Here is a 56,476-nt window from a genome sequence, read left to right as displayed (position 1 = left end):
TCTTCAGGCTTACGGCGATGTTACCCTGCGCAGTGGCGACAACTACATCAAAGCTGATTTTGCCCGTTTTTATCAGGCCACCAAATGGATTTACCTGCGCGGTAATGTGAAAGCGCAGATCAAGGGCGACTTTTACGATGCGGCTGAAGCTGAATTCGATCTCAACAACATGGTCGGATGGCTGAAAAAGGGCCGCGTTTTTGTTGCCAAGCCCCATATATATTTTGAAAGTGAGTTCATTGAGAAGCACAACGGAGCCACCTACAGCTTTAAAGATGTAAAGGTGACTGCCTGTGAGGGGGAAAATCCCCTCTGGTCCTTTGAGTCCGGAGAGGGGGACATTACCATCAACGGTTATGCAAGGCTCTGGCACTCCAAGTTCAACGTGAAAGGCGTTCCGGTTGCATACACTCCGTACATGGAACTTCCGGTGCAGCGTGAGCGTCAGTCAGGTGTGCTCAATCCTGAGATCGGTAACTCAAATCGTCTCGGCAACAGGATTAATCTGCCGTTCTACTGGGCCATCAATGACGAGATGGACATGACTTTTTACCCGGAATACCTGAGCAAGCGCGGTTTCAGGCCCGGTGTGGAATTTCGCCATTCCGAGGATGTGAACAGTAAAGGTTCATGGCGTGCCGACTGGTTGTACGACAGTAAAAGTTACTCCGATCCTGCTGATGCCAGCTACTCCTTCAGCGACACAATGAGTCGTCCAAACCAGAACCGCTGGTGGATCAGGTCCAAGTATGACGGCTATCTCGGTAATCCCGACTGGCAGACAATCTTTGATATGGACCTTGTTTCTGACCAGGATTACCTGCGTGAATTTCGTTCCGGCTCCAACGGCTATGAGGCAACCCGCAATGATTTTCTTGAAGAGTTTGGTCGTGATATTGCCACTGCGGACTCCAATGAAAGAACCAGTACTGCGCTTTTAGCCAGAAGCTGGGATAAATATTCCGTTTCAGCCTTTGCGCAGTATACGGAAAATCTGCTTTACCGCAATGGCAACAATCCCTCCACTCAGGACCCGACTCTGCAGACAATGCCGCAGCTTTCAGCCTTCGCATTCAAGGATAATTTTTTCGGGACCCCCATTGAGTGGGAAGGTGAATTTCAGGGCAGCTACTTCTGGCGTGAATACGGCATGACCGGTGGGCGTTTTGATATTAAACCCCAGTTCAGCATGCCTGTGCGTGCAGGTGGGATCACTTTCATCCCCCGCGCCGGAATCAGGGCTACCAATTACCTTGTAAGTTCTTTTCAGAATGCAAGTGCCGAAGTCAGCCGTGATTCAAGTCAGACCCGTATCCTTGCCGATGCCGGAGTGAGCGCAGTTACTGATTTTTACCGTGTTTTTGATCTGGAATCAGCACCTGTTGTCAGTAAGGAAAATGTGGGGCAGTCCGGGTGGACCCGCATGAAACATAATGTCATCCCCCGCCTTGAATATTCATGGGTGCAGGATGATTCCGCAAGTCAGGCCAAGCTGCCTTATTTTGATTCCCGTGACCGTATTTCCGAGCAGAACGATGTTGTCTTCTCACTGACCAACGTGTTTGACCGTAACCGGGCCACCGTGGCTTTGGGTGAGGACGGCAATCCGGTGTTGGAAAATGACTACCTTGAATTTCTGCGTGTCCGACTTGAACAGGGCTACGACATTGATGAGGAAAACCGCTCCATTGAGCTTAGCGAATACGAACGCCGTCCGTTCTCGGATTTCATGGCTGAGATCATAGTCACCCCGTACAACTTTGTGAACCTGACTTCCCGTACATGGCTTTCGCCTTATATCGGAGATATCACTGAGCATGAAAATATCCTCAGGCTCTTTTATGATGAATATGCGGAATTTTCACTCGGCTATGACTACCTGCGCAAGATCGACGAGTACAAACGTCAGCAGGATAGCGACATGCAGATTGTCAGCTACGGCATGAAAGCCAAGCTGCCCTGGAACTTTCAGGTGGGCGGTAAGTTCCGGGCCGACCTCAATTCTGACCGCGACCTCGAAAAGACTGCTTCCGTGGGCTGGAACCATCAGTGTTTCTTCATGGAATTCGTTGCTTCCAAAACCACAGTCGATGAACGTTACAGCGTAAACTTCAACTTAATTGATATGAGTATGTTTTAAGTGAGCAGCACTTAAAACAATTAAAGATATTCTTTCACGGCCCCCTGTCTCGGTAGACGGGGGGCCGTGCTTATTGTAAGTTTGTAGAGCAAGTACAAAAAACGATTACATTAAATAAATACAGATTAGATATATCCATATGAGCACTCCCGAAATTCATGTTCTCCCGGCATCTTTGCGCAACCAGATTGCCGCCGGTGAGGTGGTGGAACGTCCTTCAAGCGTAGTTAAGGAACTGGTTGAAAATTCCATAGACGCAGGCAGCACACAGGTCGATGTGGCTGTGGACCGCGGCGGACAGGGGATTATTTCGGTCAAGGATAACGGGCACGGTGTTGCTGCGGATGAATTGAAACTGGCCGTAACCCGTCATGCCACCAGTAAGATTTCCAATGTGGATGACCTCTCCGCCATCACAAGTTTCGGGTTCCGGGGTGAGGCTTTGCCCAGTATCGCTTCGGTTTCCCGGTTCAAGATGAGTTCCTGCCGCAAGGATGCGGATGAGGGCTGGTTTATCCATGTGGAAGGTGGGGATGTGGTCGAGGAAGGCCCGGCGGCCATTCCCGGTGGAACTTCCGTTGAAGTGCGTGATCTTTTCTTTAATGTCCCGGCCCGGCTGAAATTTCTGAAAACCGAGTCCACCGAGGCCCGGCGTTGCAATCAGGTTATGTTCAAGATAGCCCTTGCCAATGTGGATGCCGGATTTTCTTTTACTTCCAATGGGCGCGAACAGTTTCGGCTACCTGCGGGACAGTCTTTGCCCGAACGTCTGGCTGTTTTCTGGCCGCGCAATATCTGCGAATCCCTGCTTGAATTTTCCCATGAAGCCGGGGAAATGAAGGTGCACGGCTGCGCGGGAATTCCCGGTCTGGCCCAAGGGCGCGGGGACCGCATTGTCATGTTCGTCAACGGCCGTCCGGTGCAGGATAAACTTCTGCTCAGTGCCGTTCGCGGTGCATACAAGGGCAGGCTGATTTCCCGCGAGTATCCGCAGGCGGTGCTTTTTCTGGAGTTGCCCCCGGAACTGGTGGACGTGAACGTGCACCCGGCCAAGCTGGAAGTGCGCTTTCAAGACGAAAGGGCGGTCTTCGGCATCATCCGTAACGGTATCGGGCAGGCCTTGTCCCGCTATGAGCTGGGCATTGTGGAGGGTGAGAGTTCTTTTGACGGGCAGCCTGAAATCCCGGTCCGCCCGGCTGCACAGGAAAAGAAGTTATCGGAAAGTGTCTCCCTGCCCATTGAGCCTGCTGCAAAATTTTCCAGCTGGAACGAGTTTAAGAATACGGATTTCACGGCTCTTGATGATGAGCCGGAAGTCCGCTCTACTGCCTGTGCCTCTGATTTTACGGAACCTGCCGGTTTCAGCCCGTCACCGACCGCAGAACAACGCAGTGAGTCGGACATGGTTCATGAGCGGCCCATGGATTACCGCGCGGAAGATGTGCGCATTCCTGATCCTAAGCCGCAACAGCTGCCGACTTCCGCAACCGGTCCTATTTATGTTCCCGGCTCACGCATTGAATATCTGGGTCAGGTGGCCGACACCTATCTGGTGCTCAAGTTGCCCAACGGTTCGCTCGGTCTGCTGGACCAGCATGCGGCCCATGAGCGGGTTATCTACGAGAATATGCGCAGCCTGCGCACTCGTGGCGAGTCCCGTCCGCTTGCCTTGCCCATTGATCTGGTGCTGCACCCCAGCGAGGTGCAGCGGGTGCAGGAAATGTGGGAGGATCTGCAGGCTGCCGGGTTCATGCTGGAGCTGGAATCCGGGCAGGCTCTTTCCATGCGCGGTATTCCTCCGGGCCTTGAAACCGGGGAGGCAAGGGAGTACTTAAAGGCTGCCGTGGACGGACAGGCCAAGACCCTCGAAGACCTCTGGATCATGCTTTCCTGCAAATCAGCCATTAAGGCCAATCTGGCTTTGGCGGTGGATGAGGCTCTCTCGCTGCTTGAAGCATGGGTCAAATGCCCGCAACGTGAGTATTGCCCCCACGGTCGCCCGGTGCTGGTCAGCTGGTCCGCGCTGGAAATGGAAAAACTTTTCAAACGCAAATAGCCAGTCTCAATCTCAACCGGAGTCTCCAATGACTATCGAATATAATGCACTTGAAGTTGAAGTTGATTTAAATGCCATCCGCCATAACTACCGGCTGCTCTGCGAGAAGGGCAGTAAAGTTTATGGCGTGGTCAAGGCTGATGCTTACGGACATGGTTTGGTCGAAGTTGCCCGCGCCCTTGAGGAAGAGGGAGCGGATACTTTTGCCGTGGGCACTGTGGGCGAAGGGATGCAGCTGCGCAAATCAGGCTGCAGCAAACGGATTCTTTCCCTGCTTGGTCCCCTTAACGAGGAAGATTGCTTTAATGCCGCACAGAACGGAATAATTCCTTTTATCGGCGAATTTGAACAATTGGAAATGCTGTCCGGGGTTGTTTCCGCACAGGGGCGCAAGGTCGATATCAGCCTGAAGTTTGATACCGGCATGTCCCGGCTGGGTTTCAGTGTCCGTGAGTTGGACAAGCTCATTGACTGGCTGAAGGCCAACCCGGAAGTGCGTCCGGTGCTGGCCAGTTCACACCTTGCCACTTCTGATGATCCGGCTTACGAAGGGTATATGTCCGCACAGGCGGAGACCTTCTCGAATATTCTGCAGCGTCTTGCCAATGCGGGGTATGAGCTGGAAGCTTCTCTCGCCAACTCAGCCGGAATTCTGGTTCACGATCAGGTGCATTATTCAGCCCAGCGCGGTGGAATCGCCCTTTACGGCTCCAATCCGCTGGCGGGGACCAAGTGGAGTGAGTCCGGTGCGGAACTTAAGCCCGCCATGCAGGTGCGTACAAAAGTTGCGGCTGTGCGGGAATTGAAAAAAGGACAGGCCATCAGCTATGGCTGTACCTATACAGCGGAGAGGGATATGACCGTGGCAATTGTCTGCGCCGGATATGCAGACGGCTACAGCCGCGGACTTTCCAATGCCGGGCAGGTCTGCATCCACGGGCAGCGGGCCGCGATTCTGGGCCGGGTCTGCATGCAGCTGTGTATTGTAGACGTCAGTCACATCAAGGATGTGAAATTCGGCGATGCCGCCTATCTGCTTGGCGGAGAAGGCGAAGGGCGTATCAGCGCGGAAGAGCTGGCCGGGTGGTGGCAAACCATTACGTATGAAATTTTTTGTCTTCTGGGAATGAATCCGAGGACATACAAAAAATAAAAAACGGGAGATATAACATGTCTTGGAAAGTAGCAGAAAGTCATCCGCTTAAGGATGTTGATCCGGCAGAACTCAGGAGCAAATGGGTGGACGTGGCCATGGATATGGCCCTGATTCCTGAAAACAATATCCGCGTTTACATCGAAGACGGCATCGTCCGCATCGAGGTGAGCGAAGAGCTTTACAACTGCATGGCGGGTATCTAGCTGTGGGGTAAGAGGCGGTCTGCGGGCCGCCTTTTGTTTTTGAAATTAATGATGGAGAATTCCATGAATATGTACAGGTTTGCTCTGGTTTTGCTTTTGTCAGCCTTGTTACTGAGTTTTTGCGTCGGATGCTCGGATAGGAAATCTGACGGGAAGTTCAAGGTCGGGGTGGTGGCGGTTACCAGCGGGGAACTGTTCAGAAAAGGGAATTACATCATTACCGCTGCCCGCTACGGCGCAGACAAGATTAACAAAGACGGCGGACTGGAGCTTGGCGGACAGTCCTACAAGGTTAAGCTGTTTCCTGCGGACAGTAACGGCGAACCTGAAATCGCCGCAAAAGTGACCCGGCGGCTGATTGAGAAGGAAAAGGTCTCTGCCATTGTCGGTGCTGCGTCCAGCAAGGTTGCTCTGGCAGTAGCTGAGGTGTGCGAGGAACATAAGGTTCCTTTCATCACCCCGGTGGCCGGAACCAACAAGCTTACTTCTTTTAAATATTCATTCCGTGTTTCCTACACCAACACCGTGCAGGGCGAGGCTCTGGCCCTTTTTGCAAAAAAGGATCTGGGCCAGAAAGATGTGGGAGTGTTATTTGATTCGGGCAGTCCGTACAGTTCCGAGCTGGGCCGCTTTTTCAAAGAGGACTATATTAAGGGCGGGGGCAGGGTTGTTTCATTTCAAAGCTATGCTGCCGGAGAACGTAAATTTTCCGCTCAGCTGAAGAAGATCGTTGAATCCGGTGCTCAAATCCTTTTCCTGCCCAACAACACCAAGAAGGTTCAATTGCAGGTGGCGCAGGCCCGTAAAATGGGATTTGAAGGAATTCTCATGGGCAGTGATTCATGGGATCCCATTGAATTGCAGCGTAATGAGCTTTTCAAAAACAGCTACTACACTGACCACTGGATTCCGGGACTGCCCATTAAAGGGGCAGCAGAATTTGAAAAGGATTACAAAAAGAAAAACGGGGTCGATCCCAGCGAACTCGAAGCCCTGACCTATGACGCAGTAATGAGCCTTTTCGCCGGAGCAAAAATTGCCGGGACGGATAACCCCGTATCAATTCATGATGCACTGGTGGATATGCCGCCCTTCCACGGGGTGACCGGGACTTTTGCCTACAACAACAACGGCGACCCGGACAAAGATGTGATCATCTCCACTTTTCGTGACGGACATATCGCGGTGCAGGATATTATTGACCTGAAATAGCTTTTGCCAGCTTGATTCCCGCATTGGTGGCCCGGTCGATAATTTCCTGATGCTCGACAATTATACCGCGGTCGAATAAACGCAGCACCGGAAGTTCTTCCACGATTTCATAGCCTAAAGCCTCAAGGGGCATGCGCATGGCCTCAATGGTGAAGCCCATGTTGATCTTTTCTTCCTGCTCGGCAATGGCACCGATTACCGCCTTGCGGCCCTGCCCTGACAATCTGCTGGACCATGCCCGGGGTCGGGTGTCCTCGAAATTGTAATAACAGTACATGCGGTCGATGAAAGCTTTCATCCATGAGGTTACATTATAGTTATGCACCGGGGAGATGAGCACCAGCCCTTTTGCTTCTTCGACTTGAGGATAAAGGTCGGTCATGTCGTCTTCAAACCGTTTGCAGGCTTTTTCCTTGCGACAGATTTCGCAACCCACGCAGGGGTCATATTTTAAATCCCGCAGATGGACTCCGGTCGTAGCACAGCCCTGTCCTGAAGCTCCGGCCAGAATTGTTTCCATCATCTTGTGGGAATTTCCTTTTTTACGCGGACTGCCTTCAATGCCTAAAATCATATTTTGCTCCTGCTGTACTAAGTCTGGGTGATAAGGAGTGAACTTTTACATATCAGGACCCAAAAAGCAAAACAGCCTGCAGGATATCCCGCAGGCTGTTTCGAATCGAGGCATGTACAGGTAGATGTACTTATGGCTTTTAGTCGTCCACTAAAGGACTAGTGATCGCAGGTATTCGCACCGGTCTGGAGGGTGCCTGCGAGGTAGTTGGAAACAACATTTTCAGGTGCTTCAGCAGGGGAACCGACAATGACTTTCACGCCTGCGTCGGTGAACAGGGACTGGGCGCGAGAGCCCATGCCGCCTGCCAGTACCAGCTGTACGCCCTGCTCGGCGATCCATTTGGGAAGTACGCCGGGTTCGTGGGGCGGGGGAGTTTCCATGTTGGTGGCTACGATGCCCTTGGAGGCAACGTCCACATCCACGAGAGCGAACTGTTCGCAGTGGCCGAAATGCATGCAGAGTTTGCCTGCTGCAACGGGAACTGCGATTCTGATCATGCCGTTTTTGCCCTGAAGCTCTTCAGCTTTGGGCATTTCGTTGTTTTCCTGCAGAGTTTCGGTGAGATTCAGCATGGGCTTGATGATAGTGTTCAGTGCCTTTCCGGTGGGGCTTTCATGGTCGGTGCGGATGATGGGGTAACCTTCATCGCCGGAACGGCCCACTTCGGGATCAAGGGGAACACGGCCGAGGAAGTTCACGCCGGTTTCCTTGGCAAGCTCTTCACCGCCGCCGGAATTGAAAATATCATGTACGTTGCCGCAGTCGGGGCAGACGAATCCGCTCATGTTCTCAACAATACCGAGAACCGGGTTGCCGACCTGCTTGCAGAAGTTCACGGAGCGGCGCACATCATCAACAGCCACGCCCTGCGGGGTGGTTACGATAACTGCGTGGGCATCCTGACCGAGGGTCTGCAGTGCGGAAAGGGGTTCGTCACCGGTTCCGGGGGGGCAGTCCACAACGAGGAAATCAAGGTCGTTCCAGGCAACATCCTGTACGAACTGTTTGATCAGGCCGATTTTTACCGGGCCGCGCCAGATAACCGGATCATCTTTGCTGGGCAGCATGAAGCCGAGGGACATGACCCAGAGGTTGCTGGACCAGGAGATGGGCTCGATAACTTCGTGGCCGATATGCGGCTTCTCGTCCTGCAGGCTGAGCAGACGGGGAACACTTGGACCATGCACGTCAACATCAAGCAGACCGACCTGCTTCCCGGCAAGGGAGAGGGCCACTGCGATGTTGGTTGCTACGGTACTTTTACCTACGCCGCCTTTACCGGAAATCACCACGATTTTGTGTTTGATTCTGGAAAGGGCCTTTTTCAGTTTCATATCTTCGGGGCTGCAGCCTTCAGAACAACCGGAAGAAGAACAACCGGAACCGGAGGAAGAGCAGCTTCCGCATGCGTGATCGCTCATATATCAATCTCCTGCCCCTCGTAGAAAAGAGGGGGTTGTCATTATAAAAAAACAGATCTTAGCAATCTGTTACTGTAGACATTTCATGGTAAACTAAGACGTGAACCTGACTTGTCAATGGCCGGGAATGTTCAGTCATGCCCGCAGAGCAAGGGAGAGGAGAAAAGGCATGACTGAACGGGATGTAGAAATTCCTACCAGTGGCCGGGTTTGTCCGCGTCTGCAGCAGCTTCAAGCCTGCCGCCCTTGAAGGCGTCAAGAGCTTCGGCAACAGTGCCGCCGCCGATGAGGTAAATCTTGATGGAACCTTTATCCAGCGCAGTGAAAGCCTTGGGGCCCACATGTCCGGTGATGACCGCAGTGGCACCGGTGGCAGCAACGTTCTGTGCGGACTGAATTCCGGCACCCTGTGCTGCGTTCAGGTTCTGGGTGTTGTCAATGTATTCCTGAGTGTCGGCATCGGTATCGCAGACCAGAAAGCCTTTTGCGCGGCCGAAGCGGGGGTCGATTTCACCGTTAAGGTCGTTGCCCTGACAGCTGATGGCGATTTTCATTTTATTTACTCCTGTGCACTGGGTTCAAGGACGGTTCGCCGGCATGCATAGCATTCTGGGGGGGCCGTCTGGCCCTGAAGCCCCTGTTTCCCTGTCCGCACCTGCCCCTGCCGCGGCAACCGGGCATGACATGGTTTTCCAGACAGTTCTGTTGATAGGCCGAGAGAACATCGTCAATCATTCCGCTTATCCACGGGATGACCTTGGTTCCGGCCTGTTCCAGCTCGTTCATGGTGCAACCGCAGATTGCACCGCATATTAAAAACGTTGCCCCGCAGGCTATAATGGCGGATGTCCTGTCCTTTGGGTCTTTTGAGGGAAGGGATAGGTAACCTGCGGGGCAAATTTTATGGTCTTCCACCCGGAACAATTTCAGATCCGGGGCATTGTCAAATACAGAGGCCAGCCTGTCTTCATAACAGGCCAAACAAAGCAGCTTTGAATTAGTATTGCGTCCTTCGTTTCCTCTCATGGAAAACCATAAGGCATAGTCTGTGCCATGAAAATAAAGGTCAGTTAATTCAAGGTCTTGTGCGAAATGGGGACTGAATGGGGAGCGGTGGTTCGGCTCAAATTTAGCCGAAATTTGTGAGGTTTGGGCTAATTATGCGCCCAGTTCGTCGCAACGGGCAATGGTCCGGCGCAGGGTGTCTTTGGAAATACCCAGTTCGCGGCAAGTGGCCATCTTTTTGCCGTTGTTGCGCTCAAGTGCACGGCGCACGGCCATGCACTTTACTTCCTCCATGGTCATGGGCATGTCATCATGGGGAGTAGATTCTTTGGACTTGGGCTGCAGGTATTCAGGCAGGTGTTCCACCTGAATGAACCCCGAGGGGCAGAGGATAAAAGCGAATTCAAGGATGTTTTCCAGTTCGCGTACATTTCCGGGAAAGGGGTGGCGCATGAGGATGTGCAGGGTGTCCTCAGAGATGCCGTCAATGTCTTTGCCCTGCAGGGCGTTGAGCCTGTTCACAAAGTGGTTGACCAGCAGCGGGATGTCTTCCACGCGCTCATTGAGTGCAGGCAGTTTGAGGGTGACCACATTCAGGCGATAGTAAAGGTCCTGCCTGAATTTACCTTCCTCAACCAGTTCGGCCAGGTTTTTGTTGGTGGCGGCCACAATGCGTACATTGGCCTTCACGCTTTCCACTGCGCCCAGCGGTTCAAAGGTTTTTTCCTGCAGCACGCGCAGCAGCTTGACCTGCAGTTTGGCGGGCATATCCCCGATTTCATCAAGGAAGATGGTTCCGCCCGCAGCCAGTTCAAAGCGTCCGGCTTTGTCCTTGCGGGCATCGGTGAAAGCCCCGGCTTTGTAACCGAATAATTCCGATTCAAGCAGGTTGTCCGGCAAGGCACCGCAGTTTACGGCCACAAAGGGACCGTGCTTGCGTTCGCTCAAATTGTGGATTGCCCGGGCGAAGAGTTCCTTACCTGTGCCTGATTCACCCAGCAGCAGGGCTGTGGCTTCGCTTTTGCTGACCTGCGGCAGGATGGCGAAAATTTTACCCAACTGTGCGCTTTTGCCGATAATATCTTCAAAACGGTATGATTCCTCCACCTCACGGCGGATCATCTGGATGTCGGTCAGGTCGCGGAAGCTTTCCACGCCGCCAATCAAGTGCCCGTCAGCATCAACCAGCGGTGCGGCACTGATGGAGACCGGAACTTTGCGTCCGTCAGCGTGTATGAAAAATATGGATTTGTTGGAGATGCGGCCGCAATCTTTCATGCAGGATCTGAGGGCGCAATCACCATCGCATAGGCTGGAGTGGAAAACGTCCCAGCATTTTGAACCCACGGCTTCCTCCGAAGGAATCCCGGTGATCCGGCTGGCCGCTTCGTTGAAAAAAGTTATGTTCCAGTCCCTATCAACCGTAAAGACCCCGTCTGCCAACGAGTCAAGAACTGCAGAGCAAGGCAGATTACTGGGGAATTTCATTGGAATGCCTCCGGCGGCTCTCCGAGGGTCCTGCGGAGCTGGTTTTGATGCGCTTCGCGCTTTTTATATAAAGATTTTCGCCTCTGGCGGCTTAAACCCTTTTCCAAAAGGGTTTAAGAATCCCAAAACGTTTTAGTAGGCTTTGTTGTCGTTCTCTTCGAAGACCGTTTTAATGCGCTATATGCGAAGCAACCCGAAAAGTTTTGAGGGGATGGGGTCTGGGGAAGGGGAACTTTTCCAAAAGTTCCCCTTCCCCAGCCGTCGGAGACAAAATTATTTCTTAGAATCGCGGGCTTTGCGGAGCCATTCGTACCAGTCTTCGAGTCCTTCGCGGGTGCGGCAGGACAGGGGGAAGAGGTCGATGTCTGCGTTGAGCTTGCGCGCATGCTGCTTGGCTTTTTCGAGATCGAAATCCACGTAGGGCAGCAGGTCGATTTTGTTGAGGATCATGACCGATGAAATGTGGAACATGAGGGGATATTTTTCGGGCTTGTCGTCGCCTTCGGTCACGGTCAGCAGGGTGATTTTGTGGTCTTCACCGACATTGAATTCTGCGGGACATACGAGGTTGCCCACGTTTTCAACGAACAGGATATCGAGTCCTTCGATATCGATTAGGGAAAGGGCTTCCTTTACCTGGCTGGAGTTGAGATGGCAGCCGCCTTCGGTGTTGATCTGAACGGCCTGTGCTCCGGTAGCGGCAACGCGTCGCGCGTCGTTATCGGTCTGGAGGTCGCCTTCGATTACGGCCATCTTGAATTCGCCCTTGAGATCGGCGAGGGTCTTTTCCAGCAGGCTGGTTTTACCGGACCCGGGGGAGCTCATCAGGTTGAGGCAGAGAATGTTTTTTTCTTTGAAAAACTGTTTCAGTTCATCGGCAATTCTGTCATTTGCTTCCAGAATATTGCGTACCACAGGGATTTCACCCATTTCCAACTCCTTAAGTTAATCGTCAATCTCGATGCTTTCGATCTGCAATTCCTTGCCTTGAAGAACTTCATGACCGATTTCCAGACCGCATTCCGGACAGGCCATGTAGAGTTTGTCTTCAGGGATAAATTCGTGTTTGCACCCGCCGCAGCGGACTTTGATGGGGATCTCGTTTACTTCAAGAACAGACCCTTCAAGGGGGGTTCCCATGGTAACCGCTTCCCAGCCGAAAGTGAGTGCATCGGAGACTACTCCCGCAAGCGCACCGTTACCTACCACAACTCTTTTGAGGCTGGCACCGGGTTGCTTTTCCATTTCCTCTTCAATGATTGCAAGTATACTTTGCGCTATTGACATTTCGTGCATGGATTTTGGACTAACTCAAAAAATTATCAGGGGCAAGGTGGATTAGCGCATAAATCTACAAGTTTTGTGGCATGGTTAATAATAGTGGCGCATCAGACAAATGATGGAGTGCTTTCTGTGAGCATTATGATAATGTAAAAAACACACGCTTATACAGCCATGCCTTGCAAGTGGATGAAAGCTTGGGTATGGGGTGTGGGTATTTCAATTAAACATTTTACGCACCGGACAATTTCCGGACTCTGGAGGACATGCAGATGTATGTGGGACTGAAAATGCTCAAGGACTTTGTGACCGTGACCCCTGACACCCTGATCAAGGAAGCGGACAAAATTCTGGAAGACAATCAGTTGTGGATGCTTCTAGTCAAAGAGGGCGAAGACCTCGTGGGCTATGTCACCAAAGAGGATGTCCGTGCGGCTCTGCCTTCCGTGATCAACTCGCTTGATAAGCATGAACTCAGCTATCTTCTCAGTAAACTCACCGTTCGTGAAGTGGTGCGCAAGACCATTACCACTATCCCGCCGGAAACCGAGATTGAAGCCGCAGCTGATCTCATGTTTGAAATGAACCTCTCCGGGCTGGCTGTTGTGGATGAGAATAAAAAGCTCATCGGCTACATCAACCGCAACAAGATGCTGGAACTGCTGGTGGAGGAAATGGGCCTCAAGCAGGGCGGCTCCCGTATTGTTGTGGATGTGGAGGAACGGACCGGAGTGCTCTATGAAGTGGCCGGGATCATTTCCAACATGAAGTACAACATCATCAGCACCGGTCTTTTTCACCACAACAACCGCAGGATGGTGGTTGTGCGTGTTGATACCGATGACGCTTCCCCCATCGTGGCAGCTCTTCAGGAGCGCAGCTACACGGTGGTCGGTCCTGAAGATTTCATGTCCGAGTGGGCTACGAAGTAGTTTCTTTTCAGGTTGGATTTCAAAGCCGGAAACAGGATTGACCTGTTTCCGGCTTTTTTATTTGGATTGAATCTGATTTTAAGGATGCGGTTGTTTTTAAGGCTCAAGCAGGTTATATTAATGGTCTGTATATTCAGTAAAACCAAGGGACGGAGAGCAGTGAAGCGGTTTTCAGGTATTCTTTTTATTAGCTTGTTGATGCTTTGGGGTACGGCGCAGTCCGGGCTGGCAAATGATTGCGGCTTGAGGATTCTCACCGAGATCAGCAGCCCTTCAGTTTTTGAAGATGCGGACGGCAGCCTGAAAGGGTTCGGCATTGAAATTGTTGAAGCTATGAAAAAGGAGATCGGCTGTGAAAGTCCGGTTGAAGTTATGCCTTGGGCACGCGGTTATAAATATGTAAGCAACCATCCTGATGTAATGCTTTTTTCCACCGCACGGACTGAGCAGCGCGAAGAGCTCTTTCACTGGGTCGGTCCAATTGCCTGCTATAAATGGGTTTTTTACGGCCTTAAAGGCGGGGTTAAGGTGAAGAGTCTTGAGGAAGCCAAAAAGGTTAACGGTATCGGGTGCTACCGAAAAGATGCCCGGACTCAATTTCTGCAGGGGCAGGGGTTTTCCAATCTTGAAATCACGGACAGTCAGGATATAAATTTTAAAAAGCTTTTACGTGGTAGAATTGATCTTGTAGTTACTTCAAATATCGGCATAAAATCCATTCTTGAAAAGAACGATGAGTTGCGGGAGAAAACTGTTCCGGTATTTACTTTCCGCAGTGTAAAAATGTATCTGGCTTTTTCGAAATCAACTGACTCCGCAACGATTCGCCGCTGGCAGGAGGCTTACGATGTGCTGCAGAGGCGCGGGGTGATCGGGGATATACAGGATAGATGGATTCAGAGATGCCGCGAGTAGATTGATCCGCCTGTAATTATATGAAATTCAAGTCCTCGGTAACGGATCTGCTTTTCGCTCTTTCTGTTTTTATCGTTTTTGTAGGCTCTTTCGGTACTGCCGCTTCCATCTTTGTGTTCAGGCCGTTTTTAATAAGTGATTCAAGGGTTTCTTTGTCATCGGCAGTTTTCTTTATCACCTGATCCAGCGTGCATTCTTCAATAAACCCTTTGCCTTTCAGGAAATTCAGGAAAACGCAGGCTTCTTCCAGTTTCTCATTTAAACGCAATGCCGAGCGCAGGTGTTCGAGGCAGGCTTTAATTTCGCCCAGTTCAAAATGGACCCGGGCAATATTTAAATGCAGGTTTTCGTCTTCCTGTACCAGATGTTCTGCTTTCAGGTAGTAGTCAAGGGCCTGCTGGAGCATGCCGCTTTTGCGCAGGGATATGCCGAACTCATTGAAGAGGTGTTTGTGCTGCGGTTCAAAGCTGCTGTCCAGACTGATAAGTCTTTTAAAGATATTATCCGCCCGGTCCATCTCCCCGCGGTCAAGATAGGTCAGGCCCAGCCCGAAATTCACGCGCACGTTCATTTCATCAAGACTCATGGCCTTGTTGAATTCGTACTCGGCACTGTAGGTCTCGCCGTTTTCCCGGTGGCTTTCGCCTAAGGAGATGGATTTTTCCAGCTTCTTCAGATTGGGGATGACCTTTTTCACATACAGTTCCGGTTCAGGATGATAGTCGCTCAGGAACATCTCCATCTCCACAGCCACCTGCGGTCCGGTGGGGATGTAGTTGGTATTGATGGCCTGAACTTTCAGGACTCCGTTGTCCTGCTCTTCCGCGTACCAGTATGTGGTCTGTTTAGTCTTTTTCTTGGTCGTTCCCGTTCCGATTACGCCCAGAGTCTGGGCTGAAAATATCCCCTGAATTTTTTCCCGTTTTCTCACTTAAAAACTCCACTCTGCTAGTCAAGAGGGATACAAGCTTACCTTTTGTTCCGGGTATCTGCAAAATAAATTTGTTGCGATTTGGTGACAAAAAAAGGCCGTCTCCGAAGAGACGGCCTTAAAGCCTTGAAAGGCTTGAACTGTCTGGTTAACGCTTTCGGGGTAAGGCTTATAGCCTTATCCCAAGCTGCGAATTAACCGCAGCTTCCAGAGCAGGAACCGCATTCACCGCCGCCGAGCTCAAGCTTGGAATCGATTACGAAACCGGTGTAGCTGAGGTCAACACGGAAAGGGCTGCCCTGTTCGTTAAGGTCTTTATCTAACAGGAAGGTGAAACCTTCTACTTCAAAGTTCTCATCGTTATCTTTTGACTCATCCAGAGCCAATGCCAGCCTGGGGCCAGCTCAGCCACCAGTGGCAAGGTAGATGCGGATGGGGGTCCTGTCTTTATCTGCAAAATAGTTTTCAAGCTGTTTTTGCGCAGCTTCGGTAATTTCAACCATTATTTCCTCCTCATAGGATTTGTCTATTCAAAATAAGTTTTCTATCAGTTTTTGTCAATCGAGTCTGGTTGACCTTGTCTCTTGCATGGGGTAATTAATACAGTTTAGAGAGCGTGTTAGTAATCCGACAAAAGTCTGATAAAATATTTTTTAATGATCGAACATGGGCTAATGTCCGCCCAAGGGAGACCGTAGAATGAAAACCAAGGATATCATTCTCGCAACAGCCAAGGAAATGATTTCAGAGGTGGGTTTCCACAAGGCCACAACTGCCAATCTGGCAAAAATGGCCAATATTTCTGAAGGTACCATTTATCGCCATTTTGAAAGCAAGGAAGATATCCTGCTGCACATTCTGGGTGCCCTTGAGGAACAGTTTTCATACTATATTGAGGCAGTCCGTCAGAAGCTGGATCGTGATGACTGCACTCTTGAAGAGATCATGAATGAGTATTTTACCTTTGTGGAAGCCAATGAAATCGACATGAAAATCATGCTTTCCACCTACGGGTTGCTGGATTCTTCCAAGCGGCTGATGGCTGTGTTCTTGAAGAACCTTGAGCTGATCCTTGAAGACTGCATCAGGCTCGGGATCAAGAAAGGTGTTATTAAAGACGTGGCTGTGGAAGAGAATGCCACAGTGGTTATGACCATTATCTTCGGTCTGACCAGAATGCAGCTTTACTGGCCGGAACGCAGGGATGTCCGTGCCGAGGCAGTTGAATTCTGCCGTCGCAGTATTCTCAATTAGACTGTTTGATAGATATGATTTTTAAAGGCTGCTCTTAACGGGGCAGCCTTTCTTTTTGCCTGCACTCCACCGGGCATAAGATTGTGGGCTGGAGTCATTAACATAAGAAAATCCCCCGTCCGGTATCCGGGCGGGGGATTTTTATGTGCGTGTGTCCGCAGTAGACTATTTGGATTCAGTCTGTGCGGCTGCTTTGCCTGCCTGCTTTGCGAAGTAGGCTTTGGTTTCAGCCACAACAACCGGGGTCAGCATGATCAGACCAATGAGGTTGGGGATCGCCATGAGGCCGTTGAAGGTATCGGAGAGGTTCCATACGAAGCTGAGCTTGGCAATGGCACCGACACCTACGAAGCAGATGAATACGAGACGGAAAGGCAGGATGGCCTTTACACCGAAGAGGTATTCCATGGATTTTTCACCGTAGTAGCACCAGCCGAGGATGGTGGAGTATGCGAAAAGGATCAGGCCGATGGTAACGATATGCGCGCCGCCGGTCATGCCCATGGAGAAAGCAACGGTGGTCAACTCTGCACCGGTGGTGCCGTTGGACCATGCGCCTGTGAGGATCAGAACCAGACCGGTCATGGTGCAGACTACGAGAGTATCGATGAAAGTCTGAGTCATGGAAACCAGAGCCTGGGTAACGGGCTCTTTGGTCTGCGCAGCTGCTGCTGCGATAGGAGCGGAGCCGAGACCGGATTCGTTAGAGAATACGCCGCGGGCAACACCCATGCGGATAGCGAGCATTACGGTAGCACCTGCAAAACCGCCGACTGCGGAAGTGGGGTTGAAAGCCTGCTCGAAAATGAGAGCGAAGGCTGCGGGTACGCCGGAAAGGTTGGTCAGAATGATGTAAGCTGCGCCCGCCATGTAGAAAACGATCATGATGGGAACGAGCATGCCGGTAACTTTACCGATTTTCTTAATGCCGCCGAGGATAACGGCAGCGGTCAGAACCATCAGCAGACCACCGGTGATGTAGGGGGAAACGCCGTAAGTTGCTTCTACTGCATCGGCAACGGAGTTGGACTGAACCATGTTACCGATACCGAAAGCGGCGATGGAAGCGAAGATTGCGAAGAGGGTTCCCAGCCAGGGCATATTCAGGCCCTTGGAGATGTAGTACATGGGACCACCGCTCATTTCGCCGTTCTCATCAACTTCTCTGTATTTAACAGCCAGAACCGCTTCCGCGTATTTGGTTGCCATGCCTACGAGACCGGTAATCCACATCCAGAAAAGTGCACCGGGGCCACCGACGGCAACTGCAGTAGCAACACCGGCGATGTTACCGGTGCCGACTGTTGCGGAAAGGGCGGTCATCAGAGCCTGGAAGTGAGTGATGTCGCCGGGTTCGTCGGTTTCTTCCTTGCGTTTGATGAGTGCAAGGTACAGAGCGTAAAAAAGTTTGCTGAACTGGACGCCGCGCAGCGCGAGGGTCAGCCAGAATCCTGTACCGACCAGAAGGATCAGCATGGGCGGTCCCCATGCGAATGCGCCGATTTTACCAACAATTGCGTCCAGTGAATTCATTAATTCCATAAAAATCATCCCTTGTTTTTTTTAGCACCAAAATTCTGCGAAATTATTGCACAAGTTTCGCAGGATAGCCCCTTTGCAAAATATTGTTCTGAGATACGTACATAAAGCAGAAGGAATGGGCAAGAAAATTATTGCTAAATTTTTTTTAAGGCAAAAAAGTAGCTCTTTTGCTGCGGAAAGATGAAGTAAATCAGATTTTAATCAATGTTGTTTTGTGTAAAATGCATTTAAAAACTACGTTTTTGTATGTAGGTTTTACGGATTTGTAGATGGAAGTTTTCTTCTTCAAAATACAAAATAGAGTGTCGGTGTCTGCGTTTTGGTTAAAAAAGATGGGTCTATTTTGAGATAACAGGAATTTCTCTTGAAATGGCTTTAAAGGGGAATGTCGTTTTTGTCGAAAAATAGCGGAAAATAACCGTATAATCTTCTGAGGCTGTCAGCTATTTGCAATGCATAGCATTGTATTTGGTATGTCTGTTGCTAACTTAGGATTTAATATTTGGCGTATGTCTTTGTAATTTTAACTTAATTGCTTTTCACTATGTGCAAGGTGAGCAATTATCTGCACTTGTCTTGTGCAATGTGCACAAAAAAAGCACTCCGGAGTTTGAGGCCGGAAGTGTCAGGGAGATAGGTTTGGGAAAGAAAAAAAAGGGGAGAAAACCCTCAACAAAAAAGAATGGTTCATCAGGCGGCGGTAAAAATAGCAATATGATCATCATTGTTGTTGCGGCTCTGGCTGTGGGGCTGTTTTTCGGCGGTGTTTTTATACCTGCTTTGAAGGACTCCGCAACTCCGCAGACAACAGCCGGAGGAACCGGATTTACACAGCAGATAGAGGAAACAAAAAGGCAGCTAGAGTCTCAGCCGGGGTCAGCGCAATTGTGGACCAGACTCGGAAACCTCTATTTTGATTCAGATCGGCATGACAAGGCTATTGAAGCATATCAAAAGTCTTTAGCATTAGAGCCAGATAATGCCCATGTGCTGACTGATCTGGGAGTGATGTACCGTCGTCACGGCAATCCGCAAAAAGCGGTGGAGAGTTTTGATAAAGCCATTCTGGCATCACCTAAGCATGAGACTGCCCGTTTTAATAAAGGGATTGTTCTCTACTACGACCTTAAGGATAAGGCCGGGGCTATTCAGGCATGGAAGGGTCTGATTCAGATGAACCCCGGAGCAAAGGCTCCCAATGGAAAGCCGATCAGAGATATGATCAGGGAGCTTTCGTAATATCTTCGACATCCGGTCTGTATTGACCTTCGACAATCAGGTTCTACAGACCAAATAAAATGGAGTACTGCAGTTGTTTATGCAGTACTCCATTCTTTTTTGCATTGTATCTCAGTCTGTAAGAAATCCGGGCAGTGCTTTATCTATCAGCAGAGCCGCTTTTTGCGCTCCCCGTTCATTGCCCGGATGAAACTCCGTAATACCCAGCCCGCATATATCCGCCTTCTCTCCGACTTCATCGATAACTTGCAGAATATTTCCAAAGGCAAGCCCGGCAGGCGGTGAAGGTTTTCCGTGCGGAAAGCCGATGGGGTTGACCGCGTCCACGTCAAGATGGATGTATACTTTGCTGAACCCGGCTTCTGCGATCTGTTTTGCCAGCCATGCCGGATCCCGTTCCAGTTCTCCGGGACTGAAAATTTTCATCTTGCTGCTGACGATAAAATCCAGTTCCGGCGGATCAAAGGTTCTGGTTCCTGCGCAGAAGACCTGTTGCGGATTCAGCGGGCTGAACATGGTTTCATTGATTTCCCGGTCCGCATTGCCCAGCAGGACGGAAAGGGCCATGCCTTGCAATCTCCCCGACTGCGAGGTTGCCGGGGTGTTCAGGTCCGGGTGGGCGTCAAACCAGATCAGGGCCAGCTTGCTGCCGTGCTTGCGGGACATCCATGATACCGGACCTGTTTCCGTGGAACAGTCGCCGCCCAGTAGCAGTACCCGCTGCGGATTTTCCTGCTCAAGCAGGGCGCAGCAGTTTTTTAGTTGTCTGACTATATCATCCTTGCCCGCAATGGGACCGCCGGGTTCCAGCTCCCTGAAGGGTGCTGTCTCCACTGTTTGAATGGCTGGCAGTCCGGGAATTTCTTCAGCCAGAGCATGCGTTCCGTCTGATAGTGCTTCATTGTCAATGGAACCCTGCCATTGCGGGAAAACAAGGGTGATATCTTTCAAATCTAATCTTCCGGTTTAAAGAATTTCAGTCGCAGAGCGTTGCTGACCACAGTTACCGAGCTGAGCGACATGGCTGCTGCCGCAAACATGGGCGAAAGGGTCGGCCCGCCGAAGACATGCAGCAGTCCGGCTGCGACCGGGATACCCAGTACGTTAAAGGCAAAAGCCCAGAACAGGTTCTGTTTGATATTGCGCACAGTTGCCCGGCTTAAGGAGAGTGCTGTGAGCACTCCGCCCAGATCGCCCTTCATCAGTACTACGTCTCCTGATTCAATTGCAACATCAATTCCGGTGCCCATGGCAATGCCCAGATCAGCGGATGCAAGGGCCGGAGCATCATTTATGCCGTCTCCGACCATGGCTACTCTGCGACCGGCTTCTTTTTCCTGATTGACCACTTCTGCCTTGCGGTCAGGCATGACCTGCGCAATGACTTTATCGATCCCGGCTTTATCGGCAATAGCGTGAGCTACTTTTTCATTGTCCCCGGTGAGCATGACTGTCTGTACGCCGAGTTTGTGAAGTTTGTTGATTGTCTGCGGGGTTTCGTCTTTGATGCGGTCGGCAATGGCTAAGATCCCGGCCAGCTTGCCGTCCTTGGCAATGTAAAGCGGGCTTTGTCCGGCAGCAGCAAAGCGCAGGGCTGCTTCATTGGCAGCAATATCATCCAGCCCGCCGGTAAAGCTTTGTTCGAGGAATTTGCGGTTGCCGAGCAGCATGGCGTGGCCTGCGGTTTCAGTGCTGATACCCAGTCCCGATACAGCTTGAAAAGATGTTGTCTCCGGCAGCTGTGAATCCAGTTTTTCCGCAGCCTGAACCACTGCCTTTGCCAGCGGATGTTCGGATTGCTTTTCCGCTGACCCGGCCAGTCGGAGAAGTTCTTCGGAATTTTCACCCTCTACGGTAAATGTTTCGGCGACTTCGGGGCGTCCGTAGGTCAGGGTTCCGGTCTTATCAAAGACCATGGTTTTAATTTTTCCGGCAGTCTCAAGGGCTTCACCGGACTTAACCAGCACGCCCAGCTGCGCTCCGCGTCCGGTGCCGACCATGATGGCCGTGGGGGTAGCCAGTCCCATGGCGCAGGGGCAGGCGATAACCATGACGCTGATGAAGATGCGCAATGCAAAGGTAAACGGCTCTTCGCTGAAAAAGAACCAGCCCAGCGCGGCCGCAATGCCGATGGCCATGACCGTGGGTACGAAATAAAAACTGACCGTATCCGCAAGGCTGGAAATGGGGGCCTTGGAGCCCTGCGCTTCCTGCACAAGACGGATTATGCGTGAAAGAACAGTGTTCTCGCCCACATTGGTGACCTGCACCTTGAGCGCGCCGCCTCCTACATTCACTGTGCCTCCGGCCACATCGTCGCCAGCGTTTTTGGTTACGGGCATGGATTCCCCGGTGAGCATGGATTCATCAATGTCCGAATGCCCTTCGCTGACCCTGCCGTCAGCGGCCACCCGGTCACCGGGGCGGATGAGGATGATGTCGCCGGGACCGATTTCTTCCACCGGGGTGGGGATCTGCTCCCCGTCCTGCAGCAGGATAGCCTGTGCCGGGGTCAGGTCCATGAGCTTTTCAATAGCGGCGGAAGTGCGCGAGCGGGCACGGGTTTCCTGAAATTTACCCAGCGAGATCAAGGCGATGATGGTGGCTGCTGATTCATAATAAAGATCCATGGCCCGCATCTGTGCATCAATGTCCAGCCCGATTTCAAGGGTGTTCCACAGGGAGTAGATCACCGCTGCTGAGGTTCCCACTGCAATGAGCGAGTCCATGTTCGGAGCTCCGCGCAGCAGATTGGGGAAACCCTGCTGATAGAAATTGCGTCCGAACCAGAGCACCGGAGCGGTCAGGGCCAGCTGGATCAGGGCAAAGCCCAGCGGGGAAGAGTGCGGCTCAATTGCTTCTGGCAGAGGCATGCCCGCCATGTGCCCCATGGTGATGGTCAGCAAGGGGACGGTGAAGACAAGGGCGGCAATAAGCCTGTTTTTCATCTCAGCCAGTTTGGCCGCGTTTTCCGCTTTTCTTTTTTCGAAATTTTCTTTGGCGTTGTGTGCGGATTGAATTTGCCCGGACTCAAATCCGGCATCACTGATGATCTGCCTGATTTCACGCAGGGAGATTTCAGCAGGGTTGAAATTTAAAGTGGCGGTTTCCGAAGCAAGGCTGATCTGTGCTGAAATAACGCCGTCAGTTCCGTTCAGTACCCGCTCCAGTCTTGCTGAACATGCCGAGCAGGCCATGCCGGAAACCGGAAGGGTCAGCTCTGTTCCTTCAATTTTTTCCACGGCTTCGAAGCCTGCTGTTTCTACTGAGGAAATGATGTCTGCGCTTGAGACCTGCTCCGGGTCGTAATCTGCTGCAAGGGATTCTGCTGCCAGATTGACCGTGGCCTTGCTGACGCCTTCCAGATTTCCGATAACCCGTTCCAGCCGTGCCGAGCAGGCCGAGCAGGTCATACCCTTGATTTCAAATGTGCTGTGCATATTATATCCTTGTTTGCCGGGGCCCGGTGGTAGTACAGGGGGATTGCATTGCCCGGATACATTAATTATAGCTAGTCCCGACAGGGTTAAAAAGTAATCTGAGCAAATATGAGAATAAGAATCAACTTCTATAAGGCAAGTGGGTATGACGGAACAAAAAGTAGTTCTTTCTGAAAAGGCTGTGGCCCGTACACTGGATCGTCTCGCATCAGAAGTGACCGAGCGTCGCGGGGACAATGAAAATCTTGCGATTATCGGCATTCAGCGTCGCGGTGCGGATCTCGCAGAGCGGCTCAAGAAAATTCTGGATGAGAAACTGGGGCGTAAGATACCGCTGGGCAAGCTGGATATCAATCTTTATCGTGATGACTGGACCAACTTGACCCGTCAGCCGAGCATCAACTGCACTGAGATTCCTTTTGATATTGAATCCGCGTCTGTGATTCTGGTGGATGATGTGCTTTTTTCCGGGCGTACTGTGCGTGCCGCCCTTGAAGCTGTACTTGATTTCGGCCGCCCGCAGAGAGTTGAACTGCTGGTGCTGGTTGATCGCGGACACCGTGAACTGCCTATCCGGGCTGACTATGTGGGCAAGGAAGTGGTCACCTTTGAAGACCAGCATGTAAATGTTCTGGTCAAAGAGCGCGATGACGAAGATAAGGTCGTCATCATCCGTTCCTGAGTAAAGGGTTGAAATTTTTTTATGCAAGAATGGAATAACGAATTCTCAGAGGACTGCTCCGTTATCCTGATCGGCATGGCCGGAGCCGGGAAGTCTACTCTGGCACCGCTGCTGGCTGAAAAGCTGGGCTGGGAGCACATGGATACGGATTCGGTCATCGAAGGATATTACGGCAGCCCGCTGCAAGGGATTGTCGATCATCTGGGCGTTGATGAATTCCGCAAGTCCGAGGAATACATCGTTTCCGGTATCGGGGTGCTGCGTATGGTTGTCTCCACCGGAGGCAGCGTGATTTACGGCCCCAAAGCCATGGAACGACTCAAGCTGCTCGGTCCGGTGGTTTATCTGCGCATTTCTGCTGAAACCTGCCTTCAGCGGGTGGGCAGCGGTGCCGAGCGCGGACTGGCTATCACTCCCGGCCAGTCATTGGAAGGTCTCTACAAGGAACGGATTCCCCTCTATGAGCAGTATGCTGATTTTGCCGTAGACACGGATCAGTGCTCCCCGGAAGAGTGTGCGGAGCAGATTCTCCAGTGGCTCAAGTCAAAAGAAGTAAGTAAAGTTAAGGATATATAATGAAAAAAATGACCAGACAGGCTGTGTTCCGTAAACTGGGCGCGCTGTATGAACGCATGGCCTCTGTCTATGCCGATACTTCCGCTAAAATCGGTCTTTCCTGCGAGGGCTGCGAAGAAAACTGTTGTACCAGCTATTTTCAGCACCATACCTATGTGGAATGGACCTATCTCTGGCAGGGCTTGAACAAACTGCCTGAAGCCAAGCGTAATGAATATATCGCCCGTTCCGAAGATTATGTGCGTAATGCGCAGGCCATGCTGGAAAACGGCATGCGCCCGAAGATCATGTGTCCGCTGAATGACGACGGCCTCTGCGGTGTTTACAAGCACAGGCTGATGATCTGCCGTATGCACGGGGTGGTCAATACCCTGCGCCAGCCCAATGGCCGCCAGCTTTCCTTTCCCGGATGTTTCAAGTGTCAGGACCTGACCAAGGATATGGATAATGTGCCGGTGGTGGATCGCACTCCGCTCTACAAAGAACTCGTCGGCCTTGAGATGGGGCTGCTTGGCAATAAGATCAGAACCATGCCCAAAGTGGACCTGACCCTTGCTGAAATGATCGTCATGGGGCCGCCGAACCTGAACGGATAAGACAGGATCAGGCTTTCTCCATCCGCGCAGCGGCCATAAGAAAGCCGATGAAGTCTTCAATATTGTTTCTGCGGCACTTGATGTAGCGCATGACGTATTCTTCAAAGGTGAGTTCTGCGCCGTAAACGTGGTAACGCTGCTCCGGGCCGCCGAATTCCAGACCGAGGTATTCGGCAACCTGCGGATGGATGGGTTGTTCAAATTCAGGGAACGGAGGCGGGAAATTTTCCAGCTTGTTTTCCGGCAGCCGATCCATACCCAGTTCTTCCAGCAGTGTGTTTGCGGTGATGATCAGCAGTTCTGTATTCGGATGATTGATGGTCTTGAAAACTGGTTTTTGTCTGTAGTTTTCAAGAACCCAGTCCACGTAGCGAACCGGGGTCTGTTGTTCCTTGTCCCGTTCAATTTGTTCCGAGCTGTCCATGATCTCCTTGAAATCATAGATATTGGTCAGCCTGGTGTTCATGAACAGGTGCAGCACCTGTGATTCGCTCAGGTCCCGGTCCAGCAGGGAATCAAGAAATATGTCCCGGTAATTGAAGCCGCGTACATTGGACCACAGCGGCCAGTAATGCTTGAAAAACATGCTCGGAAAAGCAATCGCGCGGGCCTTGCTCTTTAAGCGTGAAATGATTTTATCCGATGCCAGTTCTGCCCAGTTCTCAGCCGGTAGCGGCTGGTATATAAAAAGGTCGCAGGCGGCGATAAGTTCTGCCGGGATGTGATCGCGGGTGTAGTTGGTGAATTGGTGGATATCGTAGGTGGAACTGAATTCTTCACTCAGCAGAAGCAGTTCTTCAAGCGGTTCACCCTGACAATTGGCATGTAGAATACAGATTTTTTTCATTACGGAATGGACTCTAGCATACCCGTTTATGGTTTCTCAATACAGCAGGGCCGCCAAAAGAGGTTTAAATAATGAATGAATATTCCAGAGCAGGACTAGAGCATGTTGTCAGTGCTGTGCAGCCCGTGGATTCGTCCTATGAAGCACAGGCCCGTGCTCATCTGGACAACCTGACCAAACCTCTTGGAAGCCTCGGCAGGCTGGAAGATCTTGCGGTGAAGATGTTCGTTGCCTCCGGCGGCAATCCTCCCCAGTCCGATCCGGCCCGTATTTACACCATTGCCGGGGATCACGGGGTCAACGAGGAGGACGTCAGCTACTTTCCGCAGGAAGTTACCCGTCAGATGGTGGAAAACTTTCTGGCCGGTGGAGCGGGGATCAACGTACTGGCCCGTACCTCCGGGGTGGAGCTGATGGTGGTCGATGCCGGGTGCAAGGGTGGCCCTTTCCCCGAACATCCCAACCTGATTCAGCGCAGGGTGGCCTGCGGCACTGACAATATTTCTAAAGGTCCGGCCATGGACGAGGGTTGCTGCCTGCGGGCCATGGCTCTGGGCATCGACCTTGCTGACGAGGCTCACGCTCAAGGTATCAAAGTCCTTGGGACCGGAGAAATGGGAGTCTCCAACACAACGCCCTCCACAGCCCTCTATTGTGCATATTTCGATCTCGATCCCGCAGACATCACCGGGCCGGGCGGCGGAATTGATTCCGAGGGGGTGCTGCGCAAAACTGAAGTTGTGCGCCGGGCTTTAAAGGCGAATGCTGACGCCGTGCGTTCTTCAGATTCTTTTGCTATTCTGTCTGCGCTGGGCGGGTATGAAATTGCCGCTTTGGCAGGGCTGATCATAGGCGGGGCAAAGAATAAACAGATGATCTGCATCGATGGATTTATTTCCACCGCAGCCTACGCTGCCGCTGCGCAGATATGTCCGGCAGTGGGCGGGTATTGCGTACTCAGCCATGCTTCAGCCGAACCGGGTTATGCGAAAGTAATCAAGGCTCTTGGGCGCAGGCCGCTTTTGCATCTCGATATGAGGCTTGGTGAAGGCTCAGGCGCGGCACTGTCCATGTTCATGCTGCGTGCAGCCGCAAATATTTTTAATGAAATGGCAACGTACGACGCTGCCGGGGTTAACCCGGGAGGTTAAGAGTGCCTCCGGCGGCCAAAGAACCCTTTGGAAAGGGTTCTCTGGACTCTCCTAAACTTTTTATTATGCTTCGCATCTTTGTCTGGAAGATTGTCATACGTTCACAAGGTATGACTAAAACTATTAAAAGTTTTTGGGATTCTTAAACCCTTTTTTCAAAAAGGGTTTAAGGCCCCCGGCAGGGTCGCCGAAGGCAAATAGGACAATATTATGCCGAAAGAATTGGTAAAGACTGTTAAAGCAGCCGGTTGAGCAGCCAAGATCGCTCCGGGGGACCTGGAGCAGGTTTTGTGCGGTTTGGCCGTGGAGGATGCGCGCCTTCTTACCGGGCTGGGCGGAAACGAGGATTCCGCCATAGTCTCTTTTCCTGCGGGCAAAGCACTGGTCCAGACCTTGGACTTTTTTACCCCGGTGGTAAATGATCCTTACTGGTTCGGGCAGATTGCTGCGGCCAATTCCCTTTCCGATGTTTACTCCATGGGCGGCGAACCCTGGACCGCCATGAATATTGTCTGCTACCCCATGAAAGAAATGGGACCGGAAATCCTGCGCGAGATTCTCAAAGGCGGCATGGATAAAATCCTTGAATCCGGGGCCGTGCTGGCCGGCGGGCACAGCGTGGAAGACGATGAAATCAAGTACGGGCTTTCGGTAACCGGAATGGTTGAACCGGACGGTTTTGCTTCCAACAAGGGCTTGCGCGAAGGCGACCAGCTGCTGCTGACCAAGCCGCTGGGAACCGGGGTGCTGGCTACGGCTTTGAAGGCTGATTGGGAAGGTGCCAAGAAATTTGAAGAAGATGTTTATAAATGGTCCTCCAAGCTGAACAGCGCGGGCGGTAAGGTTATCCGTGAGCTGGGCCTCAAGGGTGCAACGGATGTAACCGGATTCGGCCTTGGCGGGCATGTGCTGGAAATGGCCGATGCCTCAAATGTGGCCGTGGAACTCTGGCTGGATAAGGTGCCGTTCATGGATGATGTTCTGGAACTGGCTTCCATGGGCATGATCCCGGCGGGCAGCTTTGCCAACCGCAATTATTGCAGTTCACAGGTGCAGGCCGCAGCTGATGCGGACTCCATCAAGACCGATCTTGTTTTTGATGCCCAGACATCCGGCGGACTGATTCTGGCTGTTCGTGAAGAACAGCAGCAGCAGGCCACAGACATGTTGTTGGAGGCCGGTGATCTGGCTGTTCATGTAGGCGAAGTCAAAGCTCATGAGGCAGGCGTGGCACGGCTGCGGATAGTATAGTTGCCTGATTGAAAGTAAAACAACAAAGGGCGCAGTTCTCCGGAGAACTGCGCCCTTCTTTTTTATGAGGAGGAATTGGCGATTCCTTTTATGGAAATATTTTAATGCCCGGCTTCTTATGCAGAACCCCGGCTGGATGTAACAGCCTGAATAAGTTCCGCATTGGCGTTGTACACGGGCGAGGATACAATCTTCACCAGTTCCCGGTGCATATCCGGGTCCCCATACGCCTTTCTCTCCAGTCTCTTCTTCCGCAGATCTTTCATGGAGTTAGCCAGATCTTCGTCCCTAGCGGGCGGTACCTGTGCAACCTTGTTTAATTCGGGTGCGTTTGACATCTTATACCTCCGTCCCTGGAAGTTATAAATGAAGTTTTTAAAAGAACATGATTCCTGTTTATGTTCTTATCGGCGGCTGAGGAGTTAACTTTAGGGGCTTAATTCAAAAAAAAGAAATATATTAAAAAGACCTTAATATCTCGAAAGATATTAAGGTCTTTTGGTTTTATGTAGCCTTTCCAAACTATATGCGAAGCATACTGAAAGGTTTTGGGATTCTTAAACCCTTTTTTCAAAAGGGTTTAAGGCCCCCGGCAGGGCCACCGGAGGTGTCTTGCCTAGCTAGCACTTATCATAAACGCGATCGAGAATTTCTTTTGCTCCTGCGGCCAGCACTTCTTCGGCTAGAGCCATGCCGATGTCCCATGCATCGTCAGCAGGTCCGCTCTTTTCCATGCAGATGGGGCTGGAGCCGTCAATGTCGGCAACGAATCCGGTCAGTTTAACCTGATCGCCGTCAAGCTGGGACCATGCTGCGATGGGCACCTGACAACCGCCGTCCAGTCCGGTCAGGAAACCGCGTTCGGCTTTGACCTGACGGGCGGTCATTTCATCATGCAGGAAGGCGAGGATGTCCTGAATTTCGGTGTCTTCGATGCGGTATTCGATGCCCAGCGCGCCCTGTGCCACTGCGGGCAGGAAGGTCGGGGGACCGAGGATTTCGCTTTTGGGGGCGGAAAGTTTGAGTCTGTTCAGTCCGGCGGTGGCAACCACAATGGCGTCAAATTCGCCGTTGAGCAGCTTGTTTACGCGGGTGTCGAGGTTGCCGCGCAGGGATTCGATTTTAAGATCATCGCGCAGGGACAACACCTGAGACTGGCGGCGCAGGCTGCTGGTGCCCACAACGGCACCTGCGGGCAGATCCTTAAGGGAGTTGTATTTTACGGAAAGCAGGGTGTCGGTTTCTGCCTCACGCGGAGGAATGATGCCTACTTCAAGACCTTCGGGAAGTTCTGTGGGAACGTCCTTCATGCTGTGCACAGCGAGGTCGGCGCGGCCATCAAGCAGTGCTTCTTCGATTTCCTTTACGAAAAGACCTTTGCCGCCCACTTTTGCCAGCGGAACGTCCAGAATTTTGTCGCCCTTGGTTTTAATCTTGAGCAGTTGAACTTCGATTCCGGGGTACTCTTCACGCAGAAGGTCGGAAATATGGTTGGCCTGCCAGAGGGCAAGTTTGCTGCCACGGGTTGCGATAGTGATTTTTCTCATTGTTCCGCCGTTTGTATTGAAATTTATTGTTGCTTAACTGCCACAGGAAGAACAGTCGCCGCCGGAACATCCGGCACAACCGCTGCTGCTGGAAGAAGCTGCCGGAGCGGGAGCTGCTCCGAAATCACCCATATCAGGTGCTCCGCCGCCTGTTTTGAACTTGCATGCGGACATGAGTTTTTCGGTCTGTTCGGATTTACAGGCCGGGCAGGGAGGGCATTCGTCGCGGTTGAAAACCAGCTCCTCGAACTCATTGCCGCAGTCAGCACATTTATATTCGAAAATAGGCATTTATATTTACTCCGTGCTTTGAAATATCTGTTGCGAAAAATTGCATAGCCCAAATTGTCAGGCGGGGCAATGTCTGGGCTACATATAAGTACGGATGGAGAGATGGCAAGGTTGGGGGGGGAGTTATGAAAAATATTTCTCTTGAATTTTGTCAGGATGAAAGCTGATTGATTATTCCGTGGTTGTAATATTCAGATCATCTTTGAGTAATGTTTGCATTTTATCTATGAATATAAATGTTGGTTTAAATTCAGTTGTTCAAAAGATATGATAAGTTATTTAGAATGGAGAGATAAATGGAAAGTATAATCGCAAAGCACTTAAGCCCGGAGATGCACCCGGTTGCCCTGTTGACTTCTGATGAACGCCCTGATGGTGCCATACAACCCAAGGAAGGAAAGTATGTCTGCATAATGACTATGTTCGCACAAGTGGCAGCACATGCTAAGACAGCTGTTTTTGATAGAAACACATATGGGTGCCCCGGTGCTTCAGTGGGGCTGGGTCTAGGATCTGTATATCCTTCTGTTATGGGCGGACTTGATGTTTTTGAGGCTTTTTTTTCCAAAGGGATCGATTCAGCCAAAGACCCTGATGCCTATGCTGAGGCGGTAAAGCATGCTCCCAAACATATGGTCAACAAGCTTACTGTGGGTGAGAGATTTCATGCTTCGCCGGGGAAGGCACGCCGCTGGATGACCGAAGAGCTGCCTGAATATGATTTCAAAGAAGAATTCAGAGTCTTGAAACCGCTTTCCGAAGTTACAGATGGTGAAGTTCCGGCTTCAGTTGTTTTTGTAGTAAACCCTTTGCAATTGTCAGCACTTATCACTCTGGCCGGCTCTGTCAGGGATGGTCTGCTGGATATAATGGCTCCTCAGGGAGCAGCATGCCAGATGATCGGAGCGTATGTTTTCCAGCAGGCGGCGGCTGATATTCCCCGTCCTGTTCTGGGGCTTACAGACCTTGCGGCCAGAAAGCATATCCGTAAAACAATACCTCCTGAATATCTGACCTTCGCCATGCCGTGGGAGCTTTTTCTACAATACGAAGAGGCTGCTGAAGATGGAATATTTTCATCTCCGCTCTGGGAAGACATGTTGTAATATCAGCTCTTTTTCCCCGATGCACCCAGATATATTGCTGAAAGGGTAACAAAAACACCCAGCCAATGGATATGTGTTGTGGGGCGGTAAAAAATCAGAACATCCCAGAGAAATGATAGAAACGGCTGCAGCAGAAGCACCAGCCCGGTGATGGAGGCTGGAATTCTGGGCATGGCAGTAGCTATCATTATCCAGCCTGCAGCCTGACTGAACAGGCCCAGCGTAAGCAATGAGCCAAAGGATTTCAGGTCTGGAATTACAAAAGAGGTGTCGGTTAAAAATAATACGATAGCCAGAAAAGCAGCACAGAAGGCAGACACAAAAAGCAGCGGTGAGAAAGTTAGGTCCGATGCTGAGCGGCCTTGGATTCTTCGTAATGTCAGCATAAATAAAGCATAGCAGAATGCGGTCAGTAGTCCGTAAATGATGCCTTTCATTGATGGCTCAGAAAGTTCTGACCAATTAAAGCCGATCAGGAGCAGCAGGCCGAAAATAGCCACGGGTAAAGAGAAAACAAACCTTGCGGTAAGTCTTTCTCCCAAAAATATAACTCCGCACAAAGCCATGATAAAAACCTGACAATTACCTAAAATCGTTGCCAGTCCCGGCCCGACCAAAAGGATGCTTTCATGCCAGAAGTACAAGTCCAACGCGAATAAAAAACCGCAGACACTGTACGGCACTACCTGTTTCAGGTTTATCTGTTTTAACTCTCCCGAAAAAGCAGCAGCTATAAATAAAAATAATGATCCGAAAAATACCCGGTAAAAACCGGATGTTGTTGCCGGGACATCCGCTATACCGACCCACACAGCAGAAAAACTGATAATAAAAGCCCCGCTGAGAACTTTATGCATCGGCGTTACGCCAGCCAAAGAACTTTTTATCGATTCTGTTTGTTTTCCGGTATTCATTAAAATGGTCTCATAATGGTTTGTTTTCATTTGAAACGAAAAGGCCCGCAAGTGATTTTGCTTGCGGGCCTTTATTTTTCTATTGTCCGGTCAGACTACTTGGCCTTGGCAATGGGCCAGATCTCATCAATCCGTTCGATGGGGGTGATTTCGATTTTTGCCAGCAGTTCTTCAGGGATGTCCTCAAGGTCCTTCTGGTTCTGGGAGGGAATCAGGACCCGTTTCATGCCCAGAGATACGGCGGCGAGGATTTTTTCCTTGATGCCGCCCACGGGCAGTACGCGTCCGCGCAGGGAGATTTCACCGGTCATGGCCAGTTCCGGGTTGGCCGGGACTCCGGTCAGGGCGGAAACAAGGGCGGTGACAAGGGTCACGCCTGCGGAAGGGCCGTCCTTGGGGGTTGCTCCGTCAGGCACGTGGATGTGCAGGTCCTGCTCCTCGTGGAACTTGGAGCTGATACCGTATTCATCGGCATGGCGGCGGGCAAAGGATACCGCAGCCTGTGCGGATTCCTTCATCACATCGCCGAGCTGTCCGGTGAGCAGCTGTTTGCCCTTGCCGGGCATGGCGGAGACCTCAACGTGCAGCACGGTGCCGCCTACAGGGGTCCATGCGAGGCCCAATGCTACACCCGCGGGCAGTTCGTTTTCCTTTTCATCTTCAAGATGTTTGGGAATGCCGAGATATTTGTGCAGGTTGTCAGCGGTGACTTCAAAGGGGCCTTTTTCACCTTCTGCCTTTTTACGGGCAAGCTTACGGCAAACAGAGCCAACTTCGCGTTCAAGGTTACGCAGCCCTGCTTCACGGGTGTATTCTTTAATGATCTTGGCGATGATTTCATCTTCCATGATCATTTCATCTTCTTTAAGACCGTTTTCTTTGCACTGGCGGCCGAGAATATAACGTTTGGCAATATTGACCTTGTCATATTCGGTGTAGCCGGGAATGCGGATGACTTCCATGCGGTCCAGCAGGGGGCGGGGGATGGAATCCAGCACGTTTGCGGTGCAGATGAACATAACCTTGGAAAGGTCGTAGGGCACGTTCAGGTAATGGTCGGTGAAGGAATTGTTTTGTTCCGGGTCCAGCACTTCCAGCAGGGCGGAGGAAGGATCGCCACGGAAATCGGAACCGAGCTTGTCGATTTCGTCAAGCATGATCACCGGGTTGCGGGTGCCGCACTGCTTGATGCCCTGAATGATACGTCCGGGCATGGAGCCGATGTAGGTGCGGCGGTGACCTCGGATCTCGGCTTCATCACGCATACCGCCCAGCGACATGCGGTGGAACTTACGCTTCAGGCTGCGCGCAATGGAGCGGCCCAGTGAAGTTTTACCGACACCGGGGGGGCCCACAAAGCAAAGGATGGGGCCTTTCATGGACGGATTCAGCTTGCGTACACTCAAGTATTCAAGGATGCGTTCCTTGACCTTTTCAAGATCGTAGTGGTCTTCATCGAGAATTTTTTTGGCTTCGATGATGTCGAGGCGGTCGCGGGACTGTTTGGTCCACGGGATTTCAATCATCCAGTCCAGATAGGTGCGGATGACAGTTGCCTCGGATGCTTCCGGGTGCATGGCTTCAAGGCGGCGGAGTTGCTTTTCCGCTTCCTTGCGCACTTCCTTGGGCATTTTTGCCTTGGCAATGGCTGCGCGGATTTCTTCGGCTTCCTCGGCTTCGTCAGTTGATTCACCGAGTTCTTTTTTAATGGCTTTGAGCTGTTCGCGCAGGTAGAAATCTTTCTGGGCCTTGTCCATTCCTTCCTTGGCCATGGACTGGATTTTATTCTGCATGGAGGCCACTTCCACTTCCTGCGTCAGCTGGGTGTTGACCAGCGTCAGCCGCTCAACAGGCTCACCGCATTCAAGGATGGACTGGGCCACATCGACCTTCATGCGCAGGTTGGAAGCGATCAGGTCCGCAAGACGTCCCGGTTCATCAACATTGTTGAGTACGGACATGATGTCGGCGGAAGAAATGCCGCGCAGGGTCAGGATTTTTTCGCTCTGCTCGCGGGAGGAGCGGACCAGTGCTTCCTGAGTGGCATCAAGCTCGCCTGATTCCGCTTCAGGAATGGCCTCAATCTCCGCGATATGGAAAGGCTCGGAGCCGATAAATCTTTTTACCCGTGCGCGGGAGACGCCCTGCACCAGCACTTTGAGGCGGCCGTCGGGCATCTTGAGCATGCGCATGATCATGCACACGGTCCCGGTCAGGTAGAGGTCTTCGTGTTCGGGGTTTTCAACGGCTTCGTCTTTCTGGGTCAGGACCATGACGTAGCGGTTTCCGGTCATGGCCGCTTCCACGGCATTGACGGACTTTTCCCGGCCTACGAAAAGGGGCAGGATCATGTAGTTGAAGACAACGATATCGCGCACGGCCAGTACCGGAAGGGTGGTGGGGATATCCACATAAGCATCCTCGGGGATGCTCCCTGCGTCATCGAGCAGGTCGGCGGCATCATGCAGCACATTCAGCGGAGAAACCGGGGGCTTGTTCAAACCCTGATCATTTCCGGCGTCCTGCTGTGGTTCCTGTTGCGCTTTTTTCTGAACTTCGGCCTTGTCTTTCTTGTTCAGCTTGAGCGGTTTGATAGGTGATTTTTTTTTCTTCAACGCAAAATCCTTTCGTTCAGAAGTGGTTGTTTTCTCTATTTAAAAAGCATTAAATATCCGGCTCCTTAATAGTCGGGACGGAGCCGGATAGCTTGTCAGTCAATTGATGCGCTTTATCAGCGAATTTCAAATCCCTTATGCTCGGTGTCGTAATCCATCCATTCGCATTTCACGTCTGCGACCTGCGAAAGGGGCGGACCGACCAGCAGCCGGGTTCTCATTTCAGCGACTTTTGTTTCATCGCCCTGCAGCAGTACTTCCACCCTGCCTTCATCAAGGTTACGTACCCAGCCGTAGAGGCCGAGAGCCGCAGCCTGATCATTGACCCATGCACGGAAGAATACTCCCTGCACCTTGCCGGTAACAACACAATGATAGCTTCTGATCATAGGACCCTCCTTTCAAGTTGAGGTGAACTACAAATATCCTGCTTCCTTGAAGCTGTGGAATCTGTCCGCGGTCACGATAACGTGATCGAGCAGACGGATTCCCATGTCCTGACAGAGTGCGGCTATCTCCATTGTCATCTGTTTATCTTCCGGTGACGGAGCCGGATTGCCTCCGGGATGATTATGACTCAGGATCACTCCGCTGGCATCGTGGCGCAGGGTCAGTGCCACAATTTCGCGCGGATATACTGCGGTCTTGTCCACTGTGCCTTCCGACAGCCTCTCCCAGCATATCACTTTGTTCTGGTTGTTGACCAGTGCAATCCAGAATTCCTCTTTGGACAGATTGCCTATGCGGGCCATAGCAGCCTTGCGGACGGCCTCTGCAGAAGAAAGCGTTTCCTTATTCTTCAGTGGCTCTTCGGCAATTCTGGTCCAGAATTCACGCATGAGCGTGAAAAATATTAAAACCCCCGGCCCGATGCCCTTGAACTTCTTGAGCTGCTCATCCGGTGCATGAAACACTCCGCCAAGGGTGCCGAATTCCGCCAGCAATTCCTTGGCCAGCGGTTTAGTGTCCTGCCGGGGCAGCACCTGCCCAAGCACCAGCTCCAGAATTTCATAGTCGGCCAGATTTTTTGAGTCTTTGCCGAGTTTTTCTTTCAACCGCTGGCGGTGGCCGTGGTAATGAGGTTTATCCTTCATAATAAATAGTAAGTATGTATTGGCAAGTAGTACAGCTCCGTACCTGTCCGGATTCAGATAAAAGTATGAGTCTGCGGCGGACGGATTTCCTTCTTGGAGGAATAAACCGGATGCAGGTGCAAAGCAACCTGTTTAACATGCAAAATGATGTAAAATGGGTTCAAAAACACAAAAACCGTGCAAAAATGATCTTTTTACACGGTTTTGAAATTTGTCTCTTGATTAAATCAGCGTCTGCGCTGCGGGGGAGCGAACAGCGATGTCAGGGAAGCCACCAGCAGTTCAAGGGCCTGCTCCGGCTTGCGCTGACCGGTCTTGATGCCGATTTCGGCTTCCATGACAATGTCAAAAAGCCTCGCAATGCGGGCCGGTCCCAACCGCTGGGCAAGTCCCTGTTTCTGCTTCTTCACGAAGGGAGGCAAGCGTACTTCGGAATCTTCACCATGAATCATCATCCACAAAGCGCGGGCCTCGCGGGTCAGGGATGCGGTAAGCATGAAGATCATGGAATCCTTTTCGCTGTGGTTGGTCAGTACCCGACGCCAGATTTCAACCGGGTCGCCGCCCTCGGACATGGAGCGCATGAAAGCGAAAAAGTCCATTTCCTCGGAATGGGCGATGAGTGTCACATGTTCCATGAGGATTTTGCGGTCCGGTCCGGCAGCAAGGTCCAGCTTGTCCAGCTCCAGCCGTGCGGCCCGTGCGTCCTTGGGCAGGGCCTGCGAAAGGGCGTTCAGCACGGGGCTGTCGATATGCAGGCCGTTGGCTTTGGCCCATTTACCCACAAAGCCGGAAATGGATTTCTGGTCCAGCCCTGCGGATTTCCAGAACCATTTCTGCTTTTCGGCAAATTTCCAGCATTGGCGTTTTTTCAGTACTGCCGGAACCGGGGCGGTTTTGCTTTTCCATTGCCCTTCAAGGCAGATAAAAAGAAAGGAGGAGCTTGAAAGGGAAGCTACGGCTTTATCGATATTTTTCCAGACCGCGACCTTTAGCTTGTGCGCACGGCGCAGGACAATAACTTTACTGGAGCCGAAAAGAGTCTGTAAAGTGAGGTCGTCCCAGAAAGTCTGGGGCAGGTCTTCGTCCGCCCAGTATACTTTTTTTTCGTAATCAGTAGCCCCGTGCTTTTCCTGCTGCTCCGCAATATTGGCGTGCAGCAGTTCCGCATCCGGGCAGATAAGAAACATGTATCCGGGTCTGGACATTAATTACCTTGGCTTCGAAATATGTGCTTTGTTAGCCTCCGGCGGCCCTGCCGGGGGCCTTAAACCCTTTTCCAAAAGGGTTTAAGAATCCCAAAACGTTTTAATAGTGGGGTCAAGTTTTAGTTTGGAGTTTCTTAGTAAGCCTGATTCATTCTATCCACCAAGCGACGCACCATGAGCTTGGTGACCAACTGCTGGGTCGCATCTTCTTCGCCGGTGTAATAGGACTCGGTAACTTCCAGCGGTCCGGAACTCCAGATCAGGGAACCGTCATTTGCGCTGTTGACTTTCATCTCTACTCTGAGAGTCATGTCGTATTTCAGGGTTACGTCCTGATCACCGAGAATGCGGCTGCCGTCGGAAAGTTCGATAATCCTGATATTGAAAAGTGCTTCGGCCTTGGACTTGTCTGCCCAGACAAGCTGCCCGCGGCGGGTGATCTCATCACGCATCATGGAGCGGATTTTCGGCTCCAGCCAGCGTTCGAGGGTGGGGTTTTCCACCTTGGCAATGGCCACTTCGCGGAATTGCTTACCGACCCGGTTGGGCTCGGTCTCAGAGTTATGGTAGCCGCAGGCGGAGACAGCAAAAACAACACAGAGAAGCAGAGCCAGCTTTTTCACAGATTTTACAACAACCACGGTATTAACTCCTTGTCTCAGCTTTAGAACCGAAGCGGCGAAGCCATAATAAAAAGTTTGGAAGGGAGAGTCCAGAGAGGGAAACTTTTTCCAAAAGTTTCCCTCTCTGGTCCCCGAAGGGTTAATTTGCAACAATATTAATCAACTTGCCGGGTACGACGATAACCTTGCGGACGGTCTTGCCGTCGGTATGCTTGGTCACGTTTTCGTGGGCAAGTGCTGTTTTTTCAATTTCTTCCTTGGAAGCTGCAGCAGGCACGGAGAGTTTACCGCGCATTTTACCGTTAACCTGAATGATAATCAGGATTTCGTCAGTTACCAGTGCTGCTTCATCATGCTCGGGCCATGCTGCTTCGGCAATGTAGCCTTCGTATCCCATGGCAGCCCAGAGTTCCTCGCAGATGTGCGGGGCAATGGGGGAGAGCACGGTCAGTACGGTGCTGTATGCGGAAGAGAGTGCGAAACGGCCGTCTTCGCTTTCCATGAGCTTGTCTTTGAGAGAGTAAATCTCGTTGACCAGCTCCATGGTGGCGGCAATGACGGTGTTGAACTGGAATTTGTTCTCCATGTCACGGCTGGCGCGCTTGACGGTCTCGTGTTCCTTGAGGCGCAGCTTCTTGGCATCGGAAGAAAGGTCCATGGAAGGCTTGGCGCATGCGCCGGTTGCGCTGAGTTTGCCTTCGAACTCTTCAGCCAGTCTCCAGATTCTGTTCAGGAAGCGGTGCGCTCCTTCCAGCCCCTGATCGGACCATTCGAGGTCTTTTTCAGGCGGGGAGGCAAAGAGGATGAACAGTCTGGTGGCGTCCGCACCGTATTTGTTGATCATGGCGTTGGGGTCGACCACGTTGCCCTTGGATTTGGACATCTTTGCGCCGTCCTTGAGGACCATGCCCTGAGTGAGCAGGTTCTTGAACGGTTCGCTAAGCTTGGTGTATCCCTCGTCGCGCAGGATTTTGGTGAAGAATCTTGCGTAGAGCAGGTGCAGGATGGCGTGTTCGATTCCGCCGATGTACTGGTCAACCGGGGACCAGTATTCAAGGGAGTTGCTGTCAAAAGGAGCATCCGCCTTGCGGGAATCGGTGTAGCGCATGAAGTACCAGGAGGATTCCACAAAGGTATCCATGGTATCGGTTTCACGCTGGGCCATCTTGCCGCATTTGGGGCAGGCCACCTTGTGGAAGCTTTCCATATCCGGCAGCGGGGAACGTCCGTCCTCGTTCATGACCGCATCTTCGGGTAGTACAACGGGAAGATCCTGTTCGGGAACGGGCACGATGCCGCAGTCGTCGCAGTAGATGACCGGAATGGGGGAGCCCCAGAAACGCTGGCGGGAAATATTCCAGTCACGCAGACGGTAGTTGACGGACTTTTTGCCCTTGCCGGACTTGCCGAGGAAATCGACAATTGCGCCCTTGGCATCTTCGTTCTGCATGCCGTCGAATTCACCGGAATTAACCAGTACACCGGGAGCGGTGTAGGCTTCTTCCATTTCAGCCACATTGAGGGCCTCACCTTCGGGCTGGATTACCACCTGCTTGGGCAGGTCGTATTTGCTGGCGAATTCAAAGTCGCGCTGGTCGTGGGCGGGAACAGCCATTACTGCGCCGGTACCGTAGCCCATGAGCACGAAGTTCGCCACGTAGATGGGCATCTTCTGACCGTTGAGCGGGTTGATGCAGTATGCTCCGGTGAAGACACCTTCTTTTTCAAGGTCGTCCGCGCCGCGAACAATGCGGTCCATGTTGGAGACCTTGGTCACGAATTCGCGGACCTTATCTGCTTCGCCCTTGCCTTCGATAAGCTTTTCCACCATGGGATGCTCGGCGGCAAGGGACATGAAAGTCGCACCGAAAAGGGTGTCCGGGCGGGTGGTGAAAACGCTGATGGTTTCGTCAACATCTTCAACCTGGAAATCAAGCTCAGCACCGATGGATTTACCGATCCAGTTGCGCTGCATGGTGATAACGCGCTCCGGCCAGCCGCCTTCAAGGCCGTCGAGGCTTTCGAGCAGTTCTTCAGCGTAATCGGTAATGCGCATGAACCACTGGGAAAGTTCTTTCTGGATAACTTCGGTATCACAACGCCAGCAGAGGCCCTCTTCAACCTGTTCGTTAGCCAGAACGGTATGACAGGTTTCACACCAGTTGACCGGGGAGTTTTTGCGGTAGACCAGACCCTTTTCCAGAAATTTCAGGAAAAACTGCTGCTCCCATTTGTAGTAGCCGGGGTGGCAGGTAGCCAGTTCGCGACGCCAGTCGTAGGAGTAGCCCAGACGTTTGAGCTGGGTGCGCATGTCGTCGATGTTGGCGTAGGTCCACTCCGCGGGGTGGGTGTTGTGCTTAATGGCCGCGTTTTCTGCAGGCAGGCCGAATGCGTCCCAACCCATGGGGTGGAGCACGTTGAAGCCTTTCATGCGTTTGTAGCGGGCGACAACATCACCGATGGAGTAGTTGCGCACGTGGCCCATATGGATTTTCCCGGAAGGGTAGGGAAACATTTCCAGCACATAGTACTTGGGACGGGACTCGTCGGCTTCCACATCGAAAGCACCCTTCTCGGTCCATTCCTTCTGCCACTTGTTTTCAATCAATTCCGGTTCGTATTTCCCAAAACCCATTATGAAAATCCTTTTGATATGAGATTCCCTCGCGGGGCGCCCTGCCGGGGGCCTTAAACCCTTTTCCAAAAGGGTTTAAGAATCCCAAAACGTTTTAATAGTGTCGTGGACTGAACTTTATTTCACTGCGGCGAAGCCCTACTAAAAGTTTTTGAAGAGTCCAGAGAAACTTTTTGAAAAAAGTTTCTTTGGTCCTCGGAGAGCCGCCGGAGGCATTCCTAGAAATTCTTTTCAACCTTAAACTTGCCGGTGTCGATATCACGGGCAACTGCGTCCAGAATTCCGTTGATGAAGTTGCGGGAATTGCCGTCGCCGAACTTCTTGGCCAGCTCGATGCCCTCATTGATACCCACCTTGAGCGGGATGTCGGGCTTGTGGAGCAGTTCGTATACGGCGAGTCTGAGAATCGCCAGTTCGACTTTTGCAATCCTTTCGATCTTCCAGTGTTTGGAATAGCGACCGATAACTTCGTCAAGTTCTTCCTGCGCATTCCAGATCCCGATCAGCAGTTCACGGGCGAAGAGGATCAGGTCTTCTTCGGTTTCCCTGATTACAGCGGGGCTCTGGTTGTATATACGTTCACATGTCCATCCGCCGTGGGGAGGGACAAAACTGAGACCGTAGAGCACCTGCAGGGCAAGTACGCGGCCTTTTCTTCTTAAACCTTTAGTCTGGGACATCTGCATCACTATCCTGCGGTTGCGGGTCGTAGTTGCCGTGCAACGCAAGATACATCTAAATTGTTATTTAAACAACACAACAGGCATACGGTCTCCGAACAGCGGGACGGAGACCGTATGCCTTCAAATTATGTTCAGCAATCAGGGCTGTTTCCGGGGAAGCAGTCCTTAATTTACAAGCTTCAGTTAAATCATTTCCAGAACGCGGACAGTTTCCAGCATAGCGGAAGCTGCTTCCACGCCCTTGTTGCCTGCTTTGGATCCGGCACGTTCAACTGCCTGATCAATGGTGTCGCAGGTCAGCAGACCGAAACCGATGGGCAGGTCGTTGTCCATGCTTACCTGAGCCACGCCTTTTGCGCACTCGTTGCAGACATAGTCGAAATGGGGAGTCGCGCCGCGGATAACAGCACCGAGAACCACGATGCCGTCATATTTGCCGGATTCAGCGAGCTTCTTGGTTACCACAGGAATTTCAAAAGCACCGGGTACTTTGATCAGGGTCATGTTTTCTTTGTCGCAGCCGTGGCGGTGGAGGTAATCCACTGCGCCGCCGACCAGTCTGTCAACGATGATGTCGTTGAAACGTCCGGCTACGAGTGCGATTTTCAGACCCTTGGAATCGAGCTGACCTTCAATGGTTTTGATATGAGGCATGGTGCTTCTCCCTTTTTATTTTTTATCTTCAAGGTGGTCCAGCATGTGGCCCATCTTGTCTTTTTTGGTTTTCAGGTAATCCAGATTCATTTCGCAGGCATCCATTTCAATGGCTACACGCTCGGTGACTTCCAGACCGTAACCTTCGAGACCGACAATTTTTTTGGGGTTGTTGGTCATGAGTTTCATCTTGGTGATGCCGAGCTGGACCAGAATCTGTGCTCCGGTGCCGTATTCGCGCAGGTCGGGAGCGAAGCCGAGCTTTTCGTTGGCTTCAACAGTGTCGCAGCCGAGGTCCTGCAGGTGGTAGGCCTTGATTTTGTTGCCGAGGCCGATGCCACGGCCTTCCTGACGCATGTAGAGCAGCACGCCTTTGCCTTCGTTGCGGATGGTGCACATGGCTGCTGCAAGCTGGTCGCCGCAATCGCAACGCTGGGAGCCGAAAACATCTCCGGTCAGACATTCGGAATGAACGCGGACCAGAACGGGTTCGCCGGGCTTGATATCACCCATGGTCAGGGCGATGTGGGTGCGGTTGTCTTCGCTGGAATGGAAAGCGGAAGCCTTGAAGTCACCCCAGCGGGTGGGCAGCTCTGCGTCTGCTTCGCGGGTAACAGTGTGGCTGCCGAACTTCATGCGGTATTTGATCAGGTCTTCGGTGGAGCAGATTTTGAGATCATGCTCTTTGGCGTATACCTTGAGATCGGGAAGGCGGGCCATGGTGCCGTCGTCCTTCATAATTTCGCAGATTACGCCTGCGGGTTTCATGCCTGCGAGGCGGGCGAGGTCAACGCTGCCTTCTGTCTGTCCGGCACGGACCAGAACGCCGCCGTCTTTGGCGCGCAGGGGAAAGATGTGGCCGGGGGTGACGATGTCTTCAGGCTCTACGCCGTCTTTCACCGCAGTCAGGATGGTGGTGGCGCGGTCGGCAGCGGAAATACCGGTGGTAACGCCTTCACGCGCTTCAATGGAAACAGTGAAGTTGGTGCCGAACTGGGAGCCGTTGGATTGGGCCATGAGCGGCAGCTTCAGGTGGTCGATCATTTCACCGGACATGGCGAGGCAGATAAGCCCTCTGCCGTGAGTAGCCATGAAGTTGATGATTTCAGGGGTTACTGATTCTGCGGCGCAGACCAGATCACCTTCGTTTTCACGGTCTTCATCATCAACCATGATGACCATTTTACCTTCGCGGAGGTCCTCAATTGCTTCTTCAATAGTGCAGAAAGGCATATTCGTTATCCTCATGCTCCGACATGCGGAGGGTTATTTAAAAAAAACGCTGTCTGTTTAAACAAACAGGTCTGTCTTCATACATCAAAATGCACAAAGGGTGAAATATGTTTTTAATCTGTGTTATTCCAAAGTGTTACGTTTGAAATGTTGTCAATTCAGCTAAGCGAAGCGGCGAAGCCTGCTAAAAAAGTTTGGGATTCTTAAACCCTTTTCAAAGGGTTTAAGCCGCCGGAGGCATTCTTAAAATCCATTCTCTCTCAGAAAGTCCATTGTAAGCTTGCTGGCAGGCTTGTCATCAGACTTTTGGCTGGTCCACGGCGCGACCATGCGTTCCACGTACTTGCCGATGACGTCAGTCTCGATGTTCACTGCGTATCCCGGAGTCCACTGGGAGATGGTGGTTTCTTCCTGGGTCTCGGGAATGATGTTCACCTCAAGGTAATCCGCGCCGCAATCGTTGACCGTCAGGCTGATGCCGTCCAGCGCAACAGAGCCTTTGGGAACAACGTACCTGCCGTGATCCTTTGGAAATTTGATGCGGTAGATTCTGGATTCGCCAGCGGGACGTACGGATTCCACAGAGCCGAGACAATCCACATGGCCGGAAACAATGTGCCCGCCCAGACGGTCACCCATGGCCAGCGCGCGTTCGTAGTTGATCATTGAACCGCGCTTAAGGTTGCCGAGGTTGGTCACCGACATGGATTCCTTACTGGCGTAGCAGGTGAACCAGCTGTCGCTGTAAGTCTCAACAGTGAGGCAGACCCCGTTGATGGCGATGGATTCGCCTTTCTCGTAATCCTTGATTTTCGGCGCACTGACTTTGAAGCGGGTTTCATTGCCCCGGTTCTCGGCATTTTCAATGCGTCCTTTTCCCTGAATCAGTCCGGTGAACATGCTATTGTCCTTCGGGTTTGAAAACTATTTTTAAATCGCGTCCGCTCTGTTCCACGCGGCTTACGCGTAAATCCATGGCTTCGCTGATGAGTACATTGGCGGAACCTGCGAAATTCGGCCTGCCCTGTGTATTTCCCAGAATGCGCGGGGCCTGATACATGACGAATTCATCAACCAACCCTTGCTCCGCCAAGGAGCAGGCCAGTTTGCCGCCGCCCTCGCAAAGGGTGCGCAAAATGCCGTGCTTTTCACGCAGCATTTTGAAGCCGTCTTCAAATATAAGACCTTTTTCATTACTGGGAAGGGGGTAAACCTCAATTCCCTTGTTTTTAAGTTCCGTGGCGGTTTTTGTAGCGGCCTGTTCCGCACTGGTACAGAAAATTGTTTCTTTGGCGCGCGCAGTGGTCAGGGTGTAAGCATCATGATTCTGCGGCAGGTTGTTGGTCACCACCACCGCCTTGGGCTGGCTGAATCCATCGGGCAGGGACCTGAGTCTGCAATTAAGGCTTGGGTTATCTTCGCGCAGGGTGTTGCCGCCCACGATCACCGCTCCGACCATGGAGCGCAAAAGCTGCACATCCTGAAAAGATTCCGGGCAGGAAACCGCTTCCTGCTCTCCGGTGGCCCCGGCGATTTTGCCGTCAATGGTGCAGGCCAGTTTCAGGATTGAGTAAGCCCGGTCCTTGAAAGTCCAGCACAGGAAATCGGAAATCAGGTCTTTGCATTGTTCTTCCAGCATTCCCTGATCTACCTTCACGCCCTTGGATTCGAGGTATTCGATGCCTCCGGCTGCCTTGGGATTGGGGTCGCGGGTGCCGACCACAATGTGCGGGATTCCCGCTTCAATGATCCCTTCGGTGCAGGGCGGGGTCTTGCCGTGGTGGTTGCAGGGTTCCAAAGTCACGAACATTGTGCATTTGCTCATGTCCACGCCTTTGGCTTTAGCATCGGCAATACATTCCCGTTCCGCATGCAGGCCGCCGCAGAACTTATGGTAGCCTTCAGCTACAATCTGACCGTCACGGACCATTACCGCGCCCACTGTGGGGTTCGGTGCGGTGCGGCTTCGGCCCTGCATGGCAAGTTCCACGGCGCGGGCCATGAAACCTTTTTCGGGGCTAATTGTCGAATTGAAGAAGTGCAAATTCAACTCCGGCTTCTTTGAGCATCTGTTCGGAGAGTTCGTCCGGGTAGCTGTCGGAATAGTAAATGGCACTGACACCCGCATTGATCAGCATTTTTGTGCAGATCAAACAGGGCTGGGTGGTGCAGTAGATCTGCGCGCCTTTCATGGAGACACCGTGGGTTGCGCACTGGATGATCACGTTCTGCTCGGCGTGCAGGCCGCGGCAGAGTTCGTGGCGTTCACCGGAAGGTACTCCCATTTTTTCACGGATGCAGCCCACGTCCATGCAGTGAGCGGTTCCGGAAGGCGGGCCGTTGTAACCGCTGGCGAGGATGCGTTTGTCCAGCACTGCCACAGCACCGACCTTGCGGCGGGTGCAGGTGGAACGTTCCGCAACAAGGTGTGCGATGTTCATGAAATAGTCCGGCCAAGGCATTCTGTTGTCCATGGAAATACTCCCTGCTTTGAAGCTGAGAAAACGGACCTGAATATTCAGGCCCGTTTTTATTGGTTCTGTTGCGCTTCGCGCTTTTAAGAATGAAAGAGTTGCCTCCGGCGGCTTAAACCCTTTTTGAAAAAAGGGTTTAAGAATCCCAAAAACTTTTATCGGGGCTTCGCCGTTTCGTATGGCAAATCTTGCAAACTCTAGTATGCGAAGAGCGGGTAGTCTTTTGCGAACTCGGCAACTTCCTTGCTGATTTCCTTCAGCTTGGTGTCGTTACCGATGGAGTCGATGGCGGCGTTGATCCAGCCTGCGACTTTTACCATTTCTTCTTCTTTCATTCCGCGGGTGGTCAGTGCCGGGGTACCGATACGTACGCCGGAGGTAACGAACGGGGAACGGGTTTCGAAGGGGATGGTGTTTTTGTTGACGGTGATACCTGCTTCATCAAGGGCATGTTCGGCGTCTTTACCGGTGATGTCCTTGTTGGTCAGGTCCAGCATCATCAGGTGGTTGTCAGTACCGCCGGAAACGAGGTCGAAGCCAGCGTCCATGAGGTTTTTGGCCAGAGCCTGCGCGTTGGCAACAACCTGCTTCTGGTATTCTACATAAGAGGGGGAGAGTGCTTCACCGAAAGCAACCGCTTTAGCAGCGATTACGTGCATGAGCGGGCCGCCCTGAATACCGGGGAAAATGTTGGAGTTCAATACTTTTGCGTTTTCCTCAGTAGAGAGGATCATACCGCCGCGGGGACCGCGCAGGGTCTTGTGGGTGGTGGTAGTGGTGTAATGCGCGTGCTCAATGCATGAAGGGTGTACGCCTGCTGCGATGAGACCCGCGATGTGAGCCATGTCTACCATCAGAACCGCACCAACTTCGTCAGCGATCTGGCGGAAGCGGGCGAAGTCGATTACGCGGGGGTATGCGGAAGCACCGGCAATGATCATCTTGGGTTTGCACTCTTTGGCAATCTCAAGGACATTGTCGTAGTTGATGGTCTTGGTTTCGGGATCAACACCGTAGAATTTGATGTCGAAGAGCTTACCGGAGAAGTTGACCGGGGAGCCGTGGGTCAGGTGGCCGCCGTGGGAAAGGTCCATGCCGAGCACGGTGTCGCCGGGCTTGAGAGCCGCGAAGTAGACAGCCATGTTGGCCTGTGAACCGGAGTGGGGCTGTACGTTAACGTATTCACAGCCGAAAATTTCTTTTGCACGGTCACGGGCGAGGTCTTCTGCGAGGTCAACGTATTCACAACCGCCGTAGTAACGCTTGCCGGGGTAACCTTCTGCGTACTTGTGGGTCATTACACTGCCCATGGCCTGACGGACCGCTGTGGAGGTGAAGTTCTCCGAAGCGATGAGTTCAAGCTTGGTCATCTGGCGGGTTACTTCCTGTCCAATGGCTGCCGCTACTGCCGGGTCTTTCATCATAAGTTCTTCCATGACAAGCTCCTGTTAAAATTTATTATTTGTTGCGGGGTAGCATGCTACCCCGCAACAAATATATTAATTCTTATTCTTCAAACTTCTTAAACAGCATACAGCCGTTGGTTCCGCCGAAGCCGAACGAGTTGCTCAGTGCGTAGTTGGCCTGCTGCTCGCGTTTACCGTCTTTGACGTAATCGAGATCGCATTCAGGGTCAGCTTCGATCTGGTTGGCGGTACCGGGGATGATTCCGGTTGCGAGGGTTTTAACAGCGAAAGCTGCTTCAACCCCGCCCGCACCGCCGAGAAGGTGGCCGATCTGGGACTTGTTCGCGCTGATGGCAATATTTTTTGCGTGGTCACCGAAAACCATCTTGATGGCTTTGGTTTCGCAGGAGTCGTTCAGTTTGGTGGAGGTTCCGTGGGCGTTGATGTGGTCGATCTCGGAAGGATCGATCTTTGCTTCACGGATCGCTGCTCTCATGGCCCGGGCCATGCCTGCGCCGTCTTCCGGCGGTGCGGTCATGTGATAGGCATCTGAAGAAGCACCGAAGCCCACAACTTCCGCAAGAATCTCAGCACCGCGTTTCTGGGCGTGCTCAAGGGATTCCAGCAGCAGCAGACCTGCGCCTTCGCCCATGACAAAGCCGTCACGTCCGGCATCAAAGGGACGGGAAGCGGTTGCGGGATCATCATTGCGGGTGGAGAGGGCCTTCATGGCGGTGAATCCGGCAAAACCCAGCGGGGTGATGGTGGATTCGGCACCACCGCAGATCATTACATCGGCGCGGCCAAGCATGATATCGGTGTAAGCCTGCCCAATGGCGTGGGTTCCGGATGCGCATGCAGTACACATACACAGGTTGGGACCCTGAGCTTCGGCAAAGATGGAGACCTGTCCGGCTGCCATGTTGCCGATAATGATCGGAATGAAGAAAGGTGTGATTTTTTTAGGACCGGATTTTTCCAGTTTGGCGTGCTGCTTTTCGATGGTCTCAAGACCACCGAGGCCTACACCGATAACAACTCCGGCACGTTCGCGCTCATCCCCTTCAAGCTTGAGCCCGGTAGACTCCATGAGCATCTGGTTGGCTGCCACAGCGAACTGGGTGAACCTTTCCATGCGCTTGGCCTGTTTGTGGGGGATGAATTCTTTGGCGTCAAAATCTTTGACTTCACCTGCGATGCGGGCGGTGAATTCGCTGGCATCAAAGGCGGTAACTTCAGCAATACCGGACTTGCCTGCAAGCAGGTTTTCCCAGCTGGTATCGATATCGTTACCGAGGGGGGTGATGGCGGAAACGCCTGTTACTACTACCCTGTTCATATATTTAAACCTGTAAAATATGTTGGGGTTAATTACTGGCGGATAAACAAAAGGAGCGCCTTACGCCCGAGAGGAGCAGGTAAGGCGCTCTTTTTAAAAACCCTTGTAAGCAATCAGACTACTGCTTGCTTTCTACGAATGCGACAGCATCCTTGACTTTGAGGATCTTCTGAGCTTCTTCGTCTTCGATTTCAACGTCGAACTCTTCTTCCATAGCCATGATGAGTTCGGTAAGGTCGAGAGAGTCGGCACCGAGATCTTCAACAAAGGAAGCTTCGTCTTTAATTTCGTCTTCGGATACGCCAAGCTGGTCTACGATAATTGCTTTTACTTTTTCAGCTGCGGACATAGTCCCCTCCAAATCATTATTTTAGTGTTTCTTGATTACATGTACATCCCGCCGTTCACAGCGAGAGTCTGGCCTGTGATATAACCGGATTCCTCCTTGGCAAGGAAAGAAACCGCATTTGCTATATCATCGGATGTGCCGAGTTTTTTCAGCGGTATGTTATCCATCATCTGCGCCATGACTTTTTCAGGCAGTTCTGCGGTCATGTCGGTCTGGATGAATCCCGGGGTAACGGCATTCACAGTGACACCGCGCGGAGCAAGCTCGATGGCGCTGGCCTTGGTCAGCCCGATGAGGCCGGCCTTGGCCGATACGTAGTTGGCCTGTCCGGCATTACCGGCCTGACCCACTACAGAGGAAATGTTGATGATCCGTCCGAAACGCTGCTTCATCATGATCTTGGCAGATTCACGCAGGCAGGTGAAAGCTCCGGTCAGGTTGATGTCCAGAACTTTATCCCAGTCTTCGTCTTTCATGCGCACGAGCAGGCCGTCGCGGGTGATTCCGGCGTTGTTTACCAGAACATCCAGTTTGACCTTGCCCTTGATCTCTTCCTTGAAGAAAGCACTTACAGCATCACGGTCAGATGAATCAAGTTTGAATGAGCGGGCCTTGCCGCCTGCAGCTTCAATTTCAGCGCAGACTTTGTCGGCTCCGTCGGGTCGGCTTACGTAGGTAATGATAACTTCAAAGCCGTCTTTGGCAAGCCTCTTGGCGCAGGCTTCTCCGATTCCTCTGGAACCACCCGTTACAAGGGCGGTACTTGGCAGTTCACTCATTTAGTTCCCTCTATGTTGAATTAATCCAGTCCTGCGTCTCATAGCCTAAAGCGGCTGTGACTGCAAATTTAATCTAAATTAATTTGTTTAAACATACATGTGCGTTTGCACACTGTTGTTTTTCCCTTTTATACAGCGGTGTTGTTAATATTGTGTGAAAAAAAGCAGAATATTATAAAACAGCACCTTAGAACTGGATCAGTGAAGATCCCCAGGTCAATCCGCCGCCGAAGGTGGCCAGAAGGACCAGATCGCCGTCCTTGATGAAGCCGGATTCGCGTGCGTCGGCAAGTGCAATGGGGATGGATGCGGCAGAAGTGTTGCCGTATTTATCCACATTGGCAAAAACCTTTTCACGGGGTACGCCGAGCTTCTTGCCCACAGCCTCGATGATGCGCATGTTTGCCTGATGGGGCAGCAGCACATCTATATCATCAGTAGTGAATCCCTGTTTCTCAAGGATTTCATTGGAGATGGAGGTCATGGAACGGACTGCGTGTTTGTAAATTTCACGTCCCTGCATTTCCACAAAGTTTTCAACGCCCACGGTATCACCCATCTTGTAGGGATATGCCGAGCCTGCGCCTTTGATGGTCAGGTTCATGCCCGGACCGCCGTTGGCGCGAACCAGGGTGTCGATTACTTTGCCAGGTTCGCCGTCTTTTCCGGCAGTCATAACTGCCGCTCCCGCGCCGTCTCCGAAGAGAACACAGGTGGAACGGTCTTCCCAGTTCACACGGCTGGTGACTACTTCAGCACCGCAGACCAGAATTTTAGCAGTGGGATCGAGATTGATGAGTGCCCGGGCCACCTCTACAGCGTAGACAAAACCGGAGCAGGCCGCGGAAAGGTCCATGGCTGCCCTGTCTTTAATGCCCAGCCGCTCCATGAGCAGGCAGGATGTAGTGGGTACAGGCATATCGCCGGTGAAGGTGGCGATGATTACGTGGGTGAGTTCTTCCGCTTCCATGCCTGCGGCCTTGAGGGCTTTTACGGACGCCTCATAAGCAAGGTCCAGACATGTTTCGTTTTCAACAACGTGGCGCTGTTTGATTCCGGTGCGGGTGGTTATCCACTCGTCGTTTGTGTCGACGATTTTTTCAAGATCAGTATTAGTGTATAGCCGTTCAGGGACATGGAAACCAAGGCCCCTGATGTGCGAGAAAGTACTCATTACACCATTCCTGTTTTAGGATGGAAAGAGAGCTGATAATCCGGGGATGCTTCCACTGTTCAAGATTGAACCGCAGAAAATCCGCACTGGACTAGAAGTCGCGTGCGGTGATTTCCTTGTGCGCGGCCAGTCCTTCTTTCAGGTGGGCGACAGCATCGTTTTTGACAAAAGTGGCAGCCATTTCAATGGCTTTTTCCACTGCCCGGGAATCTGCTTTACCGTGGCAGACAAGGACAATTCCTTTCAGTCCGAGAACCGGAGCTCCGCCGTACTCGGATTTATCTAACAGTCTGCGGAATCTTTTGAAAGCTTTGATTGCAAGCATGGCTCCCAGCTTGGAGACGATGTCGCGCTTAAGCTCACCTTTCAGCAGGCTGCCGAAGCTTGTTGCCAGCCCCTCGGCCAGCTTGAGTGCCACGTTGCCCACAAAACCGTCACAAACGGCAATATCAACATCCCCGGTAAAAATATCCCGTCCTTCGATGTTGCCCACGAAATTCAGGGAAGAATTTTTGAGCATGTCGTAGGTGGTTTTTACCAGTGAGTTGCCTTTGCCTTCCTCTTCACCGATGGTCAAAAGACCGATGCGCGGGGATTCATATCCCAGCACGTCACGGGCCAGCACGTCGGCCATGAGGCCGAACTGGAAGAGGTGTTCGGGCTTGGAATCCACATTGGCACCTACATCAAGCAGGACCATGGGTTTCTTTTCCGTAGGCAGAATCCCGGCCATACCCGGACGCAGGACACCCTTGATCCGGCCGATGGTGAACATGCCGCAGGCGACAGTAGCCCCTGAGTTACCGGCACTGACGACACCGTCGGCCTTACCCTCCTTGACCAGTCTGCATGCGACCTGAATTGATGAGTCCTTCTTCTTGCGCATGGCGTCGGCAGGTTTGTCTTCCATAGTGACAACCTGAGAAGCGTGGACAATATCAATAGCACATGATCCGGTATCAAGCTTTTCAAGCTCGGACCGGATCATGTGCTCATCACCTACCAGCGTAATCGGGAGTCCCGTTTTAGCGGCGTTAACCGCTGCCGGAACAACAACCGAAAGACCGTAGTCGCCGCCCATGGCGTCTACGGCAATGCGGGGTATTATGCTAGGCATCTTCGGAATTGATTACCTGACGACCTTTATAGGAACCGCAAGAAGAGCAGGCTCTGTGAGGGATGATGGGTTCACCGCACTCGCAGTATACTACGTTGGGGGTTGCTACGTGGTCGTGGGAACGACGCATGTTTCTGCGGGATTTGGAAGTTTTCTTTTTCGGCTGTGCCATGACTAAGTCTCCTAAAGAGTTTTTTTTAAACCGATCCGTACGGACCGGAATCTAGTTCTTTATCTTAAGATTGCGGAAAACCGCAAGCCTTGGATCGCCCTCATCCTGCTCGCATTCGCAGCCGCCCTTGTTCAGGTCGGCTCCGCACTTGGCGCAAAGTCCCTCGCAAGTTTCCTTGCACAGGGGCTTAATGGGCAGTGCCATTACGAAATGCTCCCAGAGGAGGGCACCGATGTCGATTTTGAGTCCTTCTTTGGTCTTTACAACGGGTGATTCTTCATCATCCCCGTCTTCTGCGACCTGTTCGTACTCTTCGAATTCGGTGGAAATATTGTGCTTGTAGTCTGCCGTGCATCTGTCGCATGCAATTGAAACGGAACCTTTGGTTCCGCCTCTGACAAGGCATCCTTTATCCTGAGGAAGGACATAGACTTCAGAGACCAGCGCATCGCCGGGTTTGACGTCAACTTTATATTGTTTACATGCTGCGGCCCAGAAATTCTGGTCCTCGAAAACAAAGTTTTGTCCCTCTTCGGGGATGTCGTTTAATGTAATCCAGAGTTCAGACATATTTTTCCTCGCGGAAGGGTTTCCTATATGAGTTTTTTTTCTTCTGTCAAGGAAAAAGAGCTTGCTTTTTCCGTAGCGAGCGTTTAAATGATACCTCTTTTGTTCGGGCAGAGCAATTTCCCTTGCGGGATTTCGCGCTTTCCGGCAATCTAAAAAAGTGACTACCATTAAGGAGGTACAATATGTCCCAGGTATGCGATATATGCGGTAAAGGTCCTCAGACTGGCAATAACGTTTCCCATGCTCACAACAAGACTAAGAGACGTTTCATGCCCAACCTGCAGAAGGTCCGCACTCAGCTTCCCAGCGGTGAAGTAAAAAGCATCAAAGCTTGTACTCGCTGCATCCGCTCCGGCGCTGTTGTTAAGCCCGTTGCAAACAAAAAAGTAAGCTAGTTCTTATTTTTATTTTTCGCACGACTTGTCGTGTAAAAAGCCCCGGTCATATTTAATATGGCTGGGGCTTTTTCCGTCTAATTTATTCAGTGACCCAGTTAAGAGCTTCAACAAGCTCTTCTGCCGGATAGGTTTTCACCTCGCCCTGCATGAACTTTCCTGCCACTTTTGTTCCCCATTCAACCCAGTCCGGACCGCCGACTACTGCCAGCTTGTCAAAGTCATTGCGGTGGGCGAATCCGAAGCTGGCATCTTCCCACATGGCTTTAAGTTCCCAGCCTTCAAAGTTTTCATCCATATAAAGCAGGCAACTGCATTTGTTGTGTTTTTCAATGGCTTCCCGCAGCGCAGGAATCCAGACTTCGGTGTAGTCGTCACCGGAGAGTTTGCCTGTTGCCTGAACTGCCAGCATGGGACCGCTGCTTTCTTTCATGATTGTGATCATTGCTGTGCTCCTTGTAAAATTGTGTGCAGAAAAGAATAAATTATATTTAACATGGCAACAGAAAAAAGGGAAAGTTTCAGAGTATGAAATTTCCCCTTGAATTTGATTTTATTATTTTGTCTGAGATCAGATTGCTTCAAAAGCCTGTTTCCTGAACACCGACCGCTCTCGCAGCATCATTACAACCAGCAGCACCGCACCTGCAGCATGGAGCCGCATATCGGGCCAGAGCAGCAGGGTGGCTGTGCCCATGTAGAGTGCGCGTTGCATGAGGTTCAGCCTGTAGGTGTTAAAGCCCTCAAAGAATACCGCGAAGCAGAACAGCCCGGCAGTGGCGGTGACCACGGTCTCGGCGACCTGCCAGAGCGGCCCTTCGAAAAGGATCGGGGTATAGCAGAAAAGCAGGGGAATGATGTACAGCCCCTTGGCGATTTTCCATGATTCAAAGCCCGTCTCCAGCGGTTTGGACCCTGATATGCCCGAAGCACTGTAGGCCGCAAGGCAGACCGGAGGGGTTACGTTGGCGTCCTGAGAGTACCAGAAAATGAGCATATGGGCTGCGATAAGGCTTGTACCGAGCATTTGCATGGCCGGGGCAGCCAGAACCGCCAGAACGATGTAGGAGGCGGTTACAGGCAGTCCCATGCCAAGTACGAGGGACGCTATGGCAACCATGACAATGGTCAGCATCAGGCTGTTGCCGGCGATCATGGTGATGAGCATGGAGAACTTGATGCCCATGCCGACCATGAGCACTACGCCGACCACAATGCCGGAACAGAGCAGGATGACCCCGGTGGTGACCATATTCTGGCCGCCGGAAGCAAGGGCATCGAGGATGTCACGTCCGGACATGCGGGTTCTGGGATTGAGCCAGCTGGAAACAACGATAGCTGCTATTCCGCCGCAGGCCGCAAAGGTCGGGGTGAATCCGTACATGAGCAGGCCCATGAGCGCGCCGATGGGTATGAAGAAGTTCCAGCCCTCTTTCATTACATCACTGATGCGCGGGATGTCTTCTTCGGGAATGGGCTTGATGCCAAGCTTTTTGGCCCGCAGATGGACGAAAAAGGCCACGCTGACAAAATACATGATCGCCGGGATGAGGGCCACGCCCACAATGGTCAGGTAGGGAATCTGGGTCCACTGGCTCATGATGAACGCACCCGCGCCCATAATGGGCGGCATGAGCTGTCCTCCGGTGGATGCCGCAGCCTCAACTCCCCCGGCAAATTTGCTGGGGAATCCGGTTTTTTTCATCATGGGGATGGTAATGGAGCCTGTTCCCACAGTGTTTGCCACCGCGCTGCCGGAAACCGATCCCATGAAACCGGAAGCAAAAACAGCCATCTTGGCCGGACCGCCGATAGTGCGTCCCATGGATGCCATGGCCAGCTTGATGATGAATTCCCCGGCTCCTGATTTGATCAGGAAAGAGGCAAAGAGTACGAACAAAAATACAAAAGTACTCGAGATCGTCGCAATGGTTCCGAAGATGCCGTCCGGGGCAAAGTACATGCGGTAAAGCATGCGCTGCACGGTCACACCCGGAAAATGCCAGAGTCCGTCCAGATATTGTCCGCCGCCCAGTCCGTAGAACAGAAAGATCGCCGCCAGACAGGGAATGAGCAGCCCGGTGGTTCGCCGGGTGATCTCCATCAAAAGTACAATGGCCAGCCCGGCGGCAATGAGGTCGGCCATGATCGGCACTTCATTGCGCATATGCAGGGCGTCTTCGAAGAAGACCAGATAAAGTCCCGTAGCAAACGATAAAATCGCAAGAAAATAGTCAACGGGCAGGGTCTCGCGGGCATGTCGTTTGAGCATCGGATATTGGATGAACCCGATAAAGAGCATGAATGAGTAATGGACAGCATTGCGCTGGATTTCCGGCATGATGCCGATGGTGTTTACCCAGAGATGGAAAAGGGAACAGATTATGCCCGTGGCATATAAAAGAGTGGCGGTTTTCCCTTCGATTACGCGTTTAATCGCAAGGGTTTCCCCGCCCGAATCTTTTTTAACTGTCGGCTTTGGGGAAGTCGTGTCAGTCATGTAAAATCCTTGAAAGAAAATTGAATAAAATACACAGCGAAGCTTATTGAAAAAGTTTGGGATCCTTAAACCCTTTTCAAAGGGTTTGAGGCCCCCGGCAGGGCCGCCGGAGGCCTTTAGAATACTTATTTTATAACACCGACTTCGCGGTAGAATTTCTCGGCACCGGGATGCAGGGGCGCGGGCAGTCCTGCGGTTGCACGCTCCAGCGACATGGCCTTGGTGGCCTTGTGGATGTTGTTCAGGAAGGGCAGGTTTTCGTAAATGGTCTTGGTGATTTTGTAGACCACCTCGTCAGGCAGATCAGCACGGCAGGCCAGAAAGTTGGGCTGCGCAATGGTGCGGATATCTTTATCCTGAGAAGGATAGGTCTTTGCAGGGATCACATAACGGCTCCAGATGGGGTAGGCTTTCTGGATTTCAGCAAGCTGCGCGTCGGTGAATTCAAGCACGGTCACATCGTCGGAACCGAGCTGGGCATAGAGCTGGGTGATAGCTGCTGCGGGAGGTCCGGCGGGAATGTTGGCCCCGGCAATGCGGCCGTCCATCATGGCCTGTGCAGAAGGGGTGTAGCCGAGGAACTCAAGCACGAGATCTTTATTTACATCCACGCCCATGATTTCCAGCAGGGTGCGTCCGGAACCTTCGGTGCCGCTGCCGCGCTTACCGATGGAAAATTTTTTGTCCAGACCTTTGAGGTCGGAGATGTCGCCTTTTTTCACGTATTTATTAAGCAGGGGGAAGTGTTCAACGTTTTCCCAGAGCATGGTTATGGAACGGAAATCTTTGAATGCTTTACCCTTGTAAGGTCCTTCACCTTTGTAAGCATTGAGGCCGAACAGGGCCTGCAGGATGGCGAGATCGGCTTCCTTGTTTTTGAGCATCTGCACGTTTTCACCGGATCCGGCGGAGTTGATGGCAGTGGCGGTGATTTTGTCGGCCTTGGCGAGCTTGATGCTGACCAGTGTCCCGATGGCAACGCCTACAGGATAGTAGGTTCCGCCGGTGGTGGCGGTGGCGATGATCAGGTTCTTGTCACTGGCCTGTGAAGGTGCGGCTGTAAAGGTAAGACAGAGCAGACAGGTAAGTACGAGGCACGAGAATTTTTTGAACATTCTTCCTCCGATTTTTGGGTGTTAATCTGACAGATTTGTAATGTGTAGATCAATGGATTGTGAAAGAGGTATAGTATAGAATGCGTAAAAAATCCAGAATGACTAATGTTTTCGTTTTACAATTGTAATCCTGATTGGTTTTAAGGAATAAAGAATATGATGCTGTGTGTGTTCTGTAATCGGTAATACATAAATGTATGCTCTGATAAAACCGTATTCTGTTTCGTAGTTTACTTAATTGTTATTAACACAGCCCGGCAGCATATCCGTCAGAGCGAGGATCGCACCCTGCGCAGAGAGTCCCTTTGTCCGGGTCGCGGACTATTATCTGTCCCCGTCCGAAAAGAGTGCGCTTGTATCCTCCGCGTATTTCCAGATCGTGCCCCATGGCGAAGAGCTTTTCCACAGTCTCGCCGGGCAATCCTTCCTCAAGACATACCTTGCCTAGTACGTCTTGATTGACGTTGTTTAACCAATTAAACAGTTGTAATTTTGCATGGCAGACCGATTTTGCCTTGGTTTTTTAAGACCGTGCCGGAGCTTGGGTCGTCATGCTTTGTTCTTCTAACCCGAACCGTTGCTTGGGAT

The 56,476-nt window shown here is 51.9% G+C and carries 57 protein-coding genes (1 of these 57 cut by a window edge); 16 read left to right on the top strand and 41 right to left on the bottom strand.

Annotation, left to right across the window (positions count from 1 at the left end; translation table 11 throughout):
• The 5 genes from FMR86_RS08250 to FMR86_RS08230 all read left to right on the top strand — a co-directional run.
• Positions 1 to 2,140, top strand: partial view of an LPS-assembly protein LptD gene (locus tag FMR86_RS08250; protein ID WP_239057180.1) — the 3' portion only. The gene continues 173 nt to the left of window position 1, outside the view; the window shows 2,140 of its 2,313 coding nt (coding positions 174–2,313); its start codon lies off the left edge, out of view; the stop codon is at positions 2,138 to 2,140.
• Between the two features lie 139 nt (positions 2,141 to 2,279).
• The gene (gene mutL / locus FMR86_RS08245) at positions 2,280 to 4,196 is read left to right on the top strand and encodes a DNA mismatch repair endonuclease MutL (RefSeq protein WP_163350620.1); all 1,917 of its coding nucleotides are present in this window, start codon (positions 2,280 to 2,282) and stop codon (positions 4,194 to 4,196) included.
• Between the two features lie 28 nt (positions 4,197 to 4,224).
• Entirely contained in the window at positions 4,225 to 5,349 is a 1,125-nt protein-coding gene (gene alr / locus FMR86_RS08240) for an alanine racemase (protein ID WP_163350619.1), read from the top strand.
• A gap of 17 nt (positions 5,350 to 5,366) precedes the next feature.
• On the top strand, positions 5,367 to 5,555 hold the full coding sequence (locus FMR86_RS08235) for a hypothetical protein (protein WP_163350618.1): 189 nt from the start codon (positions 5,367 to 5,369) through the stop codon (positions 5,553 to 5,555).
• 63 nt (positions 5,556 to 5,618) lie between these two features.
• Positions 5,619 to 6,767, top strand: coding sequence for an ABC transporter substrate-binding protein (locus tag FMR86_RS08230; RefSeq protein WP_163350617.1), 1,149 nt, complete (start codon positions 5,619 to 5,621; stop codon positions 6,765 to 6,767).
• Here the strand turns inward: FMR86_RS08230 and FMR86_RS08225 are convergent.
• From FMR86_RS08225 to FMR86_RS08195, 7 genes are all read right to left on the bottom strand, one after another.
• A complete protein-coding gene (locus FMR86_RS08225; RefSeq protein ID WP_163350616.1) occupies positions 6,751 to 7,341 on the bottom strand; it encodes a flavodoxin family protein in 591 nt (196 codons plus the stop codon). The genes FMR86_RS08230 and FMR86_RS08225 overlap by 17 nt on opposite strands.
• Before the next feature lie 158 nt (positions 7,342 to 7,499).
• Entirely contained in the window at positions 7,500 to 8,765 is a 1,266-nt protein-coding gene (locus FMR86_RS08220) for an iron-sulfur cluster carrier protein MrpORP (protein ID WP_163350615.1), read from the bottom strand.
• Positions 8,766 to 8,959: 194 nt separating this feature from the next.
• On the bottom strand, positions 8,960 to 9,319 hold the full coding sequence (locus FMR86_RS08215; RefSeq protein WP_163350614.1) for a NifB/NifX family molybdenum-iron cluster-binding protein: 360 nt from the start codon (positions 9,317 to 9,319) through the stop codon (positions 8,960 to 8,962).
• A 1-nt stretch (position 9,320) separates the two neighbouring features.
• The gene (locus FMR86_RS08210) at positions 9,321 to 9,791 is read right to left on the bottom strand and encodes a NifB/NifX family molybdenum-iron cluster-binding protein (protein ID WP_163350613.1); all 471 of its coding nucleotides are present in this window, start codon (positions 9,789 to 9,791) and stop codon (positions 9,321 to 9,323) included.
• A 132-nt stretch (positions 9,792 to 9,923) separates the two neighbouring features.
• Positions 9,924 to 11,258: a sigma-54-dependent Fis family transcriptional regulator gene (locus FMR86_RS08205; protein WP_163350612.1), complete on the bottom strand. Its 1,335-nt coding sequence runs from the start codon at positions 11,256 to 11,258 to the stop codon at positions 9,924 to 9,926.
• Between the two features lie 273 nt (positions 11,259 to 11,531).
• Positions 11,532 to 12,188: a hydrogenase nickel incorporation protein HypB gene (gene hypB, locus FMR86_RS08200; RefSeq protein WP_163350611.1), complete on the bottom strand. Its 657-nt coding sequence runs from the start codon at positions 12,186 to 12,188 to the stop codon at positions 11,532 to 11,534.
• Between the two features lie 15 nt (positions 12,189 to 12,203).
• Entirely contained in the window at positions 12,204 to 12,545 is a 342-nt protein-coding gene (locus FMR86_RS08195; protein WP_373682465.1) for a hydrogenase maturation nickel metallochaperone HypA, read from the bottom strand.
• Positions 12,546 to 12,811: 266 nt separating this feature from the next.
• Here FMR86_RS08195 and FMR86_RS08190 point away from each other — a divergent pair, with 266 nt between their 5' ends.
• Together FMR86_RS08190 and FMR86_RS08185 are read left to right on the top strand one after the other, a co-directional pair.
• Positions 12,812 to 13,471 carry a CBS domain-containing protein gene (locus FMR86_RS08190; RefSeq protein WP_163350787.1) on the top strand — a complete coding sequence of 220 codons (660 nt, stop codon included), beginning with the start codon at positions 12,812 to 12,814 and terminating at the stop codon, positions 13,469 to 13,471.
• Between the two features lie 159 nt (positions 13,472 to 13,630).
• A complete protein-coding gene (locus FMR86_RS08185; protein WP_373682464.1) occupies positions 13,631 to 14,386 on the top strand; it encodes a substrate-binding periplasmic protein in 756 nt (251 codons plus the stop codon).
• 16 nt (positions 14,387 to 14,402) lie between these two features.
• On the opposite strand, the gene FMR86_RS08180 is transcribed toward FMR86_RS08185, so the two are convergent.
• Together FMR86_RS08180 and FMR86_RS20550 are read right to left on the bottom strand one after the other, a co-directional pair.
• Positions 14,403 to 15,317, bottom strand: coding sequence for a hypothetical protein (locus FMR86_RS08180; RefSeq protein ID WP_163350609.1), 915 nt, complete (start codon positions 15,315 to 15,317; stop codon positions 14,403 to 14,405).
• A 194-nt stretch (positions 15,318 to 15,511) separates the two neighbouring features.
• A complete protein-coding gene (locus FMR86_RS20550; protein ID WP_239057179.1) occupies positions 15,512 to 15,820 on the bottom strand; it encodes an IscA/HesB family protein in 309 nt (102 codons plus the stop codon).
• A 196-nt stretch (positions 15,821 to 16,016) separates the two neighbouring features.
• Between FMR86_RS20550 and FMR86_RS08165 the strand changes: the two genes are divergently transcribed.
• Positions 16,017 to 16,571: a TetR/AcrR family transcriptional regulator gene (locus FMR86_RS08165; RefSeq protein ID WP_163350607.1), complete on the top strand. Its 555-nt coding sequence runs from the start codon at positions 16,017 to 16,019 to the stop codon at positions 16,569 to 16,571.
• A 165-nt stretch (positions 16,572 to 16,736) separates the two neighbouring features.
• Here FMR86_RS08165 and FMR86_RS08160 read toward each other — a convergent pair whose 3' ends face one another.
• The gene (locus FMR86_RS08160; protein WP_163350606.1) at positions 16,737 to 18,113 is read right to left on the bottom strand and encodes a sodium:alanine symporter family protein; all 1,377 of its coding nucleotides are present in this window, start codon (positions 18,111 to 18,113) and stop codon (positions 16,737 to 16,739) included.
• Positions 18,114 to 18,752: 639 nt separating this feature from the next.
• Here FMR86_RS08160 and FMR86_RS08155 point away from each other — a divergent pair.
• Positions 18,753 to 19,352, top strand: a complete 600-nt coding sequence (locus FMR86_RS08155; protein ID WP_239057178.1) for a tetratricopeptide repeat protein — start codon at positions 18,753 to 18,755, stop codon at positions 19,350 to 19,352.
• A gap of 111 nt (positions 19,353 to 19,463) precedes the next feature.
• Here the strand turns inward: FMR86_RS08155 and FMR86_RS08150 are convergent, their stop codons facing one another.
• Entirely contained in the window at positions 19,464 to 20,303 is an 840-nt protein-coding gene (locus FMR86_RS08150; RefSeq protein WP_163350605.1) for an arginase family protein, read from the bottom strand.
• Between the two features lie 2 nt (positions 20,304 to 20,305).
• Positions 20,306 to 22,792, bottom strand: coding sequence for a heavy metal translocating P-type ATPase (locus tag FMR86_RS08145; RefSeq protein WP_163350604.1), 2,487 nt, complete (start codon positions 22,790 to 22,792; stop codon positions 20,306 to 20,308).
• Positions 22,793 to 22,937: 145 nt separating this feature from the next.
• Here FMR86_RS08145 and pyrR point away from each other — a divergent pair, with 145 nt between their 5' ends.
• From pyrR to FMR86_RS08130, 3 genes are read left to right on the top strand one after another with little or no spacing between them, the layout of a single operon-like run.
• The gene (gene pyrR / locus FMR86_RS08140) at positions 22,938 to 23,474 is read left to right on the top strand and encodes a bifunctional pyr operon transcriptional regulator/uracil phosphoribosyltransferase PyrR (RefSeq protein ID WP_163350603.1); all 537 of its coding nucleotides are present in this window, start codon (positions 22,938 to 22,940) and stop codon (positions 23,472 to 23,474) included.
• A gap of 21 nt (positions 23,475 to 23,495) precedes the next feature.
• Positions 23,496 to 24,050 (top strand): homoserine kinase, encoded by a 555-nt coding sequence (thrB, locus tag FMR86_RS08135; protein WP_163350602.1) that lies wholly within the window; start codon positions 23,496 to 23,498, stop codon positions 24,048 to 24,050.
• A complete protein-coding gene (locus tag FMR86_RS08130; RefSeq protein ID WP_163350601.1) occupies positions 24,050 to 24,646 on the top strand; it encodes a hypothetical protein in 597 nt (198 codons plus the stop codon). Before thrB ends, FMR86_RS08130 begins: the two co-directional genes overlap by 1 nt.
• Positions 24,647 to 24,653: 7 nt before the next feature.
• Here FMR86_RS08130 and FMR86_RS08125 read toward each other — a convergent pair whose 3' ends face one another.
• The gene (locus FMR86_RS08125) at positions 24,654 to 25,493 is read right to left on the bottom strand and encodes a WcbI family polysaccharide biosynthesis putative acetyltransferase (protein WP_163350600.1); all 840 of its coding nucleotides are present in this window, start codon (positions 25,491 to 25,493) and stop codon (positions 24,654 to 24,656) included.
• A 71-nt stretch (positions 25,494 to 25,564) separates the two neighbouring features.
• Here FMR86_RS08125 and cobT point away from each other — a divergent pair, with 71 nt between their 5' ends.
• Both cobT and selD read left to right on the top strand, forming a co-directional pair.
• Complete coding sequence (gene cobT / locus FMR86_RS08120) at positions 25,565 to 26,644, top strand: nicotinate-nucleotide--dimethylbenzimidazole phosphoribosyltransferase (RefSeq protein WP_163350599.1); 1,080 nt, start codon at positions 25,565 to 25,567, stop codon at positions 26,642 to 26,644.
• Between the two features lie 210 nt (positions 26,645 to 26,854).
• Positions 26,855 to 27,895 carry a selenide, water dikinase SelD gene (selD, locus tag FMR86_RS08115; RefSeq protein WP_163350598.1) on the top strand — a complete coding sequence of 347 codons (1,041 nt, stop codon included), beginning with the start codon at positions 26,855 to 26,857 and terminating at the stop codon, positions 27,893 to 27,895.
• 116 nt (positions 27,896 to 28,011) lie between these two features.
• Here the strand turns inward: selD and FMR86_RS08110 are convergent, their stop codons facing one another.
• From FMR86_RS08110 to FMR86_RS08100, 3 genes are all read right to left on the bottom strand, one after another.
• Positions 28,012 to 28,233 carry a hypothetical protein gene (locus tag FMR86_RS08110; RefSeq protein WP_163350597.1) on the bottom strand — a complete coding sequence of 74 codons (222 nt, stop codon included), beginning with the start codon at positions 28,231 to 28,233 and terminating at the stop codon, positions 28,012 to 28,014.
• 282 nt (positions 28,234 to 28,515) lie between these two features.
• A complete protein-coding gene (gene hemC, locus FMR86_RS08105) occupies positions 28,516 to 29,442 on the bottom strand; it encodes a hydroxymethylbilane synthase (protein WP_163350596.1) in 927 nt (308 codons plus the stop codon).
• Positions 29,443 to 29,475: 33 nt separating this feature from the next.
• A complete protein-coding gene (locus FMR86_RS08100; protein WP_163350595.1) occupies positions 29,476 to 29,733 on the bottom strand; it encodes a zinc ribbon domain-containing protein in 258 nt (85 codons plus the stop codon).
• Positions 29,734 to 30,029: 296 nt separating this feature from the next.
• Here FMR86_RS08100 and FMR86_RS08095 point away from each other — a divergent pair, with 296 nt between their 5' ends.
• Positions 30,030 to 30,839 carry a DUF169 domain-containing protein gene (locus FMR86_RS08095; protein ID WP_163350594.1) on the top strand — a complete coding sequence of 270 codons (810 nt, stop codon included), beginning with the start codon at positions 30,030 to 30,032 and terminating at the stop codon, positions 30,837 to 30,839.
• A 2-nt stretch (positions 30,840 to 30,841) separates the two neighbouring features.
• On the opposite strand, the gene FMR86_RS08090 is transcribed toward FMR86_RS08095, so the two are convergent.
• From FMR86_RS08090 to FMR86_RS07990, 21 genes are all read right to left on the bottom strand, one after another.
• Positions 30,842 to 31,753: a DMT family transporter gene (locus FMR86_RS08090; RefSeq protein WP_203544823.1), complete on the bottom strand. Its 912-nt coding sequence runs from the start codon at positions 31,751 to 31,753 to the stop codon at positions 30,842 to 30,844.
• A 95-nt stretch (positions 31,754 to 31,848) separates the two neighbouring features.
• Positions 31,849 to 34,368 (bottom strand): endopeptidase La, encoded by a 2,520-nt coding sequence (gene lon / locus FMR86_RS08085; RefSeq protein WP_163350593.1) that lies wholly within the window; start codon positions 34,366 to 34,368, stop codon positions 31,849 to 31,851.
• A 116-nt stretch (positions 34,369 to 34,484) separates the two neighbouring features.
• Positions 34,485 to 34,757 (bottom strand): acylphosphatase, encoded by a 273-nt coding sequence (locus FMR86_RS08080; protein ID WP_163350592.1) that lies wholly within the window; start codon positions 34,755 to 34,757, stop codon positions 34,485 to 34,487.
• Between the two features lie 27 nt (positions 34,758 to 34,784).
• Positions 34,785 to 35,462, bottom strand: coding sequence for a DNA repair protein RadC (gene radC, locus FMR86_RS08075; protein ID WP_163350591.1), 678 nt, complete (start codon positions 35,460 to 35,462; stop codon positions 34,785 to 34,787).
• Positions 35,463 to 35,689: 227 nt separating this feature from the next.
• On the bottom strand, positions 35,690 to 36,670 hold the full coding sequence (gene holA, locus FMR86_RS08070) for a DNA polymerase III subunit delta (RefSeq protein ID WP_163350590.1): 981 nt from the start codon (positions 36,668 to 36,670) through the stop codon (positions 35,690 to 35,692).
• Between the two features lie 134 nt (positions 36,671 to 36,804).
• Positions 36,805 to 37,311: an LPS assembly lipoprotein LptE gene (lptE, locus tag FMR86_RS08065; RefSeq protein WP_163350589.1), complete on the bottom strand. Its 507-nt coding sequence runs from the start codon at positions 37,309 to 37,311 to the stop codon at positions 36,805 to 36,807.
• Positions 37,312 to 37,432: 121 nt separating this feature from the next.
• On the bottom strand, positions 37,433 to 39,928 hold the full coding sequence (leuS, locus tag FMR86_RS08060) for a leucine--tRNA ligase (protein WP_163350588.1): 2,496 nt from the start codon (positions 39,926 to 39,928) through the stop codon (positions 37,433 to 37,435).
• Between the two features lie 218 nt (positions 39,929 to 40,146).
• Positions 40,147 to 40,614, bottom strand: a complete 468-nt coding sequence (gene nusB, locus FMR86_RS08055) for a transcription antitermination factor NusB (protein ID WP_163350587.1) — start codon at positions 40,612 to 40,614, stop codon at positions 40,147 to 40,149.
• Between the two features lie 180 nt (positions 40,615 to 40,794).
• On the bottom strand, positions 40,795 to 41,265 hold the full coding sequence (ribE, locus tag FMR86_RS08050; RefSeq protein WP_163350586.1) for a 6,7-dimethyl-8-ribityllumazine synthase: 471 nt from the start codon (positions 41,263 to 41,265) through the stop codon (positions 40,795 to 40,797).
• 15 nt (positions 41,266 to 41,280) lie between these two features.
• Complete coding sequence (locus FMR86_RS08045; protein WP_163350585.1) at positions 41,281 to 42,498, bottom strand: bifunctional 3,4-dihydroxy-2-butanone-4-phosphate synthase/GTP cyclohydrolase II; 1,218 nt, start codon at positions 42,496 to 42,498, stop codon at positions 41,281 to 41,283.
• A gap of 243 nt (positions 42,499 to 42,741) precedes the next feature.
• A complete protein-coding gene (locus FMR86_RS08040; RefSeq protein WP_163350584.1) occupies positions 42,742 to 43,398 on the bottom strand; it encodes a riboflavin synthase in 657 nt (218 codons plus the stop codon).
• Between the two features lies 1 nt (position 43,399).
• Complete coding sequence (gene ribD / locus FMR86_RS08035) at positions 43,400 to 44,542, bottom strand: bifunctional diaminohydroxyphosphoribosylaminopyrimidine deaminase/5-amino-6-(5-phosphoribosylamino)uracil reductase RibD (protein ID WP_306770949.1); 1,143 nt, start codon at positions 44,540 to 44,542, stop codon at positions 43,400 to 43,402.
• Positions 44,517 to 44,972 carry a cytidine/deoxycytidylate deaminase family protein gene (locus FMR86_RS08030; protein ID WP_163350583.1) on the bottom strand — a complete coding sequence of 152 codons (456 nt, stop codon included), beginning with the start codon at positions 44,970 to 44,972 and terminating at the stop codon, positions 44,517 to 44,519. The genes ribD and FMR86_RS08030 overlap by 26 nt, the downstream gene beginning before the upstream one ends.
• A gap of 197 nt (positions 44,973 to 45,169) precedes the next feature.
• On the bottom strand, positions 45,170 to 46,408 hold the full coding sequence (gene glyA, locus FMR86_RS08025) for a serine hydroxymethyltransferase (RefSeq protein ID WP_163350582.1): 1,239 nt from the start codon (positions 46,406 to 46,408) through the stop codon (positions 45,170 to 45,172).
• Between the two features lie 70 nt (positions 46,409 to 46,478).
• A complete protein-coding gene (gene fabF, locus FMR86_RS08020) occupies positions 46,479 to 47,717 on the bottom strand; it encodes a beta-ketoacyl-ACP synthase II (RefSeq protein WP_163350581.1) in 1,239 nt (412 codons plus the stop codon).
• 118 nt (positions 47,718 to 47,835) lie between these two features.
• Entirely contained in the window at positions 47,836 to 48,066 is a 231-nt protein-coding gene (locus tag FMR86_RS08015; RefSeq protein WP_163291710.1) for an acyl carrier protein, read from the bottom strand.
• Between the two features lie 35 nt (positions 48,067 to 48,101).
• Positions 48,102 to 48,845, bottom strand: coding sequence for a 3-oxoacyl-[acyl-carrier-protein] reductase (gene fabG / locus FMR86_RS08010; protein ID WP_163350580.1), 744 nt, complete (start codon positions 48,843 to 48,845; stop codon positions 48,102 to 48,104).
• Positions 48,846 to 49,032: 187 nt separating this feature from the next.
• A complete protein-coding gene (locus FMR86_RS08005) occupies positions 49,033 to 50,019 on the bottom strand; it encodes a beta-ketoacyl-ACP synthase III (protein WP_163350579.1) in 987 nt (328 codons plus the stop codon).
• A gap of 91 nt (positions 50,020 to 50,110) precedes the next feature.
• A complete protein-coding gene (gene plsX, locus FMR86_RS08000) occupies positions 50,111 to 51,136 on the bottom strand; it encodes a phosphate acyltransferase PlsX (RefSeq protein WP_163350578.1) in 1,026 nt (341 codons plus the stop codon).
• Positions 51,129 to 51,308: a 50S ribosomal protein L32 gene (rpmF, locus tag FMR86_RS07995; RefSeq protein ID WP_015850548.1), complete on the bottom strand. Its 180-nt coding sequence runs from the start codon at positions 51,306 to 51,308 to the stop codon at positions 51,129 to 51,131. Before rpmF ends, plsX begins: the two co-directional genes overlap by 8 nt.
• 51 nt (positions 51,309 to 51,359) lie before the next feature.
• Entirely contained in the window at positions 51,360 to 51,878 is a 519-nt protein-coding gene (locus tag FMR86_RS07990; protein WP_163350577.1) for a DUF177 domain-containing protein, read from the bottom strand.
• Positions 51,879 to 52,060: 182 nt separating this feature from the next.
• Between FMR86_RS07990 and rpmB the strand changes: the two genes are divergently transcribed.
• Complete coding sequence (gene rpmB / locus FMR86_RS07985; RefSeq protein WP_163350576.1) at positions 52,061 to 52,273, top strand: 50S ribosomal protein L28; 213 nt, start codon at positions 52,061 to 52,063, stop codon at positions 52,271 to 52,273.
• Positions 52,274 to 52,355: 82 nt separating this feature from the next.
• Here the strand turns inward: rpmB and FMR86_RS07980 are convergent, their stop codons facing one another.
• From FMR86_RS07980 to FMR86_RS07965, 4 genes are all read right to left on the bottom strand, one after another.
• On the bottom strand, positions 52,356 to 52,718 hold the full coding sequence (locus FMR86_RS07980) for an STAS/SEC14 domain-containing protein (RefSeq protein ID WP_163350575.1): 363 nt from the start codon (positions 52,716 to 52,718) through the stop codon (positions 52,356 to 52,358).
• Positions 52,719 to 52,844: 126 nt separating this feature from the next.
• Positions 52,845 to 54,773, bottom strand: a complete 1,929-nt coding sequence (locus FMR86_RS07975) for a TRAP transporter permease (RefSeq protein ID WP_163350574.1) — start codon at positions 54,771 to 54,773, stop codon at positions 52,845 to 52,847.
• 125 nt (positions 54,774 to 54,898) lie between these two features.
• Positions 54,899 to 55,888: a TAXI family TRAP transporter solute-binding subunit gene (locus FMR86_RS07970; protein ID WP_163350573.1), complete on the bottom strand. Its 990-nt coding sequence runs from the start codon at positions 55,886 to 55,888 to the stop codon at positions 54,899 to 54,901.
• 244 nt (positions 55,889 to 56,132) lie between these two features.
• Positions 56,133 to 56,309: a hypothetical protein gene (locus FMR86_RS07965; protein WP_203544822.1), complete on the bottom strand. Its 177-nt coding sequence runs from the start codon at positions 56,307 to 56,309 to the stop codon at positions 56,133 to 56,135.
• Between the last annotated feature and the right edge of the window lie 167 nt (positions 56,310 to 56,476).

The sequence above is a fragment of the Desulfovibrio sp. JC010 genome, from assembly GCF_010470675.1.
Taxonomy (GTDB): domain Bacteria; phylum Desulfobacterota; class Desulfovibrionia; order Desulfovibrionales; family Desulfovibrionaceae; genus Maridesulfovibrio.
This window is presented reverse-complemented; position numbering and strand designations above follow the sequence as displayed.

Excerpts from the sequence above, each read along its gene's own strand:
- mutL (WP_163350620.1), top strand. The coding sequence starts at position 2,280 with ATGAGCACTCCCGAAATTCATGTTCTCCCGGCATCTTTGCGCAACCAG.
- alr (WP_163350619.1), top strand. The coding sequence starts at position 4,225 with ATGACTATCGAATATAATGCACTTGAAGTTGAAGTTGATTTAAATGCC.
- FMR86_RS08235 (WP_163350618.1), top strand. The coding sequence starts at position 5,367 with ATGTCTTGGAAAGTAGCAGAAAGTCATCCGCTTAAGGATGTTGATCCG.
- FMR86_RS08230 (WP_163350617.1), top strand. The coding sequence starts at position 5,619 with ATGAATATGTACAGGTTTGCTCTGGTTTTGCTTTTGTCAGCCTTGTTA.
- FMR86_RS08225 (WP_163350616.1), bottom strand. The coding sequence starts at position 7,341 with ATGATTTTAGGCATTGAAGGCAGTCCGCGTAAAAAAGGAAATTCCCAC.
- FMR86_RS08220 (WP_163350615.1), bottom strand. The coding sequence starts at position 8,765 with ATGAGCGATCACGCATGCGGAAGCTGCTCTTCCTCCGGTTCCGGTTGT.
- FMR86_RS08215 (WP_163350614.1), bottom strand. The coding sequence starts at position 9,319 with ATGAAAATCGCCATCAGCTGTCAGGGCAACGACCTTAACGGTGAAATC.
- FMR86_RS08210 (WP_163350613.1), bottom strand. The coding sequence starts at position 9,791 with ATGAGAGGAAACGAAGGACGCAATACTAATTCAAAGCTGCTTTGTTTG.
- FMR86_RS08205 (WP_163350612.1), bottom strand. The coding sequence starts at position 11,258 with ATGAAATTCCCCAGTAATCTGCCTTGCTCTGCAGTTCTTGACTCGTTG.
- hypB (WP_163350611.1), bottom strand. The coding sequence starts at position 12,188 with ATGGGTGAAATCCCTGTGGTACGCAATATTCTGGAAGCAAATGACAGA.
- FMR86_RS08195 (WP_373682465.1), bottom strand. The coding sequence starts at position 12,545 with ATGTCAATAGCGCAAAGTATACTTGCAATCATTGAAGAGGAAATGGAA.
- FMR86_RS08190 (WP_163350787.1), top strand. The coding sequence starts at position 12,812 with ATGTATGTGGGACTGAAAATGCTCAAGGACTTTGTGACCGTGACCCCT.
- FMR86_RS08165 (WP_163350607.1), top strand. The coding sequence starts at position 16,017 with ATGAAAACCAAGGATATCATTCTCGCAACAGCCAAGGAAATGATTTCA.
- FMR86_RS08160 (WP_163350606.1), bottom strand. The coding sequence starts at position 18,113 with ATGGAATTAATGAATTCACTGGACGCAATTGTTGGTAAAATCGGCGCA.
- FMR86_RS08145 (WP_163350604.1), bottom strand. The coding sequence starts at position 22,792 with ATGCACAGCACATTTGAAATCAAGGGTATGACCTGCTCGGCCTGCTCG.
- pyrR (WP_163350603.1), top strand. The coding sequence starts at position 22,938 with ATGACGGAACAAAAAGTAGTTCTTTCTGAAAAGGCTGTGGCCCGTACA.
- thrB (WP_163350602.1), top strand. The coding sequence starts at position 23,496 with ATGCAAGAATGGAATAACGAATTCTCAGAGGACTGCTCCGTTATCCTG.
- FMR86_RS08130 (WP_163350601.1), top strand. The coding sequence starts at position 24,050 with ATGAAAAAAATGACCAGACAGGCTGTGTTCCGTAAACTGGGCGCGCTG.
- FMR86_RS08125 (WP_163350600.1), bottom strand. The coding sequence starts at position 25,493 with ATGAAAAAAATCTGTATTCTACATGCCAATTGTCAGGGTGAACCGCTT.
- cobT (WP_163350599.1), top strand. The coding sequence starts at position 25,565 with ATGAATGAATATTCCAGAGCAGGACTAGAGCATGTTGTCAGTGCTGTG.
- FMR86_RS08110 (WP_163350597.1), bottom strand. The coding sequence starts at position 28,233 with ATGTCAAACGCACCCGAATTAAACAAGGTTGCACAGGTACCGCCCGCT.
- hemC (WP_163350596.1), bottom strand. The coding sequence starts at position 29,442 with ATGAGAAAAATCACTATCGCAACCCGTGGCAGCAAACTTGCCCTCTGG.
- FMR86_RS08100 (WP_163350595.1), bottom strand. The coding sequence starts at position 29,733 with ATGCCTATTTTCGAATATAAATGTGCTGACTGCGGCAATGAGTTCGAG.
- FMR86_RS08095 (WP_163350594.1), top strand. The coding sequence starts at position 30,030 with ATGGAAAGTATAATCGCAAAGCACTTAAGCCCGGAGATGCACCCGGTT.
- FMR86_RS08090 (WP_203544823.1), bottom strand. The coding sequence starts at position 31,753 with ATGAATACCGGAAAACAAACAGAATCGATAAAAAGTTCTTTGGCTGGC.
- FMR86_RS08080 (WP_163350592.1), bottom strand. The coding sequence starts at position 34,757 with ATGATCAGAAGCTATCATTGTGTTGTTACCGGCAAGGTGCAGGGAGTA.
- radC (WP_163350591.1), bottom strand. The coding sequence starts at position 35,462 with ATGAAGGATAAACCTCATTACCACGGCCACCGCCAGCGGTTGAAAGAA.
- holA (WP_163350590.1), bottom strand. The coding sequence starts at position 36,670 with ATGTCCAGACCCGGATACATGTTTCTTATCTGCCCGGATGCGGAACTG.
- leuS (WP_163350588.1), bottom strand. The coding sequence starts at position 39,928 with ATGGGTTTTGGGAAATACGAACCGGAATTGATTGAAAACAAGTGGCAG.
- nusB (WP_163350587.1), bottom strand. The coding sequence starts at position 40,614 with ATGCAGATGTCCCAGACTAAAGGTTTAAGAAGAAAAGGCCGCGTACTT.
- ribE (WP_163350586.1), bottom strand. The coding sequence starts at position 41,265 with ATGCCTCATATCAAAACCATTGAAGGTCAGCTCGATTCCAAGGGTCTG.
- FMR86_RS08045 (WP_163350585.1), bottom strand. The coding sequence starts at position 42,498 with ATGCCTTTCTGCACTATTGAAGAAGCAATTGAGGACCTCCGCGAAGGT.
- FMR86_RS08040 (WP_163350584.1), bottom strand. The coding sequence starts at position 43,398 with ATGTTCACCGGACTGATTCAGGGAAAAGGACGCATTGAAAATGCCGAG.
- FMR86_RS08030 (WP_163350583.1), bottom strand. The coding sequence starts at position 44,972 with ATGGACAACAGAATGCCTTGGCCGGACTATTTCATGAACATCGCACAC.
- glyA (WP_163350582.1), bottom strand. The coding sequence starts at position 46,408 with ATGGAAGAACTTATGATGAAAGACCCGGCAGTAGCGGCAGCCATTGGA.
- fabF (WP_163350581.1), bottom strand. The coding sequence starts at position 47,717 with ATGAACAGGGTAGTAGTAACAGGCGTTTCCGCCATCACCCCCCTCGGT.
- FMR86_RS08015 (WP_163291710.1), bottom strand. The coding sequence starts at position 48,066 with ATGTCCGCAGCTGAAAAAGTAAAAGCAATTATCGTAGACCAGCTTGGC.
- fabG (WP_163350580.1), bottom strand. The coding sequence starts at position 48,845 with ATGAGTGAACTGCCAAGTACCGCCCTTGTAACGGGTGGTTCCAGAGGA.
- FMR86_RS08005 (WP_163350579.1), bottom strand. The coding sequence starts at position 50,019 with ATGAGTACTTTCTCGCACATCAGGGGCCTTGGTTTCCATGTCCCTGAA.
- plsX (WP_163350578.1), bottom strand. The coding sequence starts at position 51,136 with ATGCCTAGCATAATACCCCGCATTGCCGTAGACGCCATGGGCGGCGAC.
- rpmF (WP_015850548.1), bottom strand. The coding sequence starts at position 51,308 with ATGGCACAGCCGAAAAAGAAAACTTCCAAATCCCGCAGAAACATGCGT.
- FMR86_RS07990 (WP_163350577.1), bottom strand. The coding sequence starts at position 51,878 with ATGTCTGAACTCTGGATTACATTAAACGACATCCCCGAAGAGGGACAA.
- rpmB (WP_163350576.1), top strand. The coding sequence starts at position 52,061 with ATGTCCCAGGTATGCGATATATGCGGTAAAGGTCCTCAGACTGGCAAT.
- FMR86_RS07980 (WP_163350575.1), bottom strand. The coding sequence starts at position 52,718 with ATGATCACAATCATGAAAGAAAGCAGCGGTCCCATGCTGGCAGTTCAG.
- FMR86_RS07975 (WP_163350574.1), bottom strand. The coding sequence starts at position 54,773 with ATGACTGACACGACTTCCCCAAAGCCGACAGTTAAAAAAGATTCGGGC.
- FMR86_RS07970 (WP_163350573.1), bottom strand. The coding sequence starts at position 55,888 with ATGTTCAAAAAATTCTCGTGCCTCGTACTTACCTGTCTGCTCTGTCTT.